The following is a 54,462-nucleotide window of genomic DNA, read 5'->3' as shown; positions in this document are numbered from 1 at the left end:
CGAGGGCCGATGGCGCGATCTGTGGGGTGCGTGTCGTTGACGCCATCGGGGTGCGGGCTGGACCGTGGAAGGGTGCAAGCACACCGCATCGCCTTCGTGATCTACGAGGGTTTCCAGTCGCTCGACCTGGTCGGGCCGCACGAGGTGTTCCAGCTCGCCGGAGGCTACGACTGCGCGATCGTCGCCCCCGTTCCCGGGCCGGTCCGCGCCGAGCACGGGCTGCCGGTGCACGCCTCCCACGGCGTCGCCGACCTCCCGCCCGCCGGCTTCGACACGCTGGTCGTCGCGGGCGGCGGGGGCGTCTACGAGGCCAGGAACGACCCGGCGCTGACCGGCTGGATCGCCGCCGCGGCCGGCGGCGCCCGGCGGGTCGCCTCGGTGTGCAGCGGGGCGTTCCTGCTGGCCGAGGCCGGGCTGCTGGCCGGTCGCCGCGCCACCACCCACTGGGCCAGGGCCGAGCGGCTGGCCCGCGAACACCCGGAGGTCACCGTCGACCCCGATCCGATCTTCGTCCGTGACGGGCCCGTCTGGACGTCGGCCGGGGTGACCGCCGGGATGGACCTGGCGCTGGCGCTGGTGGAAGAGGACCACGGGCAGCGGGCCGCGCTGGAGGTGGCCCGCCACCTCGTGCTGTTCCTCCGCAGGCCGGGCAACCAGTCCCAGTTCAGCGTGGGGCTGTGGTCCGCGCAGCCCTCCTCCGACCCGGTGCGCCGGGCCGTGGCGGCCATCCACGCCGACCCCGGCGCCCGCCACGACATCACCGACCTGGCCGCGCACGCCGGGCTCAGCCCCCGCCACCTGCAACGCCGCTTCACCGCCGAGCTCGGCCTGCCGCCAGGCGCCTACGTCGAGCGGGTCCGGGTGGAGGCGGCGCAGCGGGCCCTGGAGGACGGCGGCGACCCCGTCGACGTCATCGCCCGCCGCTACGGCTTCGGCACCGCCGAGACCCTGCGGCGCAGCTTCCACCGACGCCTGGGCGTCGCGCCCTCCGACTACCGAGACCGTTTCCGATCCACCACGGGAGGACATCCGTGACCACGTACGGACTGCTGATCTTCGACGACGTCGAGGAGCTGGACTTCGCCGGGCCCTGGGAGGTGTTCACCACCTCCGCCATCCTGCGCGCCGACGCCGACCTCGCGGTGCTCGTCGCCGAACGGCCCGGCCCGGTCCGGGCCGGCAAGGGCCTGCGGGTGCTGCCCGACTGCACCCTGGACGACAACCCGCCGCTGGACGTCCTGCTCGTGCCGGGCGGGCGCGGCGCCCGCGAGGTCCAGCCGCACAACCCGGCCGTCACCGGCTGGATCGCCAAGACCGCCGAGCAGGCCACCTGGGTGGCCAGCGTGTGCACCGGGGCCTTCCTGCTCCACGCCGCCGGACCGGCGCGCGGGCGCCGGGTGGCCACCCACTGGGCCTACGAGGACGCCCTGGAGGCGCGCGGGGACGTCACCGTCGTCCGCGACGCCCGCTATGTCGTGGACGGCAACGTGATCTCCACCCAGGGCGTCTCCGCCGGGATCGACAGCGCGCTGTGGCTCGTCGGCCGGCTGCACGGCCGCGACCACGCGCGCGCCGTCCGCCGCGAGATCCAGTACGACCCCGCCCCGCCGTATCTGGCCGACGAGCCGCTCTAGGCGGGCGGGTAGGCCGTCGAGACGAGGCGGGCCAGGAAGGCGTCCAGGTCGTCGAGGCCGTAGGCGGCCAGGACGTCGGGCGGCTGGGTGAGCAGGTAGGTCAGCGCGCTGTTGATCGCCAGCGTCACGGTGGCCGCGCCGTGCCGGGTGGCCGGGAGCCCGGCGGCCCGCTGGGCGGCCAGGTGCAGGTCGAGGTCGGCGCGGGTGAGGCGGGCCAGGGTCTCGCGCACCTGGGCGTTGCGCGCGGCCTCGGCGTGCAGTTCGAGGTAGGCCAGGATGCGGGACCGGTTGTCCGTGAGCGCCCGGTCGATCATGCGGCGCAGCAGCGCGAGCAGTCCGTCCACGTCGTGGACCTCGGCCTGCTGGAGGTCGCTCCAGTAGCGCTCCACGCACCGCTCGGCGGCGGCCCGCAGCAGGCTGTCGCGGGTCGGGAAGTAGTTCTTGGCCGTGCCCTCCGGCAGCCCGGCGACCCGGTCCAGCGCGCGGTGGGTCAGTCCGCGCCCGCCCTCCCCGGCCAGCACCTCGATGGCCGCGTCGCGCAGCCGGTCGCGCCGGTCCCTGTTCTCCACCATGACGGCCCATTCTCCCGCTCGACACAACCACCACAAACGTGGTACCACATTTGGGGTGATGAGAATGAGGAAAGCCGCCGTCGTGGGAGCCGGGGTCGGCGGGCTGACGGCCGCCATCGCCCTGCGCCGCATCGGCTGGGAGGTCTCGATCTTCGAACGCTGGCCGCGCATCGTCGCCGAGGGCACGGCTCTCGGCATCCGGCCCGACGCCCAGGCCGCCCTGGCGAGCCTCGGCCTGGGCGAACGGCTGCGCGAGCGCACCGTCCCCTACCGGCACGCCCGCATCCGCACCCCCGACGGCCGCCACCTGGCCGACCTGCCGCTGGAGCGCATCGAACGGCGCGGCGGAGCGCCCGTCCGCATGCTGTCGCGCGTGTCGCTGATCGAGATGCTGGTCGAGGAGGTGGACCCGGCGACGATCAGCACCGGCGTGGAGATCACCGACCCCGCCGCGCTGCGCGACTCCCACGACCTGGTGATCGGCGCCGACGGCGTGCGCAGCGCGGTGCGCCGGGCGTTCTTCGCCGCCCCCACCCGGCCCCGCTACGCCGGCATCGTCGCCTGGCGCGGCGTCGTCCACGGCTTCGAGCCGCAGGACTACGGCGAGACCTGGGGGCGCGGGCAGATGTTCGGCATGACGCCGCAGTCCCCCGGCGTCACCAACTGGTACGCGCCCGTACGGACCCCGAAGGGGGTGCGCGAGACCCTCGGCGACCTGCGCGCCCGCTTCGCCGGCTGGCACGACCCGATCCCGCGCGTGCTCGCCGCCGCCGAGGCGGACGCCGTGCTGCGGCACGAGGTCCACGACCTCGCCCCGCCGCTGCCCTCGTACGTGACCGGCAACGTGGCCCTGCTGGGCGACGCCGCCCACGCCATGACCCCCGCGCTCGGGCAGGGCGCCTGCCAGGCGCTGCTCGACGCGGCCGCGCTGGCCGCCTGCCTGCGCGACCACCCCGGCGACGTGCCCGGGGCGCTGCGCCTGTACGACGCCAGGCGGCGTCCGGCGGCCGAGCGGATGGTCACCGCCTCGCGCTGGATGACGCGCCTGGCCGGAGCGGGCCGCCTGGCCGGGCCGCGCAACGCCCTGATGCGCCTGGGGAGGCGGTGAACCCGGTTCGCGAAGAATGCCAGGATGGGGCGCATGGGCGCGGGGGAACTGCACGGGAGAAAGCCCGAAGAGGACACGATCGCCGAGCTGCTGACGGCGGCCCGGGGCGGCGCCAGCTCGGCGCTGGTGCTGCGCGGCGAGGCGGGCATCGGCAAGACGGCGCTGCTCGACCACGCCGCCGCCACCGCGGGCGACCTGCGGGTGGTGCGCGGCACGGGGGTCGAGTTCGAGGCGGAGCTGCCGTTCTCGGGCCTGCAACTGCTGCTGCGCCCGGCGCTCGGATCACTCGGCGCGCTGCCCGGCCCGCAGCGCGCCGCCCTGGAGGGGGCGTTCGGGCTCGGGCCCGCGACGGGCTCCGAACCGATGCTGGTGGGGCTGGCCGCGCTCTCCCTGCTGGCCGAGCACGCGGGTGAGACGGGGCTGCTGTGCCTCGTCGACGACGCGCAGTGGCTCGACCGGGCGTCACGGGACGCGCTCCTGTTCGCCGCCCGGCGCCTGCACGCCGAGGGCATCGTCATGATCTTCGCGGCGCGGGACGGCGAAGGCTCCTTCCCCGCCCCCGGCCTGCCCGAGCTGCGCCTGTCCGGGCTGGCCCCGGAGGCCGCGGCGGCCCTGCTCGACCGGCATCCGCTCGCGCCCGCCGTCCGCTTCCGGCTGCTCGCCGAGGCGGGCGGCAACCCGCTGGCGCTGCTGGAGCTGCCGATCGCGCTGGCCGCCGAGGGCGGCAGCGCGTTCGCGCCGGGCGCGCTGCCCCTCACCGGCCGCCTGCAACTGGCCTTCCACGGCCAGGTCAGCCGGATGCCCGCGGCCTGCCAGAGCCTGCTCCTGGTGGCGGCGGCCGACGAGACCGGCGAGCTGGCCGTGATCCTGCGTGCCGCCGCCGAGCTGGGCGCCACGGTCGAGGACCTGTCCCCCGCCGAACGGGCCGGCCTGGTGGTGCGCGGCGACGCCGACGGCACCGTGATCCGCTTTCGCCATCCGCTGATCCGCGCCGCCGTCCACCAGCGCGCGCCGCTCGGCGAACGCCTCGCCGCGCACCGCGCGCTCGCCGCCGCGCTCGGCTCGCCCGAGCACGCCGACCGCCGCGCCTGGCACCTGGCGGCGGCCGCCACCGGCGCCGACGAGGAGGCCGCCGCCGCCCTCGAACGCACCGCCGCCCGCGCCCGCGAGCGCGGCGGCCACGAGGCGGCCGCCGCCGCGTACGAGCGGGCCGCCCGGCTGAGCGCCGACCCCTCCGCCAAGGCCCGCCGCGAGGCCCTGGCCGCGGAGGCGGCGCTGGAGGCCGGCGACATGGACCGCGCCCGCGCCTTCGGCGACCGCGCGACCGGGCCGGACAGGCCGCCGGCGGTCCGGGCGCGGATGGCGCAGGTGCGCGCGCTCGCCGACTTCTGGCAGGGCGCCTACCCGGCCGCCCACCGGCTGCTGCTCGACGGCGCCGGTCTCGTCCGCGACACCGACCCCGGCCAGGCCGCCACGCTGCTCGTCCAGGCCGTGCACACCGCCTGGTACCTGGGCGAACAGCAGCTCGCCGGCACGCTGGACCGGCTGGCCGCGCTGCCGCTGGACGACGCGGACCCGCTCGCGCCCGTGGGCCCGTACCTGGTCCATCTCGACCCGCTGGGCCGGCTCGACCGGGGCCGGGCCGGCGGGCCGCCGCCGCTGGCCGGCACGCTCGCCGCGATCCGGCGCCGGGGCGAGGTCCCCGGCCAGGTGCTGATGATCCTCTGCGGCGCGGCGCTCGTGCTGGGCCAGGACTCCGACGCCTACGAGCTGGCCACCGCCCTCGCCGCCGAGCAGCGGGACCGGGGCGGCGCCGGGCGGCTGCCCACGGTGCTGTTCTTCGTGGCCGAGGGCGAGGTGTTCACCGGGCGGCACCGCGACGCGCTCGCCACGGCCGCCGAGGCCCTCCGGCTCGCCCGCGACACCGGCCAGCAGCAGTGGGTCAGCCAGTTCAGCAGCGTGCTCGCCTACCTCGCCGCCGCCGAGGGCGACGAGGCGGCCTGCCGGAGCCACGCCGAGGCGGGGCTGGCCGGCGCCACAGCCGGGGCCGTCTCCCCCGGCGCGCCCTGGGCGCACTGGTCGCTCGGCCTGCTCGACCTGGGCCTCGGCCGCGCCGAGGCGGCGCTGGCCCGCTTCGAGCGCCTGACCCGCGAGCCGATGCGCCACCACATCTGCGCCACCCGCTCCACCCCCGACCTCGTGGAGTCCGCCGTACGGGTGGGCGCGCCCGAACGCGCCGCCGAGCCGCTGGCCCGCTTCGAACGGTGGGCCGAGACGGTCCGGCAGCCGTGGGCCGACGCGCTCGTCCTGCGCTGCCGCGCGCTGCTCGCCGACGACGACCGGGCCGAGGCGCTCTACACGGCGGCACTCGAACGCCACGACCAGGACGGCCGCGCGCTGGAGTACGCCAGGACCGCGCTGCTCCACGGCGAGTGGCTGCGCCGGGCCAAGAGGAAGGCCGAGGCGCGCGGCTCGCTGAGCGACGCCCTGGAGGTCTTCGACCGGCTCGGCATGCGGCCGTGGGCCGCCCGCGCCCGCGCCGAGCTGACCGCCACCGGCGCCCAGGCCGCCGAGCAGGCCGAAGGCGCGGCCTCCGCGCTCACCCCGCAGGAGCTGCAGATCGCCCGGCTGGCCGCGCGGGGCCTGTCGAACCGCGACATCGCCGCCCAGCTCTTCCTCAGCCACCGGACGGTCGGCTACCACCTGTACAAGGCCTACCCGAAGCTCGGCATCGTCTCCCGCGGCGAGCTGAAAGATCTGGACCTGTGAGATCGTGGACCTCATGGAGGTACAACCCGGGCAGGTGCTCCCCGTGGACGTCGAGACGGTCCCGCCGTACGAGCTGGCTCCCGGCGTGGTCGTGCGGACGCTCCCCGGCATGCCGGGCATCCGGACGTGGGTGATCGACCTCGCCCCGGGGGCCGAATGGCCTGACGTGGACGTCCACGAGACGTACGGCGAGGCGTACTTCGTCGTCAGCGGCGAGCTGATCGAGGGCGAGCGCACCCACGGCCCCGGCACGTACGTCGCCTTCGGGCCGCGCACCAGCCACCGGCCCCGCACCGAGACCGGCGTGCGCGCCTTCGGCTTCAACTACGACGAGCGCCCCGGCGCCTAGCGGCCCGCGCGTTCAGGCGATCAGGAGGCGCAGGCCGAGCTCGGCCGCGTCGAGGCCGAGGAGCTCCCGGTTGCGTTCGGCCCAGCGGCCGGAGGCGACGTCGTCGCGCAGGGCGCGCACCGTGCGCCGCTCGGCCTCCGGCCCGACCCTGGACCAGACCGACATCCCGCGACGGACCCGCTCGTCCAGGTACGCCTCCGGCCGCCGCCAGTAGGCCTCGAAGAAGCCGTCGGCGCAGTCCCACGGGATCGGCACCGGCTCCGTGCGGGCGCCGATCGCGCCGGCCAGTTCGGTGATCGCCGGGCGGCCGGTCAGCAGGCCGGCGACCTCCGGCAGGTAGTCGCGCGTGAGCCAGAACCGCCGCAGCCATCCGCCCTCGCTGGTGTCGTGCGTGAACACGACCACGCGCCGGGCAACCCGCCGCATCTCGCGCAGCCCGGCGATCGGGTCCCGCCAGTGGTGGACGGAGGAGACGGTCATCGCGGCGTCGAAGGACCGGTCGCCGAACGGCAGGCTCTCCGCCGACCCGGCCAGGCACGGCGCCGCGTCGGGGGCGCGCTGCGACCGCATGAGCGCCGACGGCTCCACCGAGACGACCCGGCGGTCACGGGGCTCGTACGAGCCGGTGCCCGCCCCGACGTTGAGCACGGTCCTGGCGTCGCCGAGCGCTGCCAGGATGCGCTCGGCGACGCGGGGGTCGGTGCGCCGCGTCGCGGTGTAGGCGGCTCCGATGGTGTCGTACAACTGCGTGCCGGACATCAGCCCTGCCTCTCCCCGCTGGTCCCGCCATTGCACCACAGCGGGGGCGAACCGCGGAGCCCCCGGTTGACCTTGACACGGTGACAAGGGCTTCGCTGGGCGGCATGACCGCGATCTACAAGTCCGAGGCGGGCGGGCGCGAGCTCCGGGAGCGCTACCTGCGGGAGCTGGCGGCGTGGCCGGTGCCCGCCGAGCACGTACGGGTGCCGACGCGCGAGGGTGAGACGTTCGTGCTGGTGTCCGGCCCCCGGGACGCGCCGCCGCTGGTGCTGTTGCACGGCTCGGGCGCGAACGCGTCGATGTGGCGCGGGGACGTCGCCACCTGGTCCCGGCACTTCCGCACGTACGCCGTCGACCTCGTCGGCGAGCCGGGGCTGAGCGCGCCGTCACGTCCCGCGCTGGGCTCCGGAGCCGTGGCCGCCTGGCTGGACGACGTGCTGGACGGGCTCGGGCTCACCGGCGCCGCGTTCGCGGGCACGTCACTCGGCGGCTGGACGGCCCTGGACTACGCCGTCCGCCGTCCGGAGCGGGTGACGCGCCTGGCCCTGCTGTGCCCCGGCGGCGTGGGGCGGCAGAAGGTCGGCTGGGTCGTCAGGGCCGTGCTGTCGCGCACCCTGTCGCGGCGCGGCGGGGTGCGCGAGTCGGCGATGGCGGTCGCCGGGCTGGACGCGGAGCGGGACCGGGAGGCGCTCGACTCCGTCGTCCTGACGTTCACGCACTTCAACCCGCGCAGGGAGCGGCTGCCGGTGTTCCCCGACGAGGCGCTGCGCGGCCTCGCCATGCCGGTCCTCGTGATCGCCGGGGACCGTGACGCGATGTTCGACTCCCGGGGGACCGCCCGGCGGATCCGCCGGTGCGTCCCTCGGGCGAGCGTGAAGCTGCTTCCCGGCGCCGGTCACGCGATCTTCGGCCAGGCCGCGTCGATCACCGGGTTCCTGGCCGGGGATCGCCGGCCGGCGTAGACGGGACGGCCGTGGCGATGCAGTCGAGGACCCGCCTGAGCCCGTAGCGGAACTGCTCGTCGCGGCTCAGGTGCGGCTGGCGCGCCTCCGTCACGATCTTCGTGAAGATCGGGTACTGCCCGCTCTTCACGAGCTGGTCGATGTACGGGTAGCTGCGCGCCATCCACTCCGACTCGGTGAGCCCGCTGAGGCGGAACTCCCTGGCCGAGCTGATCTCCTCCCGGACGGTACCCTCGACGTAGCTGTTCAGCAGGCCCACGAGGCTGAGGTTCTCGTCGATGGGGACGAAGGGGTCGAGCACCCCCATCAGCCGTTCGATCAGGAGCAGCTGGTTGGGCCCGAAGCTGGGCAGCGACCGCTGCACGGCGGCGATCCACGGGTGGCGCAGCCACATGGCCCGCAGCTCGCCGGCGTAGCGGGTGAGGTCGGCCCGCCAGTCGCCGGAGGGCAGGCCGGTGACGTCGATCTCGCCCATCAGCCGGTCGGCCATGAGCTCGATCAGGTTGTCGCGGCTAGGGACGTAGCGGTAGAGGGACATCGCCCCGGCGCCGATCTCGGCGGCGATCCGCCGCATGGTGGCGGCCTCCAGCCCTTCGGCGTCGGCGATGCGGACGGCCGCCTCGGTGATCTGGGCGCGGCTGTAGGCCGGCTTCGGCCCCCGGGCGGGGCGCTCGGGCCGCATCCAGATGTTCACGTACTCGGTGTCCGCCACCGTCACACCTCCTTGTTGCGTACATAGTACCCAGTGGCTTAGCCTGGCCGACATAACCGCGTACAACGTACCCAGTGGAGGTGTCCGTGTCTGATCCCATCGTGGTCGCCGAAGGGCTGCGCAAGTCCTTCGGCGACACCCACGCCCTGCGGGGCCTGGACCTGAGCGTCCCGAGAGGAACGGTCTGCGGCCTGCTGGGGCCCAACGGCGCCGGGAAGACCACGGCGGTGCGCATCCTGGCGACCCTGTCCGCCCCCGACGCCGGGCACGCCCGCATCGCCGGCCACGACGTCGTCCGCGAGGCCGCCCAGGTGCGCGAGCGGATCGGGCTCGCGGGCCAGTACTCCGCCGTGGACGAGAAGCTCACGGGCCGGGGCAACCTGCGCATGTTCGGGCGGCTCTACCACCTGCCACGGCGCCAGGCGCACCGCCGGGCCGACGAGCTGCTGGAGCGCTTCGGCCTGACGGAGGCCGCAGACCGGCCGGTCGGCGGCTACTCCGGCGGCATGCGGCGCCGCCTCGACCTGATCACCTGCCTCATCCTCCGCCCCGACGTGCTCTTCCTGGACGAGCCGACCACCGGCCTGGACCCGCGCAGCCGCGGCGAGATCTGGGACAGCGTCCGCGAACTGGTGGCCGACGGCACCACGGTGCTGCTCACCACCCAGTACCTGGACGAGGCCGACCGGCTGGCCGACGACGTCGCCGTCATCGACCACGGAAAAGTGATCGCCACCGGCACCCCGGACGAGCTGAAGGCCACGATCGGGGACCGCCTCGACGTCGTCCTCGAAGACCCCGCCACGCGGCCCGCGGCGGCCGCCGTCCTGAACGCCCTGGCCGGCGCCGAGCCCGCGACGGCCGGCGCCGACCGGCTCAGCGTCGCCCTGCCCGCAACCGGCCTCCGGCTCGCCGACATCGTGCGCGACCTCGACCGCGCCGGGGTCGCCGTCGCCGACGTGAGCCTGCGCCGCCCCACCCTCGACGAGGTGTTCCTGCGTCTCACCGACCGCAAGGAGCCCGTCCGATGACCGCGATCCCCGTGCCGCTGGACCGCCTGCGCTGGACGCTCACCGACGGCCTCACCCTCGCCGGCCGCGAGCTGAGCCGGTTACGGCAGGAACCCGGGCAGATCGTCGCCGCGCTGCTCTTCCCGGTCGTCATGGTGGTGCTGTTCGGCTACGTCTTCGGCAGCGCCATCCAGGTGCCGGGCGGCGGCGACTACCGCGCGTACCTCATGCCGGGCCTGTTCGCGATGGTGACCTTCACCGCCGTGCAGGGGGTCATGGGGCGGATGGCCGCCGACGCCTCCCGGGGCGTGATGGACCGCTTCCGCTCCATGCCGATGGCCCGGTCGGCGGTGCCGTTCGGCCACAGCGGAGCCGACTCCCTGATCGGCGTGCCGCTGCTGGGCGTCATGGTGGTCACGGGCCTGCTGGTGGGCTGGCGGCCGCAGCAGGGACTGCTCCCCGCCGCCGAGGCGTTCGCGCTGATCGTGCTGCTGCGCTACGCGCTGGGCTGGGTGGGCGTCTACCTGGGCCTGGCGGTGAAGGACGAGCAGGTCGCCGAGGCGATGGTGCCGCTGGGGCTGCCGTTCACGATGCTGTCGAACGCGTTCGTCCCGACGGACGGCATGCCCGCCTGGCTGCGGTTCGTCGCCGAGTGGAACCCGGTGAGCGCGCTCACCGCCGCCATCCGGCGGCTGTCCGGCAGCCCGGGAGCCCTGCCCGGGGACGCGGCCTGGCCGCTCGCGCATCCGGTGGCCGCCGTCCTGCTCTGGTCGGCCGCGCTGCTGGTGATCTTCGTCCCGCTGTCGCTGCGCGCCTACGCGCGCAAAGGACGCTGAACGCCTCATGGAGGAGATCGTGGTCACCGAGAAGGACCGGGACGCGCGGCGAGCTCCGGGCGACGCTGGCCACGCTCCCGGAGGAGGACCCGGGCACCACGGCCGAGATCGCCGCGGCCGCCGGATCCGCCACGCCCGCCGCTGACGCCCCCGGTCAGGCGCCGGGCTTGACGAACTCCTCGATCAGCACCGGATACTGCTCCCCGCCGCGTCCGGCGGCGATCGCGCGGTCGGCCAGCGCCTTGATGAGCTTGGGCAGCTCGGCGTTGATGCCGACCGCCTCGCTCTCCTCGACCAGGTGCGCCATCGCCCGCACGTCGGTCTCCAGGGCCGACACGTCGGCCGGGTAGGAGCCCGCGTCGACCTGCTCGGCATATCCGGGCAGCCAGCCGGCCACCTCCTCGGCGATCATCCGCGTGAACGGCGTGAACGTCGCGGCGTCCACGCCGGCCGTCCTGAGCAGCGCCACGCCCTGGAGCCAGCCGTTCAGCACGCTCCACATCATGGCCAGCCCGGCCACGTCGTACAGCGAGGCCAGCCCGTGGTCCTCGCCCAGGTAGGTGAGGGTGCCGAGCGCTTCGAGGACCGGCCGGTGCGTCTCGAAGTCCTGGTGCGGCCCGCTGTGCAGGATCACCGCCCCGGCGGTCCCGATGGACGGCGGGATGGCCATGACGGCGCCGTCGAGGTAGCGGGCGCCGCGCTCCCCGGCCCACCGGGCGGTCTCCCTGGCCTGGGCCGAGTCGCCCGACGTCAGGTTGACCAGCGTGGCGCCGTCCAGGTCGGCCGTGGCCAGCAGCTCGCGCACGGCCTGGTAGTCGGTGAGACAGATGATCGTCAGCGGGCTCGCCTTGATCGCGTCGGCGGCAGTGGGGGCCAGTCGCGCCCCCTCGGCGACCAGCTCGCCGGCCTTGGCCGCCGTGCGGTTCCACACGGTGGTGGGGTGCCCGGCCCTGAGGAACGCCCCGGCCAGCGCCCGGCCCATCAGCCCGAGCCCGAGAACGGTAACGGAAGAGGTGGTTTCGTTGTTCATGCCAGCATCGTCAACGTTGATACCGGTATGAAGGTCAAGTGAGGGTGCGATGCGGATCGGGGAACTGAGTCGCCGGACGGGCGTCAACGCCCACCAGCTGCGCTACTACGAGGCCCAGGGCCTGCTGGAGGCCGAGCGCGGGTCCAACGGCTACCGCGAGTACGACGAGGACGCCGTGCTGCGGGTGAAACAGATCCGCCACCTGCTCGGGGCCGGGCTGTCGTCGGAGGACATCGCCTACCTGCTGCCGTGCGCGGCCGGCGAGGAGCCTGAGCTGCTGGGCTGTCCCGAGCTGCTGGACGCCATGCGGGCGCGGATGCGGCGGCTGGAGGACCAGATGGACCGCCTCGCCCAGTCGCGCGACGCCCTGGCCCGCTACATCGTCGCGGCCGAGCGCACGAGCGCCGACAGCTACCCGCCCTTCCACGGCGCGGGCCTGGCCGTCACGGGAGTCGGATGAGACGCCGCTCGACGGCGGCGGTGACGGCGGCCGTGCGCGTGTCGACGCCGAGCTTGCCGTAGATGTGCACCAGGTGGGTCTTGACCGTCGCCTCGGTGATGAACAGCCGCCTGGCGATCTCCCGGTTGCCCGCCCCGCTGGCCAGCAGCTCCAGGATCTCCACCTCACGGCCGCTGAGCGCGGGCGCGGGCTCGCGCATCCGCCGCAGCATCCGCGTCGCCACCTTGGCCGACAGCACCGTCTCGCCGCGCGCCGCGGCCCGGATGCCCTGGAACAGCTCCTCCGGCGGGCAGGCCTTGAGCAGGTAGCCGGTGGCCCCGGCGTCGACGGCCCGCATGAGGTCGGCGTCGGTCTCGTACGTGGTCAGGACCAGGACCTGCGGCGGCGGGGACAGCTCGCGGACCCGCCGGGTGACCTCGACGCCGTCGATGCCGTCGCCGAGCTGCAGGTCCATGAGCACGACGTCCGGCCGCGCGGCGGCGATGCCGCGCAGCGCCTCGGCCCCGCCCTCGGCCTCGCCGACGATCTCCATGTCGTCCTCGCCGGACAGCAACGCCACCAGCCCCGCCCGCACCACGGGATGGTCGTCCACCAGGAACAGCCTCATCGCTCCCCGATCCTGCCGGGCACCCGGGCGGCGACCGCCGTCCCCTCGCCGGGCGCGCTCTCGACGGTCAGCACGCCGCCCACCTCCGCCAGCCGGTCGCGCATCGCCCGCAGCCCGAAGCCCCGGCCGGGGGCCGGGACCGGCTCGGCGAACCCGGTCCCGTCGTCGAAGACGTCCAGCGTCACCTCGCCGTCGAGGTAGGACAGGGTCACGGTGGCGGTGCGGGCGCCGGAGTGGTCGCGGACGTTGGCGAGCGCGCCCTGGGCGACCCGCAGCAGCGCCGCCTGCACGTCGGGCTCCAGCGGGTACGGCTCGCCCTCCAGCCGGAAGCGGACCCGGGCCGCGCCCGCCTCGCTCTCGCCGAGGTGGGCCAGCGCCTCGGGCAGCGTCACGTCGACCAGGCCCGGCGGCTGGAGGTCGCGGACGAACCGGCGGGCCTCGTCGAGGTTCTGCTCGGCCGCCGCGGCGGCCCGCCGGACGTGGGCGCGGGCCCGGTCGGGGTCGGCCGTCCACATCCGGTCGGCCGCCTGCAGCAGCAGGCCCATGCTGGTCAGCCCCTGGGCGAGCGTGTCGTGGATCTCCCTGGCCAGGCGCTCTCGCTCCTCCAGGACACCGGTGCGGTGCCGCGAGTCGGCCAGCGTGCCGCGCGTGCGGATCAGGTCGTCGATGAGGAGTTGCCGGGCGGCGCTCTCCCGCTGGAGCTCCCAGAAGATCACCGCGGTCATGGTGGCGATGCCGATCGGCGCGAGGATGAGGCTGGGGTCGATCTCCCGGGCGATCTTGAGCTGGGCCGCGATGACGATCAGCGTGAGCGTCGCGGCGGCCACGGCGAACCCCCGCGCGCTCAGCAGCCGCAGGCACACGAACAGCAGCGGGACCGCGCACCAGCTGAACGACGGCGCGAGCACCACCAGCGCCAGCCAGATCACGGCCACGCAGCCGAGCCACACCAGCCGGCCGTGCCCGAGCCGGCCCCAGAACACGATCCCCACCGCGTACGCCACCGCGAGGACGCCGCAGACGACCAGGGCGGCGACGGTCTGCGCGACCAGCCCGTGCCGCGACACCAGCCGCAGCGCGGAGGCCACGAGCAGCAGGTAGAACCCCACGTGCATGGCCCAGTTGAGCCACGTGCGCTCCCTCATCACCCCTCCCCGTCCGCTCATCTTCCGACGTTATCCCCTGTGGTCGGAGGGCGGATCAACCGATCGGTTGACCGGCGGCCCGGCCGATCGGCGCGCGGGGATCGTCCGTCCTCGCGATGGCGGCGGGCCCGCCCGGCGGCAGGCTGGGACCGCAAGCTTCACCCGCTGACCTTGGGAGACCTGATGACCGGATCGTTCCGTACCCGCCTGATCGCCGGCGCCGTCACGGGGCTCGCGCTCCTGACCGCCGCCCCCTCCCCCGTCCAGGCCGCCGCGCCCGCCCCCGCCGTCGTCCAGACGGGTACGCTGTCGGCCGGCGCCGCGCTCAAGGTCGCCGACGCCGCGCTGAAGGAGGCCGCCAAGCTGAAGCAGCGCGTCACGGTGGTGATCGTGGACCGGTCCGGCGCGACCCGGCTGGTGCTCAAGGGCGACGGCGCGGGCCCGCAGACCGAGGAGTCGGCCCGGCGCAAGGCGTTCACCGCCGTGTCCTTCGGCCGGGCGACCAGCGAGCTCGCCAAGGGCCTGACCGGCTCCGGCCCGAACATCGCCGACATCCCGGGCACCCTGTTCCTGGGCGGCGGCGTCCCCCTGGCCTCCGGCGGCGCCCCCGTCGCGGGCATCGGCGTCGGCGGCGCCCCCAGCGGCGAGATCGACGAGGCCATCGCCCTCGCCGGCGCCAAGGCGGTCGCCGGGCAGCTCGGCTGAACCGCCCTCCGACGTGCAGGATGATGGGATGAGGCGCCGGACGATTCTGGCCTGCGGGATCGGGCTGCTGCTCGCGGCCTGCGGTTCCCGGACGCGAGACGGTGTGAAAGGAGACAACGTGCTCAACGAGGAACTACGGGCCGCCGCCGCGCGCGGTGACGCCGCAGCGGTGCGCGACGCGCTGGCGTCCGGAGCCGACGTCGAGTCCCGTGACGGGCAGCGCCGCACCGCGCTGCTGCTGGCCGCCGCGGCCGACCACGTCGAGGCCGCCAAGGTGCTCGTCGCCGCCGGGGCCGACCCCGACGCGCAGGACGCCAGGCAGGACACCCCGTGGCTGGTCACCGGCGTGACCGGGAGCGTCGAGATGCTGCGGGCGCTCCTCCCGGCCGGCCCCGACCTGACGATCCGCAACCGCTACGGCGGCGTCTCCCTCATCCCCGCCTGCGAGCGCGGCCACGTCGACTACGTGCGCGAGGTGCTCAAGACCGGCATCGACGTCGACCACGTCAACGACCTCGGCTGGACCGGGCTCCTGGAGGCCGTCATCCTGGGCGACGGCGGCCCCGCCCACCAGGAGATCGTCCGCCTGCTCATCGCGGCCGGCGCCGACGTCGACCTGGCCGACCGCGACGGCGTCACCCCGCTCGCCCACGCCGTCGCCAAGCAGCAGACCGAGGTGGCCGCCCTGCTGCGCGAGGCCGGGGCGCACTGACGCCGCCCGGGCCCGCACCGGCTCAGGTCACGGGCAGGGCGGTGGCCAGCAGGATGACGCCGATCGACCCGATCAGCGACGAGATCGCCAGCGCCCGGGCCAGGGCGCGGCGGCCGGCGCCGCTGGCCCAGCCGTGCAGCGCGGCGGCCACCATGACCGCGCAGAAGAGCAGCAGCTTGGCCGCCAGGATCCGCCCGTAGCCGGGCTCGGCCAGCGAGTCCCAGGTGACGCCCTTGTGCCAGGCGATCGCCACACCCGTGGCGAGCTGCACGGGCAGGAACACCGCGGCGGTGATCACCCCGAACCGGCGGCCGACCGCGGTCAGCATCTGGGCCCGCAGCCGGTCGTCGAGCTGCCGCCGGGCCAGCGGCAGCACCACCAGCGAGACCGTGAGCTGCCCGCCGACCCACAGCGCCGCCGCCAGCACGTGCAGGAACCGCACCACCGCCCACCACGTCATCGGGCGCCCACCCGGAACAGGCCGTGCGCGCCCGCCTCGGCGTGCCGCATCGTGTGGTCGACCACCGGATACGTGCCCGGCTCGGGGAAGACCAGCTCGGCGAAGCCGCCCTGGGCGGGGGCCAGGTCCAGCACCTGGGCGCCGCCCGGATCGTCCGTGCGCACCTGATACGCCCCTTCCTTGTAGACCGTGTCGAACGGCGCCCCGACCACGTGCAGGGCCGTGCCCGAGCTGGGACCGGCGGCCACAACCCAGATCCGCACCCGCTCGCCGGCCCTGGCGGTCAGCGGCGCGTGGTCGTAGCCGGCGGCGGTGCCGTTGAACATCCAGCCGTCCGGCCGGCCCTCGCGGATCTTGGCCACCTGCGCGTCGCCGCCCGGCTCGCCGAGGTGGAGCTCGCTCTGTACCAGAAGGTACTCCCGGTCCACGGTGGGCAGGCCGGGAGGGTCGATGATCACCGCGCCGAACATGCCGTTGGCGATGTGCTGGCTCATCGGCATGGTGGAGCAGTGGTAGAGCCAGGCCCCGGCGAACCCGGCCCGGAAGCGGTACGTGAGCCGCTCCCCCGGCTCGATGGTGCGCATGACGCCGTCGGGCGCGTTGGCCCCGGCGTGGAAGTCGATGCCGTGGCCGGTGGTGCCGCCGTTGACGAACGTGACGGTGAAGACGTCGCCGACCTTGCCGCGCAGCACCGGGCCGGGCACGGTGCCGTCGAACGTCCACACCCGCTGCCGCACGCCGGGCGCGACCTCCCACACGACGGTGTCGTCCACGCGGATCTCGACGGCGTGCTCGGTGCCGCCCGGCGCGGGGTCGAGCGCCGCGTCGTACGGGCTCCAGCCCGGCGACATGGGGGCGGCCAGGTCGAGGCCGCCCGCCGTGGCGTGCCCGCCGTGCCCGGTGGCGGCCCCGGCGTCGGACCGGGCGTCGGCCTGGACGTCGGACCGGGCCTCGGACCGGGCCTCGGACCGGGCGTCCGAGGGGACGATGCGCATGGTCATGCCGGCGGCGCGGTGCCCGGCGACCGTGCACCAGCCGTCCACCGGCGCGGCGAGCGGGGCCAGCGTCAGCGTGGCGCGTTCCCCCGCTCCCAGCAGCGGGGTGCGCTCGCCGGTGGCCAGCCGCAGGTCGTGCCGCTGGGCGTCGGCGTTGGTGACGCGCAGGGTCAGCACGGTGCCTGCGGGGGCCTCGATCACGGCGGGCCGGACCTTCATGCCGGACAGCGTCACCTCCACGGTGCGGGCCCCGGTGGCGGTGACGGTCACCGGCGGGCCGCCCGTGCCGGTCATCGACACGACGACCGCGCCCGCCGTCAGCAGGCATCCGGCCGCCACCCCGGCCACCGCGGGCCACGCGGACGCGCGCCCGGCCCGCGTCCCGTCCGCGTCCGCCCCGGTGCGGGACCGGACCAGCGCGAGCACGGCCAGCAGCACGAACGCGGCGACGGCGGCCAGCACCAGCGTCCAGCCCAGCAGCCGCAGCGGCTCGGGCACCGGGAGCGCGAGCAGCGGCACGCCCAGGTTGAGCGCCGCCAGCCGCGCCTTCCAGCCGCGCTCCAGCAGGGCGGCGTTCTCCTTGAACCGGACCGGGCCGCCGCCGAGCACGGCGGGCAGCAGGTGCAGCAGCGAGCCGAGCAGCACCTGGGCGACGAACCCGGCGAGCACCAGCGGCAGCAGCGGCTCCAGCGCGGCGGCCACCTGCCCGGCCGGCCGGGTGGCCACGACGACCAGGTTCGCCGCCAGCGCCACCTCGAACCACACCACACCGGCCCCCAGCGTCCAGGCCGCCCCGGTGTGCGGGCGCCGGGCGCGTACCGCCGGGACGAGCGGGGCCAGCGCCGTCAGCGCCCCGGCCGCGTACAGGACCAGTCCCGCGGCGGCCGCCCACCGCCAGCCCGCCGCGAGCGCGCCGACGGCGGCGGCCAGACCCGGCGCGGCCAGCCACAGCCCGATCCGGGAGGCGCGGCGGGTGCCGTCCGGCATGCGGGTGCGCAGCACGGTCGGCCACAGCGTGAACAGCGTGCCCAGCACGGTCAGGCCCACCCAGCCGAGCACGTTCGCCTCGGCGTGCGCCGCCTGCAGCCGCTCGTGCGTCACACCGCCGCCGGGCTGGGCGGCCAGCAGCCCGCCCAGCGCGCCGCCGGCCGCCAGCGCCACGGCCGCGCTCACGTACCAGCCGATGACGTGCCCGAACCTGCCAGGCAGCGCCCGGCGCAGCAGCGTGACCAGCACGTACGCGTGCCACAGCACGACCGTCACCACCACGGCCGCCCCGGCGACGGCGGGCTGCCACGGGCCGGCGGCGACCCCGTACAGGATCGCCGCCGTCGCGGCGTTGAGCAGGGCCAGCCGCGCCAGGCTGCCGTGCCGGGCGGGCGCGCGGGCGCGCAGCAGCGCGACGGCGAAGTGCTCGCTCCAGATGAGGATCGCGGTCGAGACCGCGCCGAGCAGGAACACGTGGACGAGCAGCCAGCGCGGCGCGGGCAGCGCGTCGCCCGCGAGCGCCGTGGCGAGGGTCAGTCCGAGCCAGCCGACGACGATGGCGTTCGCCCGCAGGTGCCACGACGCGCGCGGACGCGCAGGGCCCGGCCGGAGGCGCACCCCGACGGGGATCTCCTGCCTGGTCACCGGGTCACCTCGCGCAGGATGCGGTCCACGACGTCGGCGGCCGAGTGGTCCTCGGGGAGCCCGGTGAGGAAGCCGGTGTCCTGGCCGAGCGTGAGCAGGGCGGGCTCGCGGTAGCCGTCGGCCCGGTGCTGGCCGAGGCCGACGGCGGCGAGCAGCGCGTTGCACAGGCACCGGCGGCCGTCGGCCTCCTCGGCGGGCCTGCCCTTGCGCACGTAGGCGTCGACCGGTTCGGCCGCGCAGCGGTAGCCGATCCCGCCGCCCGGTCGCACGTACGGGGTGCGCAGGTAGCCCAGGTCGCACAGGCGGGGCCGGTCGGCGTACACGGTGGCGTCCGACAGCGTGCCCGGCACGTCGGCGATCTTGAACGGGAAGCCGGTCGGCGAGGCGCGCGGGTCGTTGCGGACCTCCAGCGTGCCGTCGGCGGCCTGCCGCAGCAGCCGCCGCCGCAGCCCGGGGTCGAGGCCGGACTCGCGGCACAGCGCGAACGCGGAGCCGACCTGGATGCCGGCGGCCCCGGCCGCCCGCGCCCGCGCCAGGCCGCCGGGCGTGCCGTAGCCTCCGGCCAGCCAGAACGGCAGCCCGAGCGCCGCCATCTTGGCGGGGTCGGCCTCGTCGCGCGGCCCGTAGACGGGCTGGCCGTCGGCGTCGAGCCGCATCCGGCCGCGCGGCGGCGCGCTGTGGCCGCCGGCGACGGGCGTCTCCAGGACGAATCCGTCCGGCCGGGTGGCCGGGGTGCGCGCCAGGTAGAGGGCCAGGACGTGCGAGGACACGATGGCCAGCAGCCGGGGCCGGGCGAGCGGCCGGGTGAGGCCGAGGAGCGCGCCCGGGTCCAGCTCGGCGTGGTGACCGGTGCCGTCGCCGCCCGCCACGGTGACGGTGACGCGGGCGGGCCGGTGCGCGGCCAGGTCGTCGAGCAGCCTCGGGATCTCCGCCGGGATGCCGGCGCCCACGAGCACGTAGTCGACGCCGGCCAGCATCGCCCCGTAGACGGCGGCGGGCGTGGCCATCTGGATCTTCTCCAGGTAGTTGATCCCGACCGGGCCGTCATGGCCCTCCTTGGCGAGGAACACCTCGGCGAAGTTCGCGACCACGGCCAGCTCGTCGCGGGCGCGGCTGGGCCGCAGCCCGAGCCGGGGCACCGGCCGGTACGGCAGCCCGGGATCGGCCCCGCCGGGCACGAAGTAGCGGGCGAGCACCCGCTCGGCGACCTCGGGCGCCGGGAAGCGGGCCAGCGCCCGGCGCAGGTGCCCGCCGGGGTCGCCGCGCTGCAGCCGCCGCGCCAGGGTGGCGTCCAGCGCGGTGCCGGACACGACGCCGAGCTGCCCGGTGGCGGCCACGGCGCGGGCCAGCCGCCACCCGGACACCCCCACGCCCATGCCGCCCTGGATCAGGAGCGGGACCGCCGGGGCGGCGGCGCCGACGAGCGCGCCCGTGCCGCCGGGGGTGGCGAACCGGCGGCCGGTCACCGGGTGCTCCCGGGGCGCGCGGTGCGGCGGCGGTAGACGACGTAGGGCCGCCACAGGTAGGCGACCGGCGCCGACCACACGTGGACGAGCCGGGTGAACGGCCACATCGCCAGGAACACCCACGCCGACAGCGCGTGCAGCTGGAAGATCAGCGGCACGCCCGTCATCAGCGACGGGTCGGGGCGCAGGGTCAGCACGCCGCGGAACCAGACGGCGATCGTCGCCCGGTAGTCGTAGCCGCCGCCGATCAGGTTCTCGCCCACGGTCCCGGCCATGCCGAGCAGGATCACCACCGCCATGACGGCGAACAGCGCCTTGTCCGTGCGGGTGGTGGTGCGGCGGACGCGCGGGCTGGTGAGGCGGCGGGCCAGCAGCAGCGCCAGCCCGGCCACCACCATCACCCCGGCGACGGTCCCGGCGGTCACCGACACCAGGTGGTAGGCGTGCTCGGACACGCCGACGGCCTCGGTCCAGCTCTTGGGCACCAGCAGGCCCAGGGCGTGCCCGCCGATCGCGGCGAGCACGCCGAGGTGGAACAGCGGCGAGCCGAGCCGCAGCAGCCGGCTCTCCAGCACCTGGGTGGTGCGGGTGGTCCAGCCGAACTGGTCGACGCGCCAGCGCCACACGTGCCCGACGACGAAGACCGTCAGGGCGATGTACGGGACGACGACCCACAGGGCGACGCTCATGGCCGCGCCTCCATTTCGTTCACGGCCGGCCCGAACGGCGCGAGCCCGACCTCCTCGGCGGGCGGCCCGGCGAGCGCGAGGTCGGCGACGGCGGCCTGCTCGGCCGCCGACAGTCCGGGCAGCTCCGCGCAGAGCGCGTCGAGGACGAGCGCGTACGGGGAGCCGCTGTCGTGCAGGGCGGTGCGGATGAGCTCCAGGCCCTTGCGGTGCTGGCGCAGCGGCGCCTCGCCGGCGGCGGGCCCGGCCAGGGCGGCGAACTCGCACACCACGGGCAGGAAGTCGGGCAGCTCGCCGTCGGGCGGGGTGAGCCCGGCCACCCGGTAGCGCTGCTTCAGCGTGAGCAGGGCCATGCCGCGGCGGCGGGTGTCGCCGTGCAGGTAGTAGGTGAGGTAGAGGCTGGAGCGGCGGCGCAGGTCGAACGTCTCGACGTAGGCGCGGGCCAGCGGCATCGGCTCGGCGTCGGCGAACCAGCGCAGGAACCGCTCCAGCGCGTCGCGGGCGGGCGAGGCGGGCAGCGTCGCGGCGGCGCGGCCGAGCCCGGGGCGGGCGGCGAGCAGCCCGGCGTCGGGATACTGCAGCAGCAGGGAGACCAGCCGGAACAGGGTCGCCCGCCCGGGCGCGTCCTCGGCGCGCGGGGTGCGTCTGGTCAGGAGCTTCACGGCGTGCCTCCCTTGCCCACGAAGAGCTTCAGGCCCGTCCGGCCGTCGGTGCGGCGGCCGGTGAGCGCGGCGGGGTGGAACTCGCTCATGCCGGGCCCGCCGTCGCCGTCCAGGCTGCATCCGCCGGCCTGGGCGGACAGCGCGGCGGCGTCCTCGCGGTGCGCGGCGGGCACGACGTAGCGCTCCTCGTACTTGGCGATGGCCAGCAGCCGGTACATCTCCTCCAGGTCGGCCGCCGGCATGCCGACGGACTCCAGCAGGTCGCCGGAGACGGCGCCGTCGAGGGTCCGGGCCCGCATGTGGGCGCGCATCGCCGACAGCTTCATCAGCACCCCGGCCACCACCTCGGTGTCGCCGGCGGAGAACAGGCTCGCCAGGTAGTCCAGCGGGATGCGCAGGTCGGTGATGGCGTGGAAGACGTTGTCGGGGTCGTCGGCGTCGGCGCCCGCCCCGGTGACCGCGTCGAGCACCGGCGACAGCGGCGGGATGTACCAGACCATGGGCAGCGTCCGGTACTCCGGGTGCAGCGGCAGCGCCACCCGGTAGCGCATGGCCAGCCGGTAGATCGGCGACCGCCGCGCCGCCTCGATCCAGTCGTCGCTGATGCCGGAGGCGCGGGCGGCCTCGGCCACGGCGGGGTCGTCCGGGTCCAGGAACACCTTCCGCTGCGCCTCCAGCAGGTCGCGCGGGTCGGCGACCCGGGCCGCGTCCAGGACCGCGTCGGCGTCGTACAGGATGAGGCCGATGTAGCGAAGCCGGCCCACGCACGTCTCGGCGCACACGGTCGGCTGCCCGGCCTCGATCCTCGGGAAGCAGAACGTGCACTTCTCGGCCTTGCCGGTCCGGTGGTTGACGTACACCTTCTTGTACGGGCACGACGAGACGCACATGCGCCAGCCTCGGCAGCGGTCCTGGTCGACCAGGACGATGCCGTCCTCCTCGCGCTTGTACATGGCGCCCGACGGGCAGGCGGCGACGCAGGCCGGGTTGAGGCAGTGCTCGCAGATGCGCGGCAGGTGAAACATGAACGTCCGGTCGAACTCCAGGCGCACCTTCTCCGCCATCGCGGCCAGGTTGGGGTCGCCGTGGGCGTGCTCGGGGGCGCCGCCGAGGTCGTCCTCCCAGTTCGCGCCCCAGGTGATGGCCATGTCGTCGCCGGTGATGGCCGACTTGGGGCGGATGACCGGGGTGTGCGGGCCGGCGGGCGCGTTGATCAGCGTGTCGTAGTCGTAGGTCGCCGGCTCGTAGTAGTCGTCGAGCTGCGGCAGGTCGGGGTTGGCAAACAGGTTGAGCAGCCGCCTGGCCCGGCCGCCGGCCCGGAGCTTGAGCCGGCCGCGCCGGTCGAGCTGCCAGCCGCCGCGCCAGCGTTCCTGGTCCTCGTAGCGCTTGGGGTAGCCGACGCCGGGCTTGGTCTCGACGTTGTTGAACCACACGTACTCGACGCCGTCCCGGTTGGTCCAGGTCTGCTTGCAGGTGACCGAGCAGGTGTGGCAGCCGATGCACTTGTCCAGGTTCATCACCATGGCGACCTGGGCGAGCACGCGCATCAGTACGTCACCTTCTGGCCGCGCCGGCGGATCACCGTGATCTCGTCACGCTGGTTGCCGGTCGGGCCGTAGTAGTTGAAGCCGTAGGTGAACTGGGCGTAGCCGCCGATGAGGTGGCTGGGCTTGAGCAGCAGGCGGGTGAGCGAGTTGTGCACGCCGCCGCGCCTGCCGGACTTCTCCGTCAGCGGCACGTTCACGTTGCGGTCCTTGGCGTGGTACATGTACACGGTCCCAGCCGGCATCCGGTGCGAGACGACCGCGCGGGCGACCACGACGCCGTTGCGGTTGTACGCCTCGATCCAGTCGTTGTCGGCGACCCCGATCTTCGCCGCGTCGGCGTCGCTCATCCAGATCGTCGGCCCGCCGCGTGACAGCGCCAGCATGTAGGCGTTGTCCTGGTACTCGGAGTGGATCGACCACTTGGAGTGCGGGGTCAGATAGCGGACCGTGACCTCGGCCGCGTCCCCGTCGCCCTGCTCGCCGAAGTGGCGGCGCATGTTGAGCGGCGGCCGGTAGGCGGGAAGCTGCTCGCCCAGCTCGGCGATCCACTCGTGGTCGAGGAAGAAGTGCTGGCGGCCGGTCAGCGTGTGCCACGGTTTGTCGCGTTCGACGTTGATGACGAAGGCGGAGTAGCGGCGCCCGCCGGTCTCCGAGCCCGACCACTCGGGTGAGGTGATGACGGGCTGCGGCCGGGTCCGGGTGTCGGCGAACGTGATCCGCTTGCCCTCGTGCTCGGCGGCCAGGTCGGCCAGCCGGGTGCCGGTGCGCCGTTCCAGCGTCTCGAAGCCCTGCGTGGCCAGCCTGCCGTTGGTGGTGCCGGACAGCGCCAGGATCGCCTCGCACATCCGGTCGGCGCTCTCCAGGGAGATCCGGCCGCCGGGGGTGAGGCCGTTCTTGGCGCGCAGGTGGTCGAGCTCGGGGCCGACCTCGTACGTGACGGCCTTGGTCGTCAGGCCCAGCTCCTCGAAGAGCGGGCCGACGGCGCGCATCCGCTCGCCGACGGCGGCGTAGTCGCGCTCGATCGTCACGATCTTCGGCATGGTCCGGCCGGGGACGGGCTCGCACTCGCCGTGCTTCCAGTCGAGGACCCGGCCGCCGGGCTGGGCCAGCTCGTCCGGGGTGTCGTGGGCGAGCGGCACGGCCAGCACGTCGGTGCGCCGCCCGAGGTGGGCGGCGGCCAGCTCGGAGAAGCGGTCGGCCAGCGTGAGGAAGGCGTCGTAGTCGCTGCGGGCCTGCCACGGCGGCGCGATGGCCGGGTTGAACGCGTGCACGAACGGGTGCATGTCGGTTGAGGACAGGTCGTGCTTCTCGTACCAGGTCGCGGCGGGCAGCACCACGTCGGCGAACAGCGCCGTGGACGTCATCCGGAAGTCGATCGTGGTCAGCAGGTCGAGCTTGCCCTCGGCGGCCTCCTCGCGCCAGGTCACCTCGGCGGGCCGCAGCCCCTCCTCGTTGCGGGTCTCGGCGTCGGCGCCGAGCAGGTGGCGCAGGAAGTACTCGTTGCCCTTGCCCGAGGAGCCGAGCAGGTTGGCCCGCCACACGGTCAGCACGCGCGGGAAGTTGGCCGGGTCGCCGGGGTCCTCGGCGGCGAAGCGCAGCCGCCCGGACTTCAGCTCGGCCACGACGTGCTCGGCCGCCGGGACGCCCTTGGCGGCGGCCTCGTCGGCGAGGGTGAGCGGGTTGCGGTCGAACGTCGGGTGCGAGGGCAGCCAGCCGAGCCGCGCGGCCTGGGCGTTGCAGTCGGCGAACGACCTGCCCGCGAACCTGCCGGGGCCGAGCGGGCTGGCGAGCTCGTCCGCGCCGATCCGCTCGTAGCGCCACTGGTCGGTGGCCAGGTACCAGAACGCGGTGCCGGCCATGTGCCGGGTCGGCCGCTGCCAGTCGAAGGCGAACGCCAGGTGCTGGAAGCCGGTCACCGGCCGGACCTTCTCCTGGCCGACGTAGTGCGCCCAGCCGCCGCCGTTGACGCCCTGGCAGCCGGTCAGCAGCACCAGCGTGAGGAAGGAGCGGTAGATCTGGTCGGAGTGGAACCAGTGGTTGGTGCCCGCCCCCATTGCGATCATCGACCGGCCGCGGGTGCGCTCGGCGTTGCGGGCGAACTCCCGCGCGATCCGGGTGATCGTCGCCGCGGGCACGGAGGTGATCTCCTCCGCCCAGGCGGGCGTGTACGGCTGGGCGGCGTCGTCGTACGACGCCGGCCACTCGCCCGGCAGGTCGCGGGCCACCCCGTACTGGGCCATGAGCAGGTCGAACACGGTGGTGACGAGCCTGCCGCCGACCTCGGTGGCCGGGACGCCGCGCCGCATCGCGGCGCCGCCCTCGGTGTCGCCGGTGTCGAAGCGCGGCAGGTCGACGGCGACCGCGTCCGGCGCGCCGAGCAGCGTCAGCTTCGGCGTGACGCCGTCCAGGCCGAGGTTCCAGCGGCCCTCGCCCTCCTGCCCCCAGCGGAAGCCGAGCGAGCCGTTCGGCACGACCGGGCGGCCGGTCGGCTCGTCCAGCAGGACGGTCTTGAACCGCGCGTTCTCGCTCTCCTCGCCGAGGTCGGCGGCGGTCAGGAACCCCCCGGGCACGTACGCGTCCCCGCGCGGCTCCAGCGTCACCAGGAACGGCAGATCGGTGTATTTCCTGACGTAGTCGGTGAAGTACGGGACCGTGCGGTCGCGGAAGAACTCCGTCAGCGTCACGTGCCCCATCGCCATGGCCAGCGCCCCGTCCGTGCCCGGGTGCGGGGCCAGCCAGTCGTCGGCGAACTTGACGTTGTCGGCGTAGTCGGGGCTGACCGCGACGACCTTGGTGCCCTGATAACGCGCCTCGGTCATGAAGTGGGCGTCGGGCGTGCGGGTGACCGGGATGTTGGAGCCCCACATGATCAGGTAGCGGGAGTTCCACCAGTCCGCCGCCTCCGGCACGTCCGTCTGGTCGCCCCACACCTGCGGGGAGGCGATCGGCAGGTCGGCGTACCAGTCGTAGAAGGACAGCAGCGTGCCGCCGATCATCGACAGGAACCGGGTGCCCGCGGCGAACGAGGCCATCGACATCGCCGGGATCGGGGAGAACCCCACCACCCGGTCCGGCCCGTACTCCTTGATCGTGTGGACGTGCGCGGCGGCCATCAGCTCGACGGCCTCGTCCCAGCTCGCCCGGACCATGCCGCCCTTGCCGCGCGCCCGCTTGTAGGCCCGCGCCCGCTCCGGGTCGCCGGTCAGCTCCGCCCACGCCAGCACCGGGTCACCCAGCCGGGCACGGGCCTCGCGCCACATCTCCAGCAGCACCCCGCGCACGTACGGGTAGCGCACCCGCGACGGCGAGTAGGTGTACCAGGAGAAGGACGCGCCACGGGGGCAGCCGCGCGGCTCGTACTCGGGCGACTCCGGCCCCACCGACGGGTAGTCGGTCGCCTGGTGCTCCCACGTGATCAGGCCGTCCTTGACGAACACCTGCCAGGAGCACGAGCCGGTGCAGTTCACGCCGTGGGTCGAGCGCACCACCTTGTCGTGCGACCACCGGTCCCGGTAGAAGCGGTCCCAGGCGCTCGGGTCCACCTGGTGCAGGGTGCGGCCGTCCGCCGACACCTCCGACCTGGTGAAGAAGGCGCGGGCGGCGAGCAGCGGCCCCATGCCGGGGATGGCGTCGATATCAGTCACAGGTCTTCCTCACCGTCGGATGAGTTCAGCCTCGTGCTGTCGGCGCCTGTCCCGGCAGGGACCAAAGTCCCTAGGTGCGGGCCCGATGGGCCCACGCGGACCGCGTCAGAGGGGCACGTGCCAGAGCAGCCGCGTGCCGCCGCCCTCGGGCGACTCCACGTCCGCCTCGCCGCCCAGCAGCGCCGCCCGTTCGCCGATGTTGCGCAGGCCGCTGTGCCGGGCCCGCTCCCCCACGCCGACGCCGTCGTCGCTCACCACGAGCGTGAGCGCCGAGCCGGCGACCTCGACCAGCACGTCCGCGCGGGTGGCCCGGGAGTGGCGCACCACGTTCGACAGCGCCTCGCGCAGCACCGCCAGCAGGTGCTCGGCGACCGCGTCGGGGACGAGCGTGTCCAACTGGCCCTCCATCCGGAGGCCCGGCATGAAGCCGAGATGCCCGCCCGCGCCCTCGACCAGGTCGACGATCTGCCCGCGCAGGCTCGGCGCCGCCTCCTCGCGCGGTCCCTGGAGGGCGAAGATGGACGAGCGGATCTGCCGGATGGTCTCGTCCAGCTCGTCGATGGCGTGCTGCAGCCGCTTGCCCGCCTCCGGCCGCTCGACCAGCCGAACCGTGCTCATCAACGTCATGGCGGTCGCGAACAGCCGCTGGATGACCAGGTCGTGCAGGTCCTTGGCGATCCGGTCACGGTCCTCCAGCAGGCCGAGCCGTTCGGCGTCGCGGCGGGCTTTGGCCAGCTCCAGCGCGATCGCCGCCTGCCCGGCGAACGACTGCAGCATCTGCCGGTCGGCGTCGCTGAACGGCAGCCGCCCGCTCCGCTTGGCCAGCGTGAGCACGCCGTGCACCTTCGGCGCGGTGCCCAGCGGCACCATGAGGCCGGGCCCGAGGCCGAGCCGCCGCAACGGCGAGCCGGTGCCGGGCGCGCCGTGCAGGTCCTGGTCGGTCATCGGCTCGCCCCGGGTGAACACCTCGCCCACGGACGTGCCCGGCACCGGGAAGGCGGTGCCCCGCACGTCGGCCGCGCCCTCCCCCTCGGCGACCGCCACGCTCAGCGACTCGCCCGACGGCTCCGGCAGCAGCACCTCGACCAGGTCGGCGTCGCACATCTCGCGGGCCCGCGCCGCCACCGTGGTGAGCACCTGCCGGGGCTCGGCGCCGGACAGCAGGCTCGTGGTCACCTCGGCCGACGCCTGCAGCCAGGTCTCGCGCCGCCGCGACTCCTCGTACAGCCGGGCGTTCTCCACCGCGACGCCCGCCGCCGTGGCCAGCGCGATCACGACGGCCTCGTCCTCCTCGTCGAACTCGCCGCCGCCGCGCTTCTCCGTCAGGTAGAGGTTGCCGAACACCTCGTCGCGCACCCGGATCGGCACCCCGAGGAAGGTGCCCATCGGCGGATGGCCGGGCGGGAACCCGTACGACTCGGGATGGTCGGAGATACGCCCCAGCCGGACCGGCCGCGCGTCCTTGATCAGCAGCCCGAGCAGGCCGAGCCCGTGCGGCCAGTGCTCGATCCTGGCGATCTCCTCCTCGCTCAGCCCGACCGGGATGAACTGCACCAGCGTGCTGTCGTCGCCGACCACGCCCAGCGCCCCGTAAGCGGCGTCCACCAGCTTGGTGGCGGTCTCCACGATCCGCCGCAGCACCGTCTCCAGGTCCAGGTCGCTGCCCACGGACACCACGGCCTCGAGCAGCGCGTGCACCCGGTCCCGGGTGGCCAGCACGGCGTTCAGCCGGGTCTGCAGCTCGGCCAGCAACTCGTCCAGCCGCATCTGGGGCAGCAACGGGCTGTGCTCACTTTCGGACATACCGCTCAGTGTCGCACCGGCACCCGGCGATGCCGCGTTCAGGACCTTGGTCCCTTTTGCGGGAAAGCCGAGTGCGGATAGCGTCAAGGCATGATTCGCGTGTTCCTTGTCGACGACCATGAAGTGGTACGGCGCGGAGTCGCCGCCCTGCTCGACGGCGAGGACGACATCGAGGTGATCGGCGAGGCCGGCACGGCGGGGTCGGCCGTGGCCCGCATCCCGGCGCTCAAGCCCGACGTGGCGGTGCTCGACGTGCGGCTGCCCGACGGCAGCGGCGTGGACGTCTGCCGCGAGGTCCGCTCCAAGCTCCCCGGGCTGGCCTGCCTGATGCTGACCTCGTTCGCCGACGACGACGCCCTGTTCGACGCCGTCATGGCCGGGGCCGCCGGCTACGTGCTCAAGCAGATCCACGGCTCCGACCTGGTCGGCGCGGTGCGCACCGTCGCCTCCGGGCAGTCGCTGCTGGACCCGCAGACCACCGCCGCCATGCTCCAGCGGCTGCGTGACCAGGCCGCCCGGCGTGACCCACTGGCCGCGCTGACCGAGCAGGAACGGCACATCCTCGAACTGATCGGCGAGGGCCTGACGAACCGGCAGATCGGCGAGCGCCTGTTCCTGGCGGAGAAGACGGTCAAGAACTACGTGTCGAACCTGCTGGCCAAGCTGAACATGCAGCGCCGCACCCAGGCCGCCGTGCTGGCCGCCCGGCTGCGGGCTGATCGGCGGGATTGACGGGACTTTCGCCCCTGCCGGACGCCCGGCCGCACCGGCCAGGCTGGGGGCATGCGACTCGACTCATCCGGCCTGCGGGTGCTCTCCCGCGCCGAATGCCTGCGCCTGCTGGGCTCCGCCCCGATCGGGCGGATCGTCTTCACCGACCGGGCGCTGCCGGCCGTGCAGCCGGTCACGTTCTGCCTGGACGGCGAGCGCATCGTGATCCGCACCGGGCCGGGCTCCAAGCTCGCGGCGGCCACCCGGCACTCGGTGGTCGCCTTCGAGGCCGACGCCTTCGACCCGGACCTGCGGACCGGCTGGTCGGTGACCGCGGTGGGGCACGCTCGCGCCGCCCGCGACGCGTCGGAGGTGGCGCACCTGGCCAGGCTGCCGCTGACGCCGTGGGCGCCGGGCGAGCGCGACCACTTCATCCTGGTCAGGGCCGAGCAGATCTCCGGCCGGGCGATCAGGTGACCGCAGGCTCGCCCGGGTTCGCGCGCGGCACCCGCATGGCCAGCACCTGTCCCGGCCACGCCTCGTACCGGAAGGGCTCGGCAGGCGTGAAGCCGTTGCGCACGTAGTAGCCCACCAGCTGACCGCCGCCGCCCGCCCAGCAGTCGACGCGCAGCAGCTCCGCCCCGGCCCGCCGGGTCTCCTCGACGGCGAGGGCCAGCAGGGTCGCGCCGATGCCCCGGCCCGCGCGCCGCCGGTCGGAGACGAGCAGCCGGACGTACAGCTCGGGCTCGCCGGCCGGGGCGATGGGCATCTCGGCGCTCGGCCCGGAGTCCAGCACCATCGCGCCGACGGGCTCGCCGCCGAGCTCGGCGATGTGGGGAGCGCCGCCGGCCATGAGCTGCTCGATCCGCGCCGCCCCGCCGGGCCGCTGGGAGTAGGGCTGGGTGCCCCACTGCTCGGTGTTGCCGCGCGCGTTCATCCAGATCACGGCCGCGTCCATCATGGCGAGCACGGCCGGGGTGTCGGCGGGCCCGCCCGGCCGGATCCTCAGGGTGTCGTCGTTCACGGCGGCAGTCTAGTGAGCGGATATACGGTGGAGTGCGTCATTATTGGACGGGTGACGCGGCGGGCAGCGGGCCGCCGCGCTCGGGGCCGAACAGCATCGCGGACAGGTGCTCGACGCCCTGGCACACCGCGCCCACGGCCACGCACTCGTCGCCGAGCACGGAGGCCCGCACCTGCGGGGTGCGCAGGCACATGGTCTCCAGCTCGCCTCTCAGCGGCTCCAGCAGCACGTCGGCCGAGCGGGAGAAGCCGCCGCCGAGCACCACCAGCTCGGGGTCGACGGTGAGAGCCATCGCGGCGGTGGCCAGCGCGAGCACCTTGACGTACCGCAGCACGGCGCCGCGCGCCGCGGCGTCACCGCCCCGGGCGGCCTCGAACACCGCCGCCGCGACCGCGTCGGGCGGCGTGCCCGGCTCCACGGCGGGGAAGGCGTGCAGCAGGTCGCCCACGTGGCCGAGGTTGAACAGCGGGTGCAGGCCGATCTCCCCCGCCGCGCCGCCGGCGCCGCGCAGCGGGACCCCGTCGAGCACGATCGCGGCCCCGGCCCGGCGGCCGATGTGCAGGAACACCAGGTTCCCCGCGTCGCGGGCGACGCCCCTGCGGCACTCGGCCAGGGCGGCGAGCCGGCTGTCGTTGTCGACCAGGACCGGGCAGCGCAGCCGCGCGCCCAGGTGCTCGGCCAGCGGCACGCCCGGCCAGTCGCGGATGGCCCGCGACGCGACGACGCGTCCCTCCAGGTCGACGTGGCCCGTGCTGCCCGCGACCGCGATCCGGACGTCGGAGGCGGCGGTGCCCGAGCCGGCCAGGCAGGCGTCGACGACGCGGTCCACGGCGGCCAGCCGCTCGGCGCGCGGCTGCTCGGGGGTGACCGATTCGCGCGTGGTGTGCAGGACGGCGCCGTCGAGGTCGCCCACGACCGCGAGCACCTTGTGCGCCCCGATGTCGAGCCCGAGCACCCGGCCCGCCTCCGCGCGGAAGCGGTAGCGGCGCGCGGGCCTGCCCTTCTCCCCGCCGCTGGGGTCCAGCTCGGCGACCCAGCCCAGCCCCGTCAGGTCGTCGACCGCCGCCTTGACGGTGGCTCTGGCCAGGTCGGCGCGCTCGGCGAGCTGGGTCAGCGTCAGCGGCCCGGCGGAGCGCAAGGCGGAGAGCGCGGCGAGCGCGTTGTGGCGCCGCAGCCGCTGGAGGTCGCCGCCGGTCACCGGGAGCGTCACTGATCACCCTTCTTGACGGACCTTAATGGTGGACTCCATCATAAATGCGAGCGGGGGTCCGGCCGCAGGCTCCTCGCCCCCGGATCATTCTCCTCGCTGTCATGCGGCGGCAGCCGATCGCCGGGGTCGTGTTCACCGACCGGACAGGCCGATCTACCAGCCTTTCCTCCCGTTACATCCCCTATCTAGGAGTATGCGTGCATTCCCTCCGTAAGTGGATCGTTGTCGCCTTAGGTGTCACTCTGGCCTCGTCCGCCTCACCGGCACTGGCCGCGCCCAAGCCCGTGGACGTGCAACTGCTGTCGATCGCCGACTTCCACGGCTACATCACCCCGCAGAACAACGCCGCCGACGGCACGATCAAGGACGCGCAGGGGAACACCCTGGTGGTGGGCGGCGCGCCGTACCTGGCGACCCACCTCAGCAAACTGAGGGAAGGGCACGCGAACACGGTCACGTTCTCCAACGGCGACAACTTCAGCGGCTGGCCCACCGAGGTGTCCTTCCACGCCGACGAGCCCACGATCGAGTTCCTGAACAAGATCGGGCTGGACTTCACCGCGGTCGGCAACCACGAGCTGGACCGGTCCCTGGAGTTCCTGCGCGACCACATGGGCGCGGGCGAGTGCTTCGGCGAGGCCGACGTCGACAGCTGCTTCACCGACTCCGACGGCCGCCGCTTCCACGGCGCCAACTTCGCCTTCTCCACGGCCAACATCACCGAGAAGGGCGACACCCGCCCGGTGCTCGAACCGTACGTGATCAAGAAGTTCCGGGGCATCCCCGTCGGGTTCATCAACCTGACCACGCCCACCACGGTGGACGGCTCCACCTCCTACCAGCCGTCGCTGGACAACCTGCCGCCGGTGGAGACGGCCGACAAGTACGCCGCCATCCTCAAGCGGCGCGGCGTGCGGGCCATCGTCGCCAACGTGCACGAGGGCGGCGCGGCCGGCGCCGACTTCAACGGCTGCGCCGACCCGATGAACGGGCCGATCTGGGACTTCGCCAAGAAGGCCTCGCCCGACATCGACGTCATCGTCACCGGCCACTGGCACGCGTACTTCACCTGCTCGGTCCCCGACCCCGCGGGCAACCCCCGCCCGGTCGTCGAGGCCGCCAACCACGGCCGCCTCATCAACGAGATCAACCTGAAGATCGACCGCCGCACCCGCGACGTCATCAGGTCCGCGACCACCGCGGTCAACCACCCGGTGACCCGCGACGTCACCCCCGACCCCGTCATGACGAAGCTGGTCGACCACTGGAACGCCAAGCAGAAGGAGACCTACGCCAAGCCGTACGGGACCATCACCGGCGACATCACCAGGACCCGCGACGCCACGGGGCAGAGCACGCTCGGCAACACCGTGGCCGACGTGGCCTACTTCGACTCCCAGCAGACCGAGGGCGGCAAGGCCGATCTGGCCATGGTCGCCGTGGCCCCGGTCAAGGGCTCGAACTCGTTGCGCGGCGACCTGAGGTTCGCCAAGGGGCCGAACCCCGCCGACAGCGACGGCCAGGTGCTCCTGGGCGAGTCGTGGGCGGCATGGGGTTACGCCAACCCGGTGCTCACCGTCTCGGTCAAGGGCTCGCAGCTGGAGCAGGCCCTGGAACAGCAGTGGCAGACGCAGGCCGACGGCACCGTGAGGTTCGCGCCGCTGGCCGTGTCGAAGAACGTCCGCTTCTCGTACTCGCCGGGCAGGCCCGTCGGGGACCGGATCAACCCCGCCGACGTGCTCATCGACGGGCAGCCGCTCGACACCGGCCGGACCTACCGGCTCGCCGCGCTGGCGTACACGCTGCTGGGCGCCGACGGCTACAGCGCCTTCGCCGGGTACACCGACGCGGTGCGCGGCAACCGTGACTACGACGCCATGCGGGCCTACCTGCGGCAGGGGCCGCTGACCCCGCCCGCCCTCGACCGGGCGGTGCCGCTGACGTAGCACTTCCCCGTGCGGAGGGGCTCGCGTCCCTCCGCACGTTCTAATGCCTTATCGCCGTGTTGACGCGTTAGAGCGCTGCCCGCTATAACTAACGCATCATTGGCGTTGGAAGGCATTAGATATGACGATTCCCGTGCTCGCCCGTACCGTCCATCGGCACCTCGACGTCGACGGCGTCCGGGTCTTCTTCCGGGAGTCGCTGCCCGAGCGGGCCGACGCGCCCGTCCTGCTGCTCCTGCACGGGTTCCCGTCGGCCTCGCACCAGTACCGCAGGCTGATCGACGTGCTCGGGACCCGCTACCGGCTGATCGCGCCCGACTACCCCGGCTTCGGCCACACCGAGGCCCCGGCCGGGTTCACCTACTCCTTCGACCGGCTCGCCGACATCACCGAGGGCTTCGTGCGGAAGCTCGGCCTCACCCGGTTCGTGGCGTACGTGTTCGACTTCGGCGCGCCCGTCGGGTTCCGGCTCGCCGAACGGCACCCCGAGTGGATCGCCGGCCTGGTCGTGCAGAACGGCAACGCCTACGAGGAGGGCCTGTCCGACGGCGCCCGCGACTTCATCGCGCTGCGCCCCGACCGGCCCGGCGCCGAGGAAACCGTCCGCGCCCTGTTCACCCTGCCGGGCACCCGCGGCCAGTACGAGACCGGCGTCGCCGTCCCCGGCCTCGTCGCCCCCGACGGATGGACCCTCGACCAGCACTTCCTTGACCTGCCCGGCCGCAAGGACGCTCAGGTCGCGCTCGCCTTTGACTACCACTCGAACGTCGAGCGCTACGGCGCCTGGCAGGAGTGGCTGCGCACGCACACCCCGCCCACGCTCATCACCTGGGGTGCGAACGACCCGTTCTTCCCCGAGCCCGGCGCCCGCGCCTACCTGCGCGACCTGCCCGACGCCGAGCTGCACGTCCTCGACACCGGACACTTCGCCCTGGAGGACCACCTGCACCAGATCGCCCCGCTCGTCGCCGGGTTCCTCGACCGCGTGTGGCACGCCGGCTGAGCGCGGTAGCCATCCCGGCCGCCATCCCTGGCGACGGCGGCCGGTTCGTCCTGGCCGGGGGTGAGAAAGGACTTTGGTCCCTGTTTACGGCGCCGGGTGGGCGGCAGGCTGTTGTCGTGACATGCCACCACGACCGGGCGCCGGACGGGACGGGAGCCCGGCGTCTGCGGGAACTGCCCGAGGCCGAGGCGCTGCGCCTGCTGGCCGGGGTGCCGTTCGGCCGGATCGTCTTCACCCGCCAGGCGCTGCCCGCGGTCCGGCCGGTGAACCACCTGGTCGTGGACGGGCGGGTGGTCATCCGGTCCAGCCCCGGGACGATCCTCAGCTCCCACGTGGCGGTGCCGGAGGCCGTGGTGGCGTTCGAAGCCGACGACCTCGACGGGCACGCGCGGCTCGGCTGGAGCGTGATCGTCACCGGGGTGGCGCGGCTGCTGACCGACCCGGCGGAGACCGAGCGGCTGAAGGCCCTGCTCCACCCCTGGGTGACCGGCGAGATGGACCAGGTGATCAGCATCCAGCCGGAGATCGTCACAGGCTTCGAGCTGGTTCCCGCACCGTAGCCCGGCGCACCACGGTCACCGTCAGCAGCACGGTCAGCGCCGCCGTGGCCGCCAGCAGCCCCAGGCCCACCCCGTACGAGCCGAGTTCGCCGTACAGGAAGCCCATCAGCAGCGGCGGCACGAACCCGCCCAGCCCGCCCGCGGCACCCACCAGGCCGGTGACCGCGCCGACCTGGTCGGCCGGGGTGACCTGCGCGACCAGCGCGAACGTGGCGCCGCTGGCGGCGCCGAGCGCGGCCGCCATCGTCAGGAACGCGATCGTGCCCACCGGCATGAGGCCGGGCGTCAGCGCCTGGACCGCCGCCGCGCCGCACACCACCACGAACACCCCCGTCAGCACGGGGATCGAGCCGATCCGGTCCGACAGCCAGCCGCCCACCGGCCGCATCAGGACCGCGAGGACCACGAACCCGGCCATGCGGTTGGCGGCGTCAGCCTGCTCCAGCCCGTAGCCGGTCTGCAGGTAGGCGGGCAGGTAGACGGAGAAGGCGACGTAGCCGCCGAACGCGACCGCGTACAGCGCGCACGCCTGCCAGGTGATCGGCAGCCTGGCCGTGGCCGCGAGCCTCCCGAGAAGCGGCTGCGGCGACACCGTCCGGCCTGGTGCGTCCCGCATCACCAGCCACGCGACGGCGGCGTACACCGCGAGGACGACCGCGGTGATCAGGAACGGCGTGGTCGCGTTCCCGGCCTCGACCAGCTTGACCGTCGTCAGGGCGCTGATCGCGGTGCCGCCCATGCCCACCCCGAACACGCCGATCGCCAGGCCGCGCCGCCGGGGCGGGAACCAGGCGTTCACGAACGGCACGCCGACCGCGAAGACCGTCCCGCCGACGCCCAGGAAGAAGCCCCCGGCCAGCAGCGCCGGCAGCGAGCTCTGCCCGGCCACGCCGATGAACAGCACGGGCACGATGGTGGCCGCGGAGATCAGCGGGAACATCACCCGCCCGCCGAGCCGGTCGGTGAGCGCGCCCACCGGGACGCGGCCCAGCGAGCCCACGATCACCGGCACCGCGACCAGTAGCGCCTGCTGCGAGGCCGACAGTCCGAGCAGGTCCTTGTAGCGGGGCCCGAGCGGGCTGAGCAGCGCCCACGCCCAGAAGTTCAGCGCGAAGCCGAGCGTCGCCAGGCCGAGCATGAGCATCGGCCTGGCCCCGTGGGCCGCCTGTTCCTTCCCATCGGTTCCGGTCGTCGTCATCGTGTCCCCAAGGTGTCGTGCTGGATCGGCGGGCGCGGGTGCGCCGCGTGTCCATCCCAGTGCGGAAGCCCGGCGAGGGGCACCGACCAAAGTCCTCGTTACGCGGGGACTTCCGGTCCCTCCCGCCGCTCTTGATCACCTGAGGTGCGGCGCATACGCTGCCGGTGCCGGTCACCCCTCATGGACGGAGTCCCGACCCCCATGACGATCAGGACGAAGGCGGCGCTCGCCGCATCACTGGCCGCGATCTCCCTCACCGCCGTCCCGCCCGCCGCTCAGGCCGCTCACGCCGGGTCCGCCGTCGCCTGTCCCGCCGTGTTCGGCCACGGCGGCTACCCCTCCGGCGCGAACCCCTGGGAACGCGACCAGATCCGCCAGCCCAACAACGTCCGCGCCGTGAACGACCAGAAGACCTGGGGCGCCGACGGCGTCGAAGGCGACGTCCAGCTCACCAGGAACGGCACCAAGGCCGTCATGTGGCACAACACCACCACCAACGGGCTGACCGGCACCCGGACGAACATCACCGCCCTGTGGTGGGCGGCCGGAGCCGACAACCTGCGCGACCGCCGCATCGCGCGCGGCCCGTACCAGGGAGAGCAGGTCTACACGCTGCGCCAGTGGCTCGACCACGTGCGCTCGCGCGGCCTGATCGCCCTGCTGGAGGTCAAGCCCGAGGCCAGGACGGCGCTGTCCGACCCGGCGTACGCGACGGCCGCGTGGAAGGAGATCTCCGACCCGATCAAGGAACGCCAGGCCGCGCAGCGCATCCTCGTCTACTCCACGGACTCCTGGATCCAGGGCGAGCTGGCCCGCCGCCACCCCGGCCTGCTCAAGGGCTCTCAGGCCCGCTGGACCGACGGCGTCGGCTGGGAGGAGCCGCCCCCCGCCTGGACCGGCAACATCAGCCGCTGGCAGTCGGTCCTGAGCCAGGCGCCGCCGAGCGTGATGACGAACTACACCCGCGACTACCGCGCCTGGCTCGCCGGCAAGTGCACTTAAACATTCTGTTCAACACGTCATGTTGACAACGGATGGTGGATCGTCCAGGGTGGAGTGCATGCCGACGACTCCTGAGCAGCACGCCGATCCCTTCACGCCGCCGCATCCGGGGCAGGCGCGGGCGCACCGCGAATACGCCGCGCTCCTGCGCATCGCCGAGCGCCACGCCGCCACCGACGCGCAGCGGCGGCGTCAGGCGCACGCCTCGGAGCTGTCGCCGCACGAGGCCGTCCGGATCGTGGCGTTCCTGCTGAGCGGCGCGGTGTCGCTCGACGACGGCGAGCCGGAGGTGGACCGGGCCGACATCGTCGCCGCCCTGAGCCTGGTCGCGCAGGCCCGCGCCGAGGCCGACGACCTGGAGTCCGGGCTGCTCCGGATGGCCAGGGGGCGCGGCATGACGTGGCAGGAGATCGCGTTCGGCCTGGGGCTCGGCACCCCGCAGGCCGCCCGGCAGCGCTACGAGCGGCTGGCCGGGCGGAGCGCCGCCCAGGACGACGAGCTCTAGCCGCGCGGGCGGACGTGGATGTCCAGCCCGGCCGTCCCCGGCGCCTCGACGCCCGGCAGCAGGCGCATGTCGCGGCCGTAGTCGCCGCAGGTGAGCGTCCGGTACGGGACGGGCTCGTCGGTGAACAGCCCGTCGAGCCGCCGCCCGTACTCCTGCGTCACCTGGGCGAACCGCTCGCGCGGCACGTCGACCGAGTCGTACACCGCGAACGGCTCCAGCGGCGTCATGCCGGTGAACCAGAACAGCCCGTGCTGGAGCGGGAAGAGCACGTCCGCCAGCCGCCCGTGGACGCCCCGGCCGGAGAACGCCGACTCCCGGGCGCCGATCGTCACCGAGGCCAGCGCCCGCCGCCCGGCCAGCGCGCCCTCGCTGTAGGGCGGCGGGACGGACGGCCCGTGGGCGAACTCGAACGTGAACACCCGGTCGATCCAGCCCTTCAGGATCGCCGGCACCGAGAACCACCACAGCGGGAACTGCAGGATCACCGCCTCCGACCAGCGCAGCTTCTCCTGCTCGGCGGCGATGTCCGCGGACAGCCGGCCCGCCAGCGTGGCCTCCCCCGACACGGCGAGCACGTCCAGCCGCCGGTCCCCCACATGCTCGGGGAAGCCGTCGGCGTCCACCGCCGCCTTCCACTTCGCCGCGTACAGGTCGGTCACCCGCACCTCGTGACCCGCCGCGCGCAGCCGCTCGACGGCGAAGCGGCCCAGGGCGGCGTTGAGCGAGCGAGGCTCGGGGTGGGCGGTGACGACCAGAATCTTCTTCAGCGTTTCGGACATGTCACCCACGTTCGCCTGGGCGCGCCGAGGTAACCAGAACCCGGCCGAGCCGGTGGTCCCGCAGTCCTGGTACCGCGAGGGCCACCCATGCCGGACAACCCATACTGGACACCATGGACGGCACGTACACCATCGACCACGCGGACGGCGGGATCGGTGACGCCCGGCGGGCACTCGGCGCGTTCCTGCGCGCCCGCCGCGAGCGCGTCGCGCCCGAGCAGGCCGGGCTCACGGGGCTCACGGCTGGGCGCCGCCGCCGCGTGCCGGGACTGCGCCGGGAGGAGCTGGCCCAGCTCGCCGGGATCAGCGTGGACTATTACGTACGCCTCGAACAGGGACGAGCCACCCAGCCGTCCCCCGAAGTGCTCGACGCGCTGGCCAGGGCGCTCGGCCTCGACGCCGCCGAGCGGCGGCACCTCACCACGCTGGTGGGCGGCGAGTCCGGCCCCGCGCCCGCCGCCCGGGTCGGCCCCACGCTGCGGCGCATGCTGGACGCCCTGACCGGCCTCCCGGCCTTCGCCACCGACCGCCGCCTCGACGTGGTCGCCTGGAACGCCATGGGCTCAGAGCTGATCGGCGGCCTCACCGGCCCCTCCCGCCGCGACCCGAACCAGGCCCGCTACCTGTTCCTCGACCCCGCCTCCCGCGACGTGCACCCCGAGTGGGCGGACCGGGCGGCCGAGTCCGTGGGCCAGTTGCGGGTCGCCGCCGGGCAGTATCCCGGCGACGCCGAGCTGGTCGCCCTGATCAAGGGCCTGTCGGAACGCAGCGCCGAGTTCCGCCGCATCTGGGCCTCCGGCGAGATCGTGATGTGCACGGCGGGGCGCAAACGGCTCCGGCATCCGGCGGCCGGGCTGCTGGAGCTGGACTACGAGACGCTGCACGTACCGGCGGGACCGGGCGAGACGGGCCTGGTGGTGCACGTGTTCAGCGGCGGGGAGGGCACCCCGGAGGCCGCCGCCCTGGCCGCCCTGGCGGCGGGCCGCCGGGAATAGGGTGGGGCGGCATGACGCTGCGACTTGTTCAGGTGAACTTCAAGGCCCGGGACGACTCGGCGCTCGGCAGGTTCTGGGCGGAGGCGCTGGGCTGGCGGCTCTCCAGCGAGGGGCCCGGCGTGACCAACCTCGAACCCCACGGCTTCGACTGGCCTGACCCCGACGGCTTCTACATCGACTTCGTCGCCGTCCCGGACCCCGAGACCGTGAAGTACCGCGTGCACCTCGACCTCGCCACCACCTCCGCCGATCACCAGGCGGAGCTGGTCGCCCGGCTGACGGAGCTGGGGGCGACGCCTGCCGACGTGGGCCAGGGCGACGTGCCGTGGACGGTGCTGGCCGACCCCGAAGGCAACGTGTTCTGCGTGCTGGAGCCCCGGGAGGTCTACCGGGACACCGGGCCGATCGCCACGATGGTGGTCGACTGCGAGGACCCCCGGGCCCAGGCCCGCTTCTGGGGCGAGGCCACGGGCTGGACCGTGCACGAGGTGAGCGACGACCACGCCCGGCTGCGCTCCGCCGAGGGCACCGGCCCGTACCTGGAGTTCCTCCGTGTTCCCGGCCCGCCCGCCGTGTGGAACCGCATCCACATCGACCTGCTGCCGCACCCCGTCGAGGAGCAGGAGGCGGAGGTGGCGCGGCTGCGCGCGCTGGGCGCCACGGCCGCCGACGTCGGGCAGGGCGAGGTGTCGTGGAAGGTGCTGGCCGACCCGGAGGGCAACGAGTTCTGCGTCCTCGGACGCGGCTAGAGCCTCCGCGGCGACCCCCCGCGATTCCCCGCGAAGGTGACCTGAGGAGTCAACTTCTGTTGTGTCCCGCGTCCAAGATCGCTAACGTGGGGATCGTGCCTGGAAGCAGCGCCACCTCCTGGACCGCCGCCTACACCCGCCAGGTCGCCGCGAACATCCGCCACCACCGCCGGCGCCAGGGCCTGTCGGTGCAGGGCCTGGCCGACCGGTGCACCGCTCACGGCTACCCGCTGGAGCGCGGCAACCTCGCCAAGCTGGAGTCCGGCCACCGCGCCTCCATCACGGTGCCGGAGCTGCTCGTCATCGCCCACGCCCTGGCCACGCCGCCGCTGCTGCTGCTCGCCCCGATCGGCCGCACCGGCGAGGCGGTGGAGATCCTGCCCGGCGTGGAGGCGGCGCCGCAGGACGCCGTCTGGTGGCTGGACGGCACCGCGCCGCTGCCCGACGACCCGCCCGACCACGGCGACGCCGCCCGCGCCGAGCTGCGCACCCTGCGCGAGCTGCAGGAACTACTCACCGAGTGGGCCAGGCGTGACCGCGCCGCGGCGGCGGCCGCCGCCAGGGCGGAGGACGAGCGGGAGCCGCGCCCGCAGGCGTGGGCCGAGGCGGCCCGCGTCCACGCCGCCCAGGCCGCCGACCTGGCCGAGAAGATCCGCCACGTGCGGGAGGTCGCCCGGCTGCGCGGCCTGCCGTTGCCCGAGCTGCCGCCGGGCCTGCTCCACCTCGCCGACCCGGATCGGCTTCCGTAGACCACCCTGTCCGATTCCGGCTTCCCTTGGCCGCCTCCCTTCGTCTTCCGGCTTCCCTTGGCCGCCCCCCTGCGTTTCCCGGCTTCACGCGGGGGTGGTCTTCGGGTAGTGCGGGCGGAGGACGGCCGCGGCGACGCGGTCGAGCAGCCGGTCCGGCAGGATCCGCGACAGGCGGGTGAGCAGGGCGGCGTCGCGGCCGACGGTGTAGCGCGTGCGCGGCTTGCCGGCTGTCACGGCCTTGGCGATCACCCGGGCGGCGTCCTCGGCGGACGTGCCGCCTGCGGTGCCCGCGGCGGTCAGCGCGATGACCGCCTGGACCAGCGGTCCGTAACGGTCTCGCAGCTCCGGTGCCATGGCCTCGGCCAGCCGGCTCGTGGCGGCGATGCCCCGTTCGCCCATCTCCGTACGGATCCCGCCGGGCTCGACGACCACCACCTGCACGCCCTGCGGAGCCAGCTCGCGGCGCAGCGCGTCGCTGACCGCCTCCAGGGCGAACTTGGTGCCCGCGTAGGGGCCGAACGTGGCCATGGCGACCTTCCCGCCGACCGAGCTGACGTTGACCACGCGGCCGGAGTGACGCAGCAGGGCGGGCAGCAGCGCCTGCGTGACGGCCACGTGCCCGAACAGGTTGACCTCGAACAGCCGACGCCACTCCTCCAGCGGCAGGGCCTCGACCGGGGCGTTGACGGAGACGGCGGCGTTGTTCACCAGCGCCCGCAGGGCGCCTGTCCGCGAGCCGACGCGGGCGGCCAGGCCGGCGATGTGGCCGGGCCGGGTGATGTCGAGGATGACCGGCTCGATGCCGGGGGCGCGGAGCGCGTCGGCGTCCTGGTCGCGGCGCACGCCGGCCAGGACGTGGAATCCCCGGCGGGCGAGCTCTCGGGCGGAGGCCGCGCCGATCCCGGTCGAGGCTCCGGTCACGACGACGCACTCCCGATTTTCAGATGACATTGTCACCTGAACAAGGTCGCATCTTCAGCTGACAGTGTCAACGGTAGAATGATCGGCGTGATCAGCCGCGTGGAGTCCGCCGCCGCGACGCGCCGCGCCCTGCTGGACGCGGCCGCGGACCTGTTGGACGGCGGCGGCCCGGACGCGGTGACGTTGCGCGAGGTCGGGGCACGGGCGGGGGTCAGCCGCGGCGCGCCGTACCGGCACTTTCCCGACAAGGACAGCCTGCTGACCACCGTGGCGGCCGAAGCCCTGGACCGGCTCGCGGAGCAGGTGCGGGCCGTACGCGCCGATCCACGGCAGCCCCCGGCCGACCGGCTGCGGCACGCCCTGTCGGCGCTGATGACGATCGGCCGTCGCCGACCGCACCTGTACCGGCTGATGTTCACCACTCCGGCGGGCGACCCGGCCGCGATCCAGGCGGCGACCCGGGCGGCCGACCGCGCCATGGACGAGTTCCTGGCCGTCGTCGGCGATCTGATCGGGGCGGGGCAGGCCCGTCAGTTCGCCGCGCTGCTCCTGACCAGCGCGCACGGGATCACGGACTTGGAGGTCAGCGGCCACCTGTCCGCGGACAAGTGGGACATCACGGCTGAGGAGCTGGTCTCGACCCTGGTGTCCATGATCGACCAGCGGGCCCGCAGCGCGTAGCCGGACGCTGACGGCACGAGGCACGACACCTGTCTCACGCCTCCCGGCCGGGCTCATCGCCCTCGGTCAGGGCCCGCAGCACCTCGGCCTGCTCGACGCCGACGCCCTCGGCCCGCATCCGGGCCGCCTCCTCGCCCGTGAACCCCGCCGCGCGCCAGGCCGCCACCTCCTCGATCGGCACCCCGGCCCGCCAGAACTCGGTCATCAGGGAGAGGGCGTCCTGGCCGGAGGAGAGCACCCGTTCGGCCTCGCGGGCGGACAGGCCGAGCGCTTCGAAGACCCGCGCCTGGCCCGCCTCGATGCCGCGTTTCGCCCACTCCACCGCATCGGCGCCCGTCCACCCCGCCTCCACGTAAGGGCGGGCCCGGCCTGCCGGGATGCCGGTGCGCAGCAGCTCCCGCATGCTGTGGGAGCGTTCCTCGTCGGCGAACGCGCCGCCCGGCCGCTCGCCCCGGTGCAGCAGCCGCCCCAGCCAGCCGCGCGGGTGCGGGCGTTCCCCGGCCAGGTGCCGGTCGGCCGCTTCCTCGGGCGAATAGCCCAGCTCGCGCCACTGCACCGCGTCCCGTGGGGTCATGCCGGCCCGCAGCCACAGATCCACGGTGAACGGGGTGGCTCCGGCGGTGCGCCACGACCGCGCCTCGGCGGCGGTGTAGACGCCGGACCCGCGCCACCGCTCGGCGGTGTGGATCGGGAAGCCGTCCTCGATCCACTGCCGGGCCTCGGCGATGGTGAACCCGCGCCGCCGCCATTCGTGCAGCGGCTCGGGGCGCGGCTCGTCGGCGTGGTCCGTGGTCATGAGTCTCCTTTCGCCGGCACGTCCGCCGGCACGCGGGCCACGGACGCCCAGTCGGGCGCGTGCCCGCCGTCGCCGATCAGGCAGACCACCACCTGCGCCCCGGGACGCCGCCCGGGCCACGGCGTCTCGCCGTCGGTCAGCACGACGACCAGGTCGGGGCGGGGCCGCAGGGCCATCGCCGCATCGAGGCCGGCCCGCATGTCGGTGCCGCCGCCGCCGGTCAGTTCGATGTCGCTCGCCCGGCGCACCACCTGGACGGGATGCGGGCGGACGTCGCAGCAGAACGCCCGCAGCCGCCGGTGGGGACCGGCCACGCCGTCGATGATCCCGGTCACCTCGGCCAGCAGCCGCTTCAGCACGTCGTCGGTGACGCTGCCGGAGGTGTCGATCAGCAGCACCGTGTCCGGGACCGCGCGCGCCATCGACGGCGGCACGATGTCGGCGTACGCGCCGGCGCGGCGCGACGGGCGGCGATAGCTGAAATCGACCTGACCGGCCACCGTGCTCAGCCCGCGCCGGATCATCGCGCCCAGGCGGGCCCGCCAGTTCACCGAAGGGCGCAGGCGCTCCTCGGCCCAGCGGCGCCACCCCGACGGCACCTCGCTGCGCGCGCTGATCCGGTCCTGGATGCCGGCCGCGATGGAGCGTTCGAGCAGGTCCCGGTCGAGCTCGGTGAGTCCTTCGCCGGAGCCGCTGTCCTCGTACGCGCGATCCTGCCCGTCCACCGCGCTGCCGCAGTCGATCGCCTCGGCCAGCGCCCGCCCGCCCCGGCCCATCGCCTGGGCCAGCACGTCGAGCATCGGCACGTACTCCTCGGCGGTGCGGTTGACCGGAAGCCCCAGCTCGGCGGGCGACACCACGCAGGCCGGGCCGCGCAGGCCGGCGGCCTCCAGGTCGTCGTTGATCTCGGCGTCGGCGGCCTGGTTCCAGCGGTGGGCCTCCTCGTCGCGGACCGGGCCGGCGGCGTGGCTGACCTCGGGGCTCACCTCGGGGCCCGGCTCGGGCCGCACCGGCGAGCGGGCCGCGTGGCCGCGCACCAGGTGACCGACCTGGTGCAGCATCCACCAGCCGATCTCCTCGACAGGGGTGGCCAGCGTGGTGCCCGGTTCCACGTACAGGTTCCAGCGGGTGTCGGCGGGGAAGGCGCGGAAGCCGGGGTCGGGGACGGGAGCGCCGGTGTCCTCGTCCGGGGCCGGTTCCAGCACGACCGGGTTGAGGGCGAAGACGGCCGAGGCGAGGTAGGGCGCCTGGTGCGCCGCCCACAGTCGCGCGGCGGCGATCCGGGCGCGCACCGCCTCATCGGTGGCGCGCGGGCGGTCGGAGGTCATGGCATGAGCCCCGCCGAGCGCAGCACCGGCGCGAGTTCGAGCATCGTCCTGGGCAGGGTCGCGCCCTCGGGCCGGCAACGGGCCAGCGACCGGGCCGCGGTCGCCGCCACGTCGGGGGCCGTGCGCGCGACCCGGGCCACCACCGCCCAGGCCCGCTCCCACGTGCCGGCCGTGGCGTCCGAGCGCACGTACGCCACCACGGCGCCGAGCAGGGCGTGCAGCCGGTCGAGCCGCTCCGGCAGCGGGGCCCGCGGGTCGTCCAGCAGGGTCTGCGGGTCGGGCAGGTCGAGGTTGCGCCGCCAGGACAGCAGCTCGAACCCGGCCGCCTCGCCGACCGCGCCGAGCACCAGCTCGGCCAGGACCGGCTCGTCCGCGCCCAGGTGCTCGCACGCGGCGACCGCCCCCGCGGCCATCTCCCAGCTGCGCGGGCTGGGCCAGCCACGTCCCGCCCGATCCGGACTGTCGGGCACCGCCAGCACGAGTTCCGGCCGCACCCGCAGGAACGCCCCGACCAGCGCCCGGGCCCTGGCGGTCTCGGCGGGCCCGGCCGTGTCCTTCACGTTGAACTCCGGTACGGGGAAGCCTCCGGTGAAGCCCTCGGCGATGTCCTCGGCCGACACCTGCCACGTCAGGTGAATGAGCCGGTTGGCCAGCGGCGCGGACAGGTCCCAGCCGTCGGCGGCCTGGTCCGGCGGGTTGGCGGCGGCCACGATCCGCACCTCGTCCGGCAGCACCAGGTCGCCGACCGTGCGCTCCAGCACCACCCGCAGCATGGCGGCCTGCACGGCCGGCGGCGCGGTGGTCAGCTCGTCGAGGAACAGCAGGCCGCCTCCCTCGGCGGCGAGCCGCTCGGCCCAGCGCGGCGGTGCGAACCAGGTGCCGCCCTCACGCAGGACCGGCAGCCCGGAGAAGTCGCTGGGCTCGCGGATCGAGCCGACCACCACCTCGACCGGCAGGCCGACGGCCGCGCCGAGCGCGGTCACCGCGGACGTCTTGCCGGTGCCCGGCGCACCCCAGAGGATGACCGGCAGATTGGCTGTCACGGCGACCGCGAGGGCCTCTCGTGTCACTGATGGAGCCGCCATGTCGTCCTCCTCGCCGCTGCCCGGATGCGGCGCGCCCGACGGGCCGTCACCGCAGTGCCGTCATCCTAGGTTGACGATCCTCCATGCGTCAACCAAAGATGACGCCACTCGGGAGGCGCCGGTGCGGATCAGGCGCGGAAGGCGGCCAAGGGGGCGGTGCAGAGGGTCTGCTCGGCGTCGTACTCGTGGAACGTGCTGACCGGCCGGAAGCCGAGGCGGGCGGCGAGCCGCAGGGATCGCGCGTTCGTGGACTGCGTCACGATCAGGACCGGCTGGTCGGGAAGCTCGGCCGCCGCGGCGCGCAAGGCGGCGGTCGTGGCCTCGAACGCGTACCCGGCCCCCCAGGCGTGGCGGCGCAGCAGGTAGCCCAGCTCCAGCTCCCCGCCCTCCTCGGTGACGTGGCCGGCGCGGTCGGCCGGCCGCCGGGACAGCATCAGCGAGCCGACGACCTGGTCCGTCGTGGTGTCCGCGACGATGAAGCTGCCGGGCGTGGAGGTCTCGCCGGCGGCCATGACCGTGCCGAGATGCCGCTCGACCTCGTCCAGCGGCCGAGGGCCGCCGAGATGTGCCTGGACCTCAGGATCGGTCGAGAGCTCGATGAGCCCGTCACGGTCGGACGCGTATACCGCCCTGCGGAGCAGGAGTCGGTCCGTGCGGATTTCCTTGACGGACAGCGTGGGCGATTGGCTCATGAGCCCGTGATCATAGAACAAGGTCACCGAATGGTAGGGTGTCGGCCATGATCCAGAAGTTCATCCGTTCGCGCTGCAGCTGAAGCGGCCTGCGCCCGCCGGTCGCCGAGCGACCAGCGCACGCGTCTTCGTCATGCCTTTTCAGCGAACGGACTGTTCTTCATGCGATCCAACCACTCTTCTTCGTCGTCGCCCACGTTCGTGCTGGTGCACGGCTCCGGCAGCAGCTCTTTCATGTGGGCCTCGGTCCAGCGTGAGCTGGCCCTGCTCGGTCACCGCAGCTACGCCGTCGACCTGCCGGGCCACGGCCTCGACGCGCAGTACCCGATCTCCTACCAGGCTCCGCAGGACCTCGACGCGTGGGCGGCCGAGCCGTCGACGCTGGCCGGGGTCACCCTGCAGGACAACGTCGACGCGGTCACCGGCGTGGTCCGGCGGCTGGCGGAGCACGGGCCGGTGGTGCTCGTGGCGGCCAGCCTCGGCGGCGTCACCATCTCCGGCGTCGGCAACGCGATCCCCGAGCTGGTGAGCCGGCTCGTCTACATCTCCGCCTGGTCGTGCGTACGGCTCCCCAACCCGATCGCGTACATGCAGGAGCCCGAGTTCGCGGACAACCTGATGGCCCCGCTGGCGGCCTTCAACGTCGGCGATCCCGCGCGGCTCGGCGTCGGCCGGGCCAACTACCGCACCGCCGACGTGGAGCTGCTCGACGCGCTGAAGGCCGCCACCCTGGCGGACGTCAGCGACGAGCGGTTCCGCGCCTTCCTCAACATCCTGCAGCCGGACGAGTCGATCGCGGTGATGACGGCCGACGCCCGCGTCGACGCCGCGACCTGGGGCACGATCGCCCGCTCCTACGTCCGGCTCACCGGCGACCGGTCGCTGCCGGTGGCCATGCAGGACAGGCTGATCGCCGAGGCCGACGCGCTCACGCCCGGCAACCCGTACGACGTGCACACCCTGGACACGTCGCACGCGGGGTTCGTCTTCAGGCCCGCCGAGGTGGCCGGCCTGCTGGACAAGGTCGTGAGCTAGCCCACTATACGGGCGGGGGTATGCTCGGTGTCATGGAGATGACCCCCGCCCTCGTGGGCGACGCGTTGACCCGGTTGCGCCGGGCGCACGGGCAGTTGGCCGGCGTGATCTCGATGATCGAGGACGGCGAGGAGTGCGCCGACGTGCTCACCCAGCTCGCCGCCGTCTCGCGGGCGCTTGACCGGGCCGGATTCAAGATCGTGGCCACCGGGCTGCGGCACTGCCAGGCCGCCCGCGAGCGCGGCGACGAGCCGCCCATGACCGAGCAGGAGCTGGAGAAGCTCTTCCTGGCGCTGGCCTGAAGTCCCGCGACGCGGGAAGGCGATGAGCGCAATGTCTGGCCCGGATACCCCCGGGGGTGTAGGAGGAATGATGAGCATCGACGTCCACGTCATCGCGACCTCGTCGCTGGGCGACCACAGCTATCTGGCCACCGACGGGCAGGTCGCGGTCGTGGTCGACCCGCAGCGCGACGTCGACCGGGTACTCGCCCTGGCCGGTCGCGTCGGCGCGCGCATCACCCACGTCGTCGAGACGCACGTGCACAACGACTACGTCTCCGGCGGGCTGGAGCTGGCCAGGCTGACCGGCGCCCAGTACGGTTTCGCCGCCGCCGACCGGCCGCCGTTCCCGCACCTGCCGCTGGCCGACGGCGACGTCGTCGAGGTTTCGCCCGAGCTGCGCCTGCGCGTCCTGGCCACGCCCGGCCACACCTTCCACCACCTGTCCTACGTGCTGGAGGGCGCCGACGGCGTGCGGGGCGTGTTCACCGGCGGCTCGCTGCTGTTCGGCACCACGGGCCGCACCGACCTGCTGGGCGCCGAGCACGCCGACACGCTCGCCCGTGAGCAGCACGCCTCGGTGCGCAAGCTGTCCGACCTGCTGCCCGGCGGCGCCGCCGTCTGGCCGACCCACGGCTTCGGCAGCTTCTGCTCGGCCACCCAGGCGTCCGGCGACGACTCCACCATCGAACGCGAGCGGCGGGTCAACCCGGCGCTGCGCCTGGCCGAGGACGAGTTCGTCAGCCGGACGCTGGCCGGGCTCGACGCCTACCCCGCCTACTACGCGCACATGGGCGTCATCAACCTGCACGGCCCCGATCCGGTCGACCTGCGCCGCCCGCCCGGCATCACCCCCGGCGAGCTGAGCGCACGGCTGGAGGCCGGCGAATGGGTGGTCGACCTGCGCCACCGCACGGCCTACGCCGAGGCCCACCTGACCGGCACCGTCAGCCTCGGCCTGGACGGCCCGATGGCCACCTGGCTCGGCTGGCTGATCGACCGGGGCGCGCCGCTCACCCTCATCGGCGAGACGCCCGAGCAGGTCGCCGACGCGCAGCGGGAGCTCGTGCGCATCGGCGTCGACCGGATCGCCGCCGCGGCCACCGGCACGCCCCGGCGGCTCGCCGACGACCCCGCCCAGGTGCGGGAGCTGCGCACGGCCACGTTCGCCGGACTGGCGGCCGCGCTGGCGGGTGACGTGCCGGCCGGGCTGCCCGCCCCCGACGTGATCCTCGACGTGCGGCTCGGCAACGAGTGGGACGCCGCCCACCTCGACGGCGCCGTGCACGTGCCGCTGCCCGAGCTCGCCGCCCGCGCCGGCGAGATCCCCGCCGGGACCGTCTGGGTGCACTGCGGCAGCGGCTACCGCGCCACCGCCGCCGCCTCACTGCTCGCCAGGACGGGACGCGAGGTCGTGCTGGTGAACGACGCCTTCGACCGCGCCGCCTCCGCCGGGCTCGCCATGGCCGCCTGACCCGCCGCGCGCCGAGAACGTACCGACCAGAAAGGCCAGCACATGACCACCCTCACCACCGCACAGGTCCGCGCCCTGCTCGACAGCGGCGCGGGCGTCCGGCTCATCGACGTCCGCAGCCCCGGGGAGTTCGCGGCGAGCCACATCCCAGGCTCGGCCAACGTCCCCCTCGACCTCATCCGCAAGCACGCCGCCGGCCTCGCCGCCCGGCACGACGACCACGTCGTCCTGGTCTGCCACTCCGGCGTGCGCGCCCGCGACGCCCACGCGATCGCCGCCGCGGCGGGCCTGCCGGCCGTGAGCGTGCTCGACGGCGGCCTGACCGCCTGGCAGAGCGAGGGCGCCCCGCTGAACCACGGGCGCGGCGCCTGGGCGATGGAACGCCAGGTCCGCATGGTGGCGGGCACCCTCGTGCTCGCCGGGGTCGCCGGCGGCATGGCCTGGCGGCCGCTGACGTGGGTGGCCGGGGCGATCGGCGCGGGCCTGACCTTCTCCGCGCTCACCGACACCTGCGCGATGGCCAGGGCGCTGTCACTGTTCCCGTGGAACCGGATCGCCTCGCCCCGGCCCGAGGCCCAGACACTGGCGGCGCTGACCGGCCGCTCGTGACCGCGAAATCTCAGGCCGTTTCGTCCGGTTCGCGCCGGGTGAGCACCAGGGCGGCGTCCTCGGTGATGGCCACCGTGTGCTCGGAGTGGGCCGTACGCGAGCCGTCGGCCGACCGGATGGTCCAGCCGTCGGGGTCGTAGACGATCCGGTCGGTCGTCCGGGCGAACCAGGGCTCGATCGCCAGCGTCAGGCCGGGCCGGAGCGCGAGGCCGCGCCCCGCCTTGCCCTTGTTCGACACGTGCGGCCCCTCGTGCATGGTGCGCCCGATGCCGTGCCCGCCGAACTCGGTGTTGACCGGGTAGCCGTAGTCGCTGGCGACCGCCCAGATGGCCGCCGAGATGTCGCCCAGGCGGTTGCCCGGCCGGGCCGCCTCGATCGCCGCCTCCAGCGCCTCCTCGGTGGCGCGGACGATCCGCAGGTCCTCCTCGGCGGGGGTCCCGACGATGACCGTACGGGCCGAGTCGGCCACCCAGCCGTCGATGCCGACCGCGAGGTCGGCCTTGAGCACGTCGCCGTCACGCAGGGTGTAGTCGTGAGGCAGTCCGTGCAGGACGGCGTCGTTGACCGACAGGCAGATGACGTTGCGGAACGGGCCGTCCCCGAAGGAGGGCGCGTAGTCCCAGTAGCACGACTCCGCGCCACGTCGTTTGATCATGCCGCGTACGTGGTGCTCAAGGTCCAGGAGGTTGACGCCCACGTCGGCGAGCCGGCCGACCTCGGAGAGCACTTCGGCGACGAACCGCCCGGCCACGTGCATGCGTTCGATCTCCGCAGGCGTCTTCAGTTCGATCACGGTTACCTCGCGTCCTAGAGTGTCGGTATAACTATACCGCCATCCGGGCGCTTGCCGGTATAGTTATACCGGCACTATCCTGGGGCGCATGGTCCGCCAACCGCTCACACGCGAGCAGATCGAAGCCGGCCGGCGTCTCGGCGCCCTCCTGCGCCACGCGCGAGCGGGCCGCGACCTGGCCGAGGTCGCGCAGGCGGCCGGCATCTCGCCGGAGACCCTGCGCAAGATCGAGACCGGACGGCTCCCGTCTCCCGGCTTCGGCACGATCGTCTGCCTCGGCGAGGCGCTCGGCCTGCCGGTCGAGGAGCTGGCGGCCACCTGGCGCGGCAGCGACCTGCCCTTGGAGGCGGCCTCGTAGCGGCCCGCCCCTCACACCACGCCCGCCGGCTCCCCCACGGCGGCGCCCGCGGGCGTCGGCTTGACGAGCGAGGCCGTCGCGCCGTCGGACGACTCCGTGCGGTAGCCCTCGGCGTGGTAGAGGGCGAGGTTGTGGCGGCTCCCGGCGCCGGTGGACAGCACGACGCGGCGGCAGTCCGCGTCGGCGGCGGCCTCGGCCCGGCGCAGCAGCCAGCGCCCGACACCCTGTCCGCGCAGGTCGGGGGCGACGCCGAGCCGGCCCACGTGCCAGTAGTCGCCCGCGCGCCGGGTGCGCACCATGCCCAGCAGCCGCCCGTCCCGCCACAGGCCCGTGCCCTGCCAGGCGCCCAGCCACGCGCGCACCTGCTCCAGCGACTCCCTTAGGGCGGAGATGTCCAGCGTGTCGTTGGCCTGAGCCTCATCCACCCAGCAGCAGCGCTGGAGCACCAGGACCTCCGCCGCGTCGTCAGGAGTCAGCTCCCGGACGTACGAGCCCGGCAGCGGCCCCGGCGTCGAGCGGATCCGCTCGCGCATCGGACGCAGGCCGTGGGCGAGGCCGACGAGCTCGTCCAGGATCCCGGCGGCGGCCGAATCGCGGGCGGCGTCCGGGCGTAGCCGCCCGTTCTCCACCGTATCGGCGATGCGCAGCGCGACCGTGGCGCCCAGCGGCACCATGCGCAGTGCCGTCACCACCTGCTTGGCGTGCTGGACCGCCCGGGTGCCCGCCGAGGTGTTGCCGTAGCTGACGAACCCCATCGGCTTCCACGCCCATTCGCGGCCGAGGTAGTCCAGGGCGTTCTTGAACGTGGCCGGCATGCCGTAGTTGTACTCGGGCGTGACGGCGATGAAGCCGTCCGCGGCGTCCACCATCGCGCTCCACCGCTTGGTGTGCTCCTGCCGGTAGACGCCGGACGACGGGTGCTCCTCCTCGTCGAGGAACGGCAGGGCCAGGTCGCCGAGGGCCACGGGCACGAGCTCCACGCCGAGTTCGGCCGCCCGGGGCGCGATCGCGTCGATCAGCCACTCCCCCACGGCCGGGCCGAGGGCGCCGGGACGGGTGCTGCACACCAGGACGAGGACACGCGTAGTTTTCGTTGACATGGAAACGACCGTACCTGGTAACTTGTTTACATGTCAAAGAAGCAGTCTCACGCCACGGTGCGCTGGCTCGAAGCCGACGAGGAACGAGCGTGGCGTGCCCTGCGGCGCATGATGATCGCGATCCAGACGCGCACCGCGCGCGACCTGGCCGAACTCGGCCTGTCCGACCCTGATTACGAGGTGCTGAGCACGCTGTCCGAACGCCCCGGCCGCACCAGCACGCTGCACGAGCAGGCCGCCAAGATGGGCTGGTCGCGCAGCCGCCTGTCCCGGCACGCCACCCGCATGGAGGCCCGCGGCCTGCTGCGGCGCGAGCCCGACCCGGACGACGGCCGGGGCTGCTACCTCGTCCTCACCGACCACGGCCTCGAAACGCTGGAGGACGCCGCCCCCGCCCACCTCGAATCGGTCCGCCGCCACGTCATCGACCGGCTCTCGCCCGCCGACCTGGCGGCCCTGGAGGAGATCGCCGGCAAACTGGAAGAGCCCACCTGACCGGTGTGAATCGTCCTAGGATGGGCCGCTATGCGGCTGGTCTGGGTCCTGCTTCTGCTGCTCACGGCGTGCGCCCCCAGCTCCGGATCACCCGCCAGGACGCCGGCGGACCCGGGCGGGTCGTGGCGGCTGACGCACACCTGGAACGGGTCCGGCGAGCACCGGTGGCACTCCGTCGCCGCCACGAGCTCGGGGCAGGCGTGGGCCTTCGTCGCGGGCGACCGGGCATTGATGATGCGGTGGGACGGGCGCGCCTGGCGGCGCACCGAGCCGCCCGGCTCCTTCACCCCGGCGGGTTACGGCTTCGGCTTCCGGACGTCACCGGCGGGTGACGACCTCTGGCTGGTGTCCGGCAGCGTGTGGCAGCGGGCGCGGGGCCAGTGGGTGAGACGCCCCCGGTCCTCTCCCTACGACGACCTCGACGTCAGGGACCTGGCGGTCCCGGCCAAGGGAGAGGCGTGGCTGGCCGAGACCGGCGAGTACGGAGGCTGGTACCTGCACCGGCGGGACGGCGGCAGGTGGAAGCCGGTGCGGAGACCCGCGGGCGAGGCGGGGTCGGCATGGCTGGAACGGGTCGCCGCCTCCGGGCCCGATCAGGTCTGGGCGATCCAGCAGGCCGGCGGCGAGACCCAGGCCATCCGGTGGGAGGGCTCCCGGTGGAGCGTCCACCCCCTGCCCCAGGTCCCGGTCCCGTCCCCCAGCCCCACCAGCGCGGGCTGCGTCAGCACGGGGTGGCCGAGGTTCTCGATCCAGGCCCTGGCCGTACCCCGCCGTGACGACGCCTGGGCCGTGGGCTCGGTCCTGGTGGAGAAGCCCGGCGCCTGCCTGCGCTACACGGCCAAGGAGGGCGTGGTCCTGCGCTGGGCGGGCGGCACGTGGAGACGGGCGGAACGCCCGATGCCCGGGACCGCGCTGACCGTCGCGCGGGCGGACACCGAGGGCGGGGTGTGGATCGCGGCCAACCCCGACCAGGGGCGCAGACCGTACCTGCTGCACGTCAAGGACGGGCGGTGGACCGAGCACCCGCTCCCCGAGGGGCCGACCGAGATCATGGACCTCGCGCCGGTGCCCGGCACCGCCCGCGTGTGGGTGTACGCCAGGCAGGGCAGCGGGGTGTCGCAGCTCTACGAACTGGCCGGGTGACCCGGGCCGGGCCCCGGCGCCCGGAGATCGCCGTTCACCGCGACGACGGCCTCGATCTCCACCGTGAGCGCGGGGTCGGCCAGCGCGGCGACGACGGCCAGGGAGTGCGCCGGGACGTCGCCGCCGGGATACCACGCGTCGAACACCTCGTCCCGGGCCGCACGGAAGCCGGGCAGGTGCTCCGCGCCGGCCACGAAGGTCAGCAGCTTGACCACGTCGTCCGGCCTCGCCCCGCACGCGTCCAGCACGGACCGCAGGTTGGCGAACGCCTGGCGGGTCTGCGACAGGGCATCCGGGCCCGCGAGCGAGCCGTCCGCCAGGTTCCCCACCTGCCCCGAGACGAACACCAGCGTGGTGCCCCCCGGCACCGCGGCCACATGGCTGTAGCGGCCGACGGGCGCCGGGACCCCGGCAGGGTTCCAGCGGTTGATCATGACGCTCGCCTCTTCCGGTCTCGCAGCGCGTCGACGGCCCGTTCGACGTCGGCGCCGTCGTTGAAATAGTGGAAGCCCACCCGCAGCCGGTCGCCGAGCAGGGTGGCGCGCACGCCCTCCCGGGCCAGCCGGGCCCGGACCGCGTCCGGGTCGCTGACGCGCACCACCGCGATGTGGCTCCCGCTGCCGGGAAGGGGGGCGCCGGCCTCCGTCTCGGCCACGCGTTCCCGGAACTCGGCGGCCAGCCGCAGGCAGTGGCGCTCGACACTCTCGGCGTCGAGAGCGAGCAGGAGGTCCAGCGCGGGCAGCGCGCCGACCCAGGACAGCCAGGCGGGCGAGGTGTCGCAGCGCGCCGCGCTGCCGGCGGTGACGTACGGCCCGCCGAAGTAGCCGTGCGGGGGCTCGGTGGACTTCCAGCTCGGCAGCAGCGGAACCAGCCCGCCGACGTGGTCGGGCGCCGTGACCAGCCAGGCGGCCCCGCGCGGGCACAGCATCCACTTGTAGCCGTGCACGGCGAGGTAGTCGGGGCGTACGCGGTCGA

56 protein-coding genes (1 of these 56 cut by a window edge) are annotated in these 54,462 nt (G+C 74.3%); 29 read left to right on the top strand and 27 right to left on the bottom strand.

Annotated elements, in window-relative coordinates; translation table 11 throughout:
• Nucleotides 1-72: 72 nt before the first annotated feature.
• Both AB0G11_RS22535 and AB0G11_RS22530 read left to right on the top strand, forming a co-directional pair.
• On the top strand, nucleotides 73-1,035 hold the full coding sequence (locus tag AB0G11_RS22535) for a GlxA family transcriptional regulator (protein WP_308125859.1): 963 nt from the start codon (nucleotides 73-75) through the stop codon (nucleotides 1,033-1,035).
• Entirely contained in the window at nucleotides 1,032-1,634 is a 603-nt protein-coding gene (locus AB0G11_RS22530) for a DJ-1/PfpI family protein (RefSeq protein ID WP_219507593.1), read from the top strand. Before AB0G11_RS22535 ends, AB0G11_RS22530 begins: the two co-directional genes overlap by 4 nt.
• Here AB0G11_RS22530 and AB0G11_RS22525 read toward each other — a convergent pair.
• Nucleotides 1,631-2,206: a TetR/AcrR family transcriptional regulator gene (locus tag AB0G11_RS22525; protein ID WP_357587936.1), complete on the bottom strand. Its 576-nt coding sequence runs from the start codon at nucleotides 2,204-2,206 to the stop codon at nucleotides 1,631-1,633. The two genes, AB0G11_RS22530 and AB0G11_RS22525, sit on opposite strands and share 4 nt — an antisense overlap.
• Before the next feature lie 58 nt (nucleotides 2,207-2,264).
• Here AB0G11_RS22525 and AB0G11_RS22520 point away from each other — a divergent pair, with 58 nt between their 5' ends.
• Genes AB0G11_RS22520 through AB0G11_RS22510 form a run of 3 tightly spaced genes read left to right on the top strand, consistent with a single transcriptional unit; the run spans nucleotide 2,265 to nucleotide 6,432 of the window.
• Nucleotides 2,265-3,314, top strand: a complete 1,050-nt coding sequence (locus AB0G11_RS22520) for an FAD-dependent monooxygenase (protein WP_357587934.1) — start codon at nucleotides 2,265-2,267, stop codon at nucleotides 3,312-3,314.
• Between the two features lie 33 nt (nucleotides 3,315-3,347).
• A complete protein-coding gene (locus AB0G11_RS22515; RefSeq protein WP_357587932.1) occupies nucleotides 3,348-6,083 on the top strand; it encodes an AAA family ATPase in 2,736 nt (911 codons plus the stop codon).
• A gap of 13 nt (nucleotides 6,084-6,096) precedes the next feature.
• Complete coding sequence (locus tag AB0G11_RS22510; protein ID WP_219510771.1) at nucleotides 6,097-6,432, top strand: cupin domain-containing protein; 336 nt, start codon at nucleotides 6,097-6,099, stop codon at nucleotides 6,430-6,432.
• Nucleotides 6,433-6,444: 12 nt separating this feature from the next.
• Here the strand turns inward: AB0G11_RS22510 and AB0G11_RS22505 are convergent, their stop codons facing one another.
• Entirely contained in the window at nucleotides 6,445-7,191 is a 747-nt protein-coding gene (locus AB0G11_RS22505; protein ID WP_357587930.1) for a class I SAM-dependent methyltransferase, read from the bottom strand.
• A gap of 80 nt (nucleotides 7,192-7,271) precedes the next feature.
• Here AB0G11_RS22505 and AB0G11_RS22500 point away from each other — a divergent pair, with 80 nt between their 5' ends.
• The gene (locus tag AB0G11_RS22500; protein ID WP_357587928.1) at nucleotides 7,272-8,153 is read left to right on the top strand and encodes an alpha/beta fold hydrolase; all 882 of its coding nucleotides are present in this window, start codon (nucleotides 7,272-7,274) and stop codon (nucleotides 8,151-8,153) included.
• Here the strand turns inward: AB0G11_RS22500 and AB0G11_RS22495 are convergent.
• The gene (locus AB0G11_RS22495; protein ID WP_357587926.1) at nucleotides 8,116-8,865 is read right to left on the bottom strand and encodes a TetR/AcrR family transcriptional regulator; all 750 of its coding nucleotides are present in this window, start codon (nucleotides 8,863-8,865) and stop codon (nucleotides 8,116-8,118) included. The two genes, AB0G11_RS22500 and AB0G11_RS22495, sit on opposite strands and share 38 nt — an antisense overlap.
• A gap of 80 nt (nucleotides 8,866-8,945) precedes the next feature.
• Between AB0G11_RS22495 and AB0G11_RS22490 the strand changes: the two genes are divergently transcribed.
• Both AB0G11_RS22490 and AB0G11_RS22485 read left to right on the top strand, forming a co-directional pair.
• Nucleotides 8,946-9,896 (top strand): ATP-binding cassette domain-containing protein, encoded by a 951-nt coding sequence (locus tag AB0G11_RS22490; protein ID WP_357587924.1) that lies wholly within the window; start codon nucleotides 8,946-8,948, stop codon nucleotides 9,894-9,896.
• A complete protein-coding gene (locus AB0G11_RS22485; RefSeq protein WP_219510761.1) occupies nucleotides 9,893-10,711 on the top strand; it encodes an ABC transporter permease in 819 nt (272 codons plus the stop codon). The genes AB0G11_RS22490 and AB0G11_RS22485 overlap by 4 nt, the downstream gene beginning before the upstream one ends.
• Before the next feature lie 154 nt (nucleotides 10,712-10,865).
• On the opposite strand, the gene AB0G11_RS22480 is transcribed toward AB0G11_RS22485, so the two are convergent.
• Complete coding sequence (locus AB0G11_RS22480) at nucleotides 10,866-11,741, bottom strand: NAD(P)-binding domain-containing protein (RefSeq protein ID WP_219510759.1); 876 nt, start codon at nucleotides 11,739-11,741, stop codon at nucleotides 10,866-10,868.
• Between the two features lie 49 nt (nucleotides 11,742-11,790).
• Between AB0G11_RS22480 and AB0G11_RS22475 the strand changes: the two genes are divergently transcribed.
• Nucleotides 11,791-12,201, top strand: a complete 411-nt coding sequence (locus tag AB0G11_RS22475; RefSeq protein ID WP_219510757.1) for a MerR family transcriptional regulator — start codon at nucleotides 11,791-11,793, stop codon at nucleotides 12,199-12,201.
• Here the strand turns inward: AB0G11_RS22475 and AB0G11_RS22470 are convergent.
• Entirely contained in the window at nucleotides 12,185-12,808 is a 624-nt protein-coding gene (locus AB0G11_RS22470) for a response regulator transcription factor (RefSeq protein ID WP_219510755.1), read from the bottom strand. The two genes, AB0G11_RS22475 and AB0G11_RS22470, sit on opposite strands and share 17 nt — an antisense overlap.
• Nucleotides 12,805-13,953 (bottom strand): sensor histidine kinase, encoded by a 1,149-nt coding sequence (locus tag AB0G11_RS22465; RefSeq protein WP_357587922.1) that lies wholly within the window; start codon nucleotides 13,951-13,953, stop codon nucleotides 12,805-12,807. The genes AB0G11_RS22470 and AB0G11_RS22465 overlap by 4 nt, the downstream gene beginning before the upstream one ends.
• Nucleotides 13,954-14,136: 183 nt before the next feature.
• On the opposite strand from AB0G11_RS22465, the gene AB0G11_RS22460 reads away from it, so the two are divergent.
• Together AB0G11_RS22460 and AB0G11_RS22455 are read left to right on the top strand one after the other, a co-directional pair.
• A complete protein-coding gene (locus AB0G11_RS22460) occupies nucleotides 14,137-14,658 on the top strand; it encodes a heme-binding protein (protein ID WP_219510752.1) in 522 nt (173 codons plus the stop codon).
• Nucleotides 14,659-14,776: 118 nt separating this feature from the next.
• Nucleotides 14,777-15,370 (top strand): ankyrin repeat domain-containing protein, encoded by a 594-nt coding sequence (locus AB0G11_RS22455; RefSeq protein WP_357587920.1) that lies wholly within the window; start codon nucleotides 14,777-14,779, stop codon nucleotides 15,368-15,370.
• A 22-nt stretch (nucleotides 15,371-15,392) separates the two neighbouring features.
• Here AB0G11_RS22455 and AB0G11_RS22450 read toward each other — a convergent pair whose 3' ends face one another.
• From AB0G11_RS22450 to AB0G11_RS22415, 8 genes are all read right to left on the bottom strand, one after another.
• Nucleotides 15,393-15,830, bottom strand: coding sequence for a hypothetical protein (locus AB0G11_RS22450; RefSeq protein WP_357587918.1), 438 nt, complete (start codon nucleotides 15,828-15,830; stop codon nucleotides 15,393-15,395).
• Entirely contained in the window at nucleotides 15,827-18,457 is a 2,631-nt protein-coding gene (locus AB0G11_RS22445; protein ID WP_357587916.1) for a multicopper oxidase domain-containing protein, read from the bottom strand. The genes AB0G11_RS22450 and AB0G11_RS22445 overlap by 4 nt, the downstream gene beginning before the upstream one ends.
• A complete protein-coding gene (locus tag AB0G11_RS22440; protein ID WP_357587914.1) occupies nucleotides 18,454-19,923 on the bottom strand; it encodes a nitronate monooxygenase in 1,470 nt (489 codons plus the stop codon). Before AB0G11_RS22440 ends, AB0G11_RS22445 begins: the two co-directional genes overlap by 4 nt.
• On the bottom strand, nucleotides 19,920-20,612 hold the full coding sequence (gene narI, locus AB0G11_RS22435; protein WP_357587912.1) for a respiratory nitrate reductase subunit gamma: 693 nt from the start codon (nucleotides 20,610-20,612) through the stop codon (nucleotides 19,920-19,922). The genes AB0G11_RS22440 and narI overlap by 4 nt, the downstream gene beginning before the upstream one ends.
• A complete protein-coding gene (narJ, locus tag AB0G11_RS22430; RefSeq protein WP_219510787.1) occupies nucleotides 20,609-21,271 on the bottom strand; it encodes a nitrate reductase molybdenum cofactor assembly chaperone in 663 nt (220 codons plus the stop codon). The genes narI and narJ overlap by 4 nt, the downstream gene beginning before the upstream one ends.
• Nucleotides 21,268-22,818 (bottom strand): nitrate reductase subunit beta, encoded by a 1,551-nt coding sequence (narH, locus tag AB0G11_RS22425; protein ID WP_357587910.1) that lies wholly within the window; start codon nucleotides 22,816-22,818, stop codon nucleotides 21,268-21,270. The genes narJ and narH overlap by 4 nt, the downstream gene beginning before the upstream one ends.
• Entirely contained in the window at nucleotides 22,818-26,435 is a 3,618-nt protein-coding gene (locus AB0G11_RS22420) for a nitrate reductase subunit alpha (RefSeq protein WP_357588036.1), read from the bottom strand. The genes narH and AB0G11_RS22420 overlap by 1 nt, the downstream gene beginning before the upstream one ends.
• A 132-nt stretch (nucleotides 26,436-26,567) precedes the next feature.
• Nucleotides 26,568-28,265, bottom strand: a complete 1,698-nt coding sequence (locus tag AB0G11_RS22415) for a GAF domain-containing protein (RefSeq protein ID WP_357587908.1) — start codon at nucleotides 28,263-28,265, stop codon at nucleotides 26,568-26,570.
• Nucleotides 28,266-28,355: 90 nt separating this feature from the next.
• On the opposite strand from AB0G11_RS22415, the gene AB0G11_RS22410 reads away from it, so the two are divergent.
• Both AB0G11_RS22410 and AB0G11_RS22405 read left to right on the top strand, forming a co-directional pair.
• Nucleotides 28,356-28,997 carry a response regulator transcription factor gene (locus AB0G11_RS22410; protein WP_219510735.1) on the top strand — a complete coding sequence of 214 codons (642 nt, stop codon included), beginning with the start codon at nucleotides 28,356-28,358 and terminating at the stop codon, nucleotides 28,995-28,997.
• Between the two features lie 51 nt (nucleotides 28,998-29,048).
• Nucleotides 29,049-29,453: a pyridoxamine 5'-phosphate oxidase family protein gene (locus AB0G11_RS22405; RefSeq protein ID WP_219510733.1), complete on the top strand. Its 405-nt coding sequence runs from the start codon at nucleotides 29,049-29,051 to the stop codon at nucleotides 29,451-29,453.
• Here the strand turns inward: AB0G11_RS22405 and AB0G11_RS22400 are convergent.
• Nucleotides 29,446-30,000, bottom strand: coding sequence for a GNAT family N-acetyltransferase (locus AB0G11_RS22400; RefSeq protein WP_357587907.1), 555 nt, complete (start codon nucleotides 29,998-30,000; stop codon nucleotides 29,446-29,448). The two genes, AB0G11_RS22405 and AB0G11_RS22400, sit on opposite strands and share 8 nt — an antisense overlap.
• Nucleotides 30,001-30,040: 40 nt before the next feature.
• Entirely contained in the window at nucleotides 30,041-31,210 is a 1,170-nt protein-coding gene (locus tag AB0G11_RS22395; protein WP_357587905.1) for an ROK family transcriptional regulator, read from the bottom strand.
• A 197-nt stretch (nucleotides 31,211-31,407) separates the two neighbouring features.
• Between AB0G11_RS22395 and AB0G11_RS22390 the strand changes: the two genes are divergently transcribed.
• The 3 genes from AB0G11_RS22390 to AB0G11_RS22380 all read left to right on the top strand — a co-directional run bounded on the left by AB0G11_RS22390 (nucleotide 31,408) and on the right by AB0G11_RS22380 (nucleotide 34,719).
• Nucleotides 31,408-33,156 carry a bifunctional metallophosphatase/5'-nucleotidase gene (locus tag AB0G11_RS22390; RefSeq protein WP_357587903.1) on the top strand — a complete coding sequence of 583 codons (1,749 nt, stop codon included), beginning with the start codon at nucleotides 31,408-31,410 and terminating at the stop codon, nucleotides 33,154-33,156.
• Between the two features lie 121 nt (nucleotides 33,157-33,277).
• Nucleotides 33,278-34,159 (top strand): alpha/beta hydrolase, encoded by an 882-nt coding sequence (locus AB0G11_RS22385; protein WP_357587901.1) that lies wholly within the window; start codon nucleotides 33,278-33,280, stop codon nucleotides 34,157-34,159.
• Nucleotides 34,160-34,275: 116 nt separating this feature from the next.
• Entirely contained in the window at nucleotides 34,276-34,719 is a 444-nt protein-coding gene (locus AB0G11_RS22380) for a pyridoxamine 5'-phosphate oxidase family protein (protein ID WP_219510724.1), read from the top strand.
• On the opposite strand, the gene AB0G11_RS22375 is transcribed toward AB0G11_RS22380, so the two are convergent.
• Nucleotides 34,688-35,917: an MFS transporter gene (locus AB0G11_RS22375; RefSeq protein ID WP_357587899.1), complete on the bottom strand. Its 1,230-nt coding sequence runs from the start codon at nucleotides 35,915-35,917 to the stop codon at nucleotides 34,688-34,690. The genes AB0G11_RS22380 and AB0G11_RS22375 overlap by 32 nt on opposite strands.
• A 201-nt stretch (nucleotides 35,918-36,118) precedes the next feature.
• Between AB0G11_RS22375 and AB0G11_RS22370 the strand changes: the two genes are divergently transcribed.
• Both AB0G11_RS22370 and AB0G11_RS22365 read left to right on the top strand, forming a co-directional pair.
• The gene (locus tag AB0G11_RS22370) at nucleotides 36,119-36,919 is read left to right on the top strand and encodes a glycerophosphodiester phosphodiesterase family protein (protein ID WP_246646234.1); all 801 of its coding nucleotides are present in this window, start codon (nucleotides 36,119-36,121) and stop codon (nucleotides 36,917-36,919) included.
• Nucleotides 36,920-36,977: 58 nt separating this feature from the next.
• Complete coding sequence (locus AB0G11_RS22365; RefSeq protein WP_219510722.1) at nucleotides 36,978-37,424, top strand: DNA-binding protein; 447 nt, start codon at nucleotides 36,978-36,980, stop codon at nucleotides 37,422-37,424.
• On the opposite strand, the gene AB0G11_RS22360 is transcribed toward AB0G11_RS22365, so the two are convergent.
• Nucleotides 37,421-38,203 (bottom strand): NAD(P)H-dependent oxidoreductase, encoded by a 783-nt coding sequence (locus AB0G11_RS22360; protein ID WP_357587897.1) that lies wholly within the window; start codon nucleotides 38,201-38,203, stop codon nucleotides 37,421-37,423. The genes AB0G11_RS22365 and AB0G11_RS22360 overlap by 4 nt on opposite strands.
• 113 nt (nucleotides 38,204-38,316) lie before the next feature.
• Here AB0G11_RS22360 and AB0G11_RS22355 point away from each other — a divergent pair, with 113 nt between their 5' ends.
• The 3 genes from AB0G11_RS22355 (at nucleotide 38,317) to AB0G11_RS22345 (ending at nucleotide 40,696) form a co-directional block, all read left to right on the top strand.
• The gene (locus AB0G11_RS22355; protein WP_357587895.1) at nucleotides 38,317-39,198 is read left to right on the top strand and encodes a helix-turn-helix transcriptional regulator; all 882 of its coding nucleotides are present in this window, start codon (nucleotides 38,317-38,319) and stop codon (nucleotides 39,196-39,198) included.
• A gap of 11 nt (nucleotides 39,199-39,209) precedes the next feature.
• Entirely contained in the window at nucleotides 39,210-39,947 is a 738-nt protein-coding gene (locus tag AB0G11_RS22350; RefSeq protein WP_357587893.1) for a VOC family protein, read from the top strand.
• A gap of 95 nt (nucleotides 39,948-40,042) precedes the next feature.
• Entirely contained in the window at nucleotides 40,043-40,696 is a 654-nt protein-coding gene (locus tag AB0G11_RS22345) for a hypothetical protein (protein ID WP_357587891.1), read from the top strand.
• 84 nt (nucleotides 40,697-40,780) lie between these two features.
• Here the strand turns inward: AB0G11_RS22345 and AB0G11_RS22340 are convergent, their stop codons facing one another.
• A complete protein-coding gene (locus tag AB0G11_RS22340; RefSeq protein WP_357587889.1) occupies nucleotides 40,781-41,617 on the bottom strand; it encodes an SDR family oxidoreductase in 837 nt (278 codons plus the stop codon).
• Nucleotides 41,618-41,704: 87 nt separating this feature from the next.
• Between AB0G11_RS22340 and AB0G11_RS22335 the strand changes: the two genes are divergently transcribed.
• Nucleotides 41,705-42,298, top strand: coding sequence for a TetR/AcrR family transcriptional regulator (locus AB0G11_RS22335; RefSeq protein ID WP_308126037.1), 594 nt, complete (start codon nucleotides 41,705-41,707; stop codon nucleotides 42,296-42,298).
• Nucleotides 42,299-42,332: 34 nt separating this feature from the next.
• Here AB0G11_RS22335 and AB0G11_RS22330 read toward each other — a convergent pair whose 3' ends face one another.
• The 4 genes from AB0G11_RS22330 to AB0G11_RS22315 all read right to left on the bottom strand — a co-directional run bounded on the left by AB0G11_RS22330 (nucleotide 42,333) and on the right by AB0G11_RS22315 (nucleotide 46,199).
• Nucleotides 42,333-43,094: a hypothetical protein gene (locus AB0G11_RS22330; RefSeq protein WP_357587888.1), complete on the bottom strand. Its 762-nt coding sequence runs from the start codon at nucleotides 43,092-43,094 to the stop codon at nucleotides 42,333-42,335.
• Nucleotides 43,091-44,422 carry a VWA-like domain-containing protein gene (locus tag AB0G11_RS22325; protein WP_357587886.1) on the bottom strand — a complete coding sequence of 444 codons (1,332 nt, stop codon included), beginning with the start codon at nucleotides 44,420-44,422 and terminating at the stop codon, nucleotides 43,091-43,093. Before AB0G11_RS22325 ends, AB0G11_RS22330 begins: the two co-directional genes overlap by 4 nt.
• Nucleotides 44,419-45,507 (bottom strand): MoxR family ATPase, encoded by a 1,089-nt coding sequence (locus tag AB0G11_RS22320; RefSeq protein WP_357587884.1) that lies wholly within the window; start codon nucleotides 45,505-45,507, stop codon nucleotides 44,419-44,421. The genes AB0G11_RS22325 and AB0G11_RS22320 overlap by 4 nt, the downstream gene beginning before the upstream one ends.
• 128 nt (nucleotides 45,508-45,635) lie before the next feature.
• Nucleotides 45,636-46,199 (bottom strand): GNAT family N-acetyltransferase, encoded by a 564-nt coding sequence (locus AB0G11_RS22315; protein ID WP_357587882.1) that lies wholly within the window; start codon nucleotides 46,197-46,199, stop codon nucleotides 45,636-45,638.
• A gap of 162 nt (nucleotides 46,200-46,361) precedes the next feature.
• Here AB0G11_RS22315 and AB0G11_RS22310 point away from each other — a divergent pair, with 162 nt between their 5' ends.
• From AB0G11_RS22310 to AB0G11_RS22295, 4 genes are all read left to right on the top strand, one after another.
• Complete coding sequence (locus AB0G11_RS22310) at nucleotides 46,362-47,234, top strand: alpha/beta fold hydrolase (RefSeq protein ID WP_357587880.1); 873 nt, start codon at nucleotides 46,362-46,364, stop codon at nucleotides 47,232-47,234.
• A gap of 32 nt (nucleotides 47,235-47,266) precedes the next feature.
• Nucleotides 47,267-47,536: a metal-sensitive transcriptional regulator gene (locus tag AB0G11_RS22305; RefSeq protein ID WP_357587878.1), complete on the top strand. Its 270-nt coding sequence runs from the start codon at nucleotides 47,267-47,269 to the stop codon at nucleotides 47,534-47,536.
• Between the two features lie 70 nt (nucleotides 47,537-47,606).
• Nucleotides 47,607-48,989, top strand: coding sequence for an MBL fold metallo-hydrolase (locus AB0G11_RS22300; RefSeq protein ID WP_357587876.1), 1,383 nt, complete (start codon nucleotides 47,607-47,609; stop codon nucleotides 48,987-48,989).
• Nucleotides 48,990-49,031: 42 nt separating this feature from the next.
• The gene (locus tag AB0G11_RS22295) at nucleotides 49,032-49,598 is read left to right on the top strand and encodes a rhodanese-like domain-containing protein (protein ID WP_357587874.1); all 567 of its coding nucleotides are present in this window, start codon (nucleotides 49,032-49,034) and stop codon (nucleotides 49,596-49,598) included.
• Between the two features lie 10 nt (nucleotides 49,599-49,608).
• On the opposite strand, the gene map is transcribed toward AB0G11_RS22295, so the two are convergent.
• Nucleotides 49,609-50,391: a type I methionyl aminopeptidase gene (gene map / locus AB0G11_RS22290; protein ID WP_357587872.1), complete on the bottom strand. Its 783-nt coding sequence runs from the start codon at nucleotides 50,389-50,391 to the stop codon at nucleotides 49,609-49,611.
• Nucleotides 50,392-50,479: 88 nt separating this feature from the next.
• Between map and AB0G11_RS22285 the strand changes: the two genes are divergently transcribed.
• A complete protein-coding gene (locus AB0G11_RS22285; protein WP_219510698.1) occupies nucleotides 50,480-50,749 on the top strand; it encodes a helix-turn-helix transcriptional regulator in 270 nt (89 codons plus the stop codon).
• Between the two features lie 11 nt (nucleotides 50,750-50,760).
• On the opposite strand, the gene AB0G11_RS22280 is transcribed toward AB0G11_RS22285, so the two are convergent.
• Entirely contained in the window at nucleotides 50,761-51,849 is a 1,089-nt protein-coding gene (locus AB0G11_RS22280) for a bifunctional NAD(P)H-dependent oxidoreductase/GNAT family N-acetyltransferase (protein ID WP_357587870.1), read from the bottom strand.
• A gap of 30 nt (nucleotides 51,850-51,879) precedes the next feature.
• Between AB0G11_RS22280 and AB0G11_RS22275 the strand changes: the two genes are divergently transcribed.
• On the top strand, nucleotides 51,880-52,344 hold the full coding sequence (locus AB0G11_RS22275; RefSeq protein WP_357587868.1) for a MarR family transcriptional regulator: 465 nt from the start codon (nucleotides 51,880-51,882) through the stop codon (nucleotides 52,342-52,344).
• Between the two features lie 30 nt (nucleotides 52,345-52,374).
• On the top strand, nucleotides 52,375-53,487 hold the full coding sequence (locus AB0G11_RS22270; RefSeq protein WP_357587866.1) for a hypothetical protein: 1,113 nt from the start codon (nucleotides 52,375-52,377) through the stop codon (nucleotides 53,485-53,487).
• Here the strand turns inward: AB0G11_RS22270 and AB0G11_RS22265 are convergent.
• Entirely contained in the window at nucleotides 53,469-53,921 is a 453-nt protein-coding gene (locus AB0G11_RS22265) for a RidA family protein (RefSeq protein ID WP_357587864.1), read from the bottom strand. The genes AB0G11_RS22270 and AB0G11_RS22265 overlap by 19 nt on opposite strands.
• On the bottom strand, nucleotides 53,918-54,462 hold the 3' portion of the coding sequence (locus tag AB0G11_RS22260; RefSeq protein WP_357587862.1) for an aminotransferase class V-fold PLP-dependent enzyme. 571 nt of this gene lie beyond the right edge of the window; 545 of the gene's 1,116 nt are visible here — the last part of the coding sequence; its start codon lies off the right edge, out of view — the gene reads right to left on this strand; its stop codon occupies nucleotides 53,918-53,920. The genes AB0G11_RS22265 and AB0G11_RS22260 overlap by 4 nt, the downstream gene beginning before the upstream one ends.

This window comes from Nonomuraea sp. NPDC023979 (genome assembly GCF_040639085.1).
In the GTDB taxonomy this organism is placed as follows: Bacteria; Actinomycetota; Actinomycetes; order Streptosporangiales; family Streptosporangiaceae; genus Nonomuraea; species Nonomuraea ceibae.
The sequence above is the reverse complement of the archived record's forward strand: the minus strand, read 5'-3'. Positions and strand labels throughout refer to the sequence as shown.

Bases quoted from the DNA above. Each gene is read 5' to 3' on its own strand.
- AB0G11_RS22475 (WP_219510757.1), top strand. From the start codon at position 11,791: ATGCGGATCGGGGAACTGAGTCGCCGGACGGGCGTCAACGCCCACCAG.
- AB0G11_RS22405 (WP_219510733.1), top strand. From the start codon at position 29,049: ATGCGACTCGACTCATCCGGCCTGCGGGTGCTCTCCCGCGCCGAATGC.
- AB0G11_RS22515 (WP_357587932.1), top strand. From the start codon at position 3,348: ATGGGCGCGGGGGAACTGCACGGGAGAAAGCCCGAAGAGGACACGATC.
- AB0G11_RS22470 (WP_219510755.1), bottom strand. From the start codon at position 12,808: ATGAGGCTGTTCCTGGTGGACGACCATCCCGTGGTGCGGGCGGGGCTG.
- AB0G11_RS22525 (WP_357587936.1), bottom strand. From the start codon at position 2,206: ATGGTGGAGAACAGGGACCGGCGCGACCGGCTGCGCGACGCGGCCATC.
- AB0G11_RS22265 (WP_357587864.1), bottom strand. From the start codon at position 53,921: ATGATCAACCGCTGGAACCCTGCCGGGGTCCCGGCGCCCGTCGGCCGC.
- AB0G11_RS22355 (WP_357587895.1), top strand. From the start codon at position 38,317: ATGGACGGCACGTACACCATCGACCACGCGGACGGCGGGATCGGTGAC.
- AB0G11_RS22385 (WP_357587901.1), top strand. From the start codon at position 33,278: ATGACGATTCCCGTGCTCGCCCGTACCGTCCATCGGCACCTCGACGTC.
- AB0G11_RS22315 (WP_357587882.1), bottom strand. From the start codon at position 46,199: ATGAGCCAATCGCCCACGCTGTCCGTCAAGGAAATCCGCACGGACCGA.
- AB0G11_RS22305 (WP_357587878.1), top strand. From the start codon at position 47,267: ATGGAGATGACCCCCGCCCTCGTGGGCGACGCGTTGACCCGGTTGCGC.
- AB0G11_RS22480 (WP_219510759.1), bottom strand. From the start codon at position 11,741: ATGAACAACGAAACCACCTCTTCCGTTACCGTTCTCGGGCTCGGGCTG.
- AB0G11_RS22310 (WP_357587880.1), top strand. From the start codon at position 46,362: ATGCGATCCAACCACTCTTCTTCGTCGTCGCCCACGTTCGTGCTGGTG.
- AB0G11_RS22365 (WP_219510722.1), top strand. From the start codon at position 36,978: ATGCCGACGACTCCTGAGCAGCACGCCGATCCCTTCACGCCGCCGCAT.
- AB0G11_RS22360 (WP_357587897.1), bottom strand. From the start codon at position 38,203: ATGTCCGAAACGCTGAAGAAGATTCTGGTCGTCACCGCCCACCCCGAG.
- AB0G11_RS22300 (WP_357587876.1), top strand. From the start codon at position 47,607: ATGAGCATCGACGTCCACGTCATCGCGACCTCGTCGCTGGGCGACCAC.
- narH (WP_357587910.1), bottom strand. From the start codon at position 22,818: ATGCGCGTGCTCGCCCAGGTCGCCATGGTGATGAACCTGGACAAGTGC.
- AB0G11_RS22460 (WP_219510752.1), top strand. From the start codon at position 14,137: ATGACCGGATCGTTCCGTACCCGCCTGATCGCCGGCGCCGTCACGGGG.
- AB0G11_RS22410 (WP_219510735.1), top strand. From the start codon at position 28,356: ATGATTCGCGTGTTCCTTGTCGACGACCATGAAGTGGTACGGCGCGGA.
- AB0G11_RS22350 (WP_357587893.1), top strand. From the start codon at position 39,210: ATGACGCTGCGACTTGTTCAGGTGAACTTCAAGGCCCGGGACGACTCG.
- AB0G11_RS22510 (WP_219510771.1), top strand. From the start codon at position 6,097: ATGGAGGTACAACCCGGGCAGGTGCTCCCCGTGGACGTCGAGACGGTC.
- AB0G11_RS22485 (WP_219510761.1), top strand. From the start codon at position 9,893: ATGACCGCGATCCCCGTGCCGCTGGACCGCCTGCGCTGGACGCTCACC.
- AB0G11_RS22375 (WP_357587899.1), bottom strand. From the start codon at position 35,917: ATGACGACGACCGGAACCGATGGGAAGGAACAGGCGGCCCACGGGGCC.
- AB0G11_RS22320 (WP_357587884.1), bottom strand. From the start codon at position 45,507: ATGGCGGCTCCATCAGTGACACGAGAGGCCCTCGCGGTCGCCGTGACA.
- AB0G11_RS22505 (WP_357587930.1), bottom strand. From the start codon at position 7,191: ATGTCCGGCACGCAGTTGTACGACACCATCGGAGCCGCCTACACCGCG.
- AB0G11_RS22295 (WP_357587874.1), top strand. From the start codon at position 49,032: ATGACCACCCTCACCACCGCACAGGTCCGCGCCCTGCTCGACAGCGGC.
- narI (WP_357587912.1), bottom strand. From the start codon at position 20,612: ATGAGCGTCGCCCTGTGGGTCGTCGTCCCGTACATCGCCCTGACGGTC.
- AB0G11_RS22330 (WP_357587888.1), bottom strand. From the start codon at position 43,094: ATGACCACGGACCACGCCGACGAGCCGCGCCCCGAGCCGCTGCACGAA.
- AB0G11_RS22520 (WP_357587934.1), top strand. From the start codon at position 2,265: ATGAGAATGAGGAAAGCCGCCGTCGTGGGAGCCGGGGTCGGCGGGCTG.
- AB0G11_RS22270 (WP_357587866.1), top strand. From the start codon at position 52,375: ATGCGGCTGGTCTGGGTCCTGCTTCTGCTGCTCACGGCGTGCGCCCCC.
- AB0G11_RS22275 (WP_357587868.1), top strand. From the start codon at position 51,880: ATGTCAAAGAAGCAGTCTCACGCCACGGTGCGCTGGCTCGAAGCCGAC.
- AB0G11_RS22450 (WP_357587918.1), bottom strand. From the start codon at position 15,830: ATGACGTGGTGGGCGGTGGTGCGGTTCCTGCACGTGCTGGCGGCGGCG.
- AB0G11_RS22285 (WP_219510698.1), top strand. From the start codon at position 50,480: ATGGTCCGCCAACCGCTCACACGCGAGCAGATCGAAGCCGGCCGGCGT.
- AB0G11_RS22370 (WP_246646234.1), top strand. From the start codon at position 36,119: ATGACGATCAGGACGAAGGCGGCGCTCGCCGCATCACTGGCCGCGATC.
- AB0G11_RS22415 (WP_357587908.1), bottom strand. From the start codon at position 28,265: ATGTCCGAAAGTGAGCACAGCCCGTTGCTGCCCCAGATGCGGCTGGAC.
- AB0G11_RS22280 (WP_357587870.1), bottom strand. From the start codon at position 51,849: ATGTCAACGAAAACTACGCGTGTCCTCGTCCTGGTGTGCAGCACCCGT.
- AB0G11_RS22465 (WP_357587922.1), bottom strand. From the start codon at position 13,953: ATGAGGGAGCGCACGTGGCTCAACTGGGCCATGCACGTGGGGTTCTAC.
- AB0G11_RS22420 (WP_357588036.1), bottom strand. From the start codon at position 26,435: ATGGGGCCGCTGCTCGCCGCCCGCGCCTTCTTCACCAGGTCGGAGGTG.
- AB0G11_RS22325 (WP_357587886.1), bottom strand. From the start codon at position 44,422: ATGACCTCCGACCGCCCGCGCGCCACCGATGAGGCGGTGCGCGCCCGG.